Annotated in this window: 50 protein-coding genes and 1 tRNA gene (2 of these 51 only partly in view); 35 read left to right on the top strand and 16 right to left on the bottom strand. The window is 55.8% G+C overall.

Features of this window, described 5'->3' with window-relative positions:
• A protein-coding gene (locus tag PUV47_RS17870; RefSeq protein ID WP_274219958.1) for a DinB family protein crosses the window boundary here: on the top strand, positions 1 to 236 show its final stretch. It extends 298 nt beyond the left edge of the window; only the last 236 of its 534 coding nucleotides appear in the window; its start codon lies off the left edge, out of view; it ends in the stop codon at positions 234 to 236.
• 9 nt (positions 237 to 245) lie between these two features.
• Here PUV47_RS17870 and PUV47_RS17865 read toward each other — a convergent pair whose 3' ends face one another.
• The 3 genes from PUV47_RS17865 to PUV47_RS17855 form a co-directional block, all read right to left on the bottom strand.
• Complete coding sequence (locus PUV47_RS17865; RefSeq protein ID WP_274219957.1) at positions 246 to 1,286, bottom strand: ABC transporter ATP-binding protein; 1,041 nt, start codon at positions 1,284 to 1,286, stop codon at positions 246 to 248.
• Between the two features lie 71 nt (positions 1,287 to 1,357).
• Entirely contained in the window at positions 1,358 to 1,885 is a 528-nt protein-coding gene (locus PUV47_RS17860; RefSeq protein ID WP_274220117.1) for a MarR family winged helix-turn-helix transcriptional regulator, read from the bottom strand.
• 139 nt (positions 1,886 to 2,024) lie between these two features.
• Positions 2,025 to 2,825 (bottom strand): ABC transporter ATP-binding protein, encoded by an 801-nt coding sequence (locus PUV47_RS17855; protein ID WP_274219956.1) that lies wholly within the window; start codon positions 2,823 to 2,825, stop codon positions 2,025 to 2,027.
• Positions 2,826 to 2,934: 109 nt separating this feature from the next.
• Here PUV47_RS17855 and PUV47_RS17850 point away from each other — a divergent pair, with 109 nt between their 5' ends.
• Positions 2,935 to 3,729 (top strand): creatininase family protein, encoded by a 795-nt coding sequence (locus PUV47_RS17850; protein ID WP_274220116.1) that lies wholly within the window; start codon positions 2,935 to 2,937, stop codon positions 3,727 to 3,729.
• Here the strand turns inward: PUV47_RS17850 and PUV47_RS17845 are convergent, their stop codons facing one another.
• Positions 3,730 to 4,089, bottom strand: a complete 360-nt coding sequence (locus PUV47_RS17845; RefSeq protein WP_274219955.1) for an ArsC family reductase — start codon at positions 4,087 to 4,089, stop codon at positions 3,730 to 3,732.
• Positions 4,090 to 4,281: 192 nt separating this feature from the next.
• On the opposite strand from PUV47_RS17845, the gene PUV47_RS17840 reads away from it, so the two are divergent.
• The 5 genes from PUV47_RS17840 to PUV47_RS17820 all read left to right on the top strand — a co-directional run bounded on the left by PUV47_RS17840 (position 4,282) and on the right by PUV47_RS17820 (position 11,596).
• Entirely contained in the window at positions 4,282 to 6,003 is a 1,722-nt protein-coding gene (locus tag PUV47_RS17840) for an adenylate/guanylate cyclase domain-containing protein (protein WP_274219954.1), read from the top strand.
• Positions 6,004 to 6,251: 248 nt separating this feature from the next.
• On the top strand, positions 6,252 to 7,832 hold the full coding sequence (locus PUV47_RS17835; protein WP_274219953.1) for an ABC transporter substrate-binding protein: 1,581 nt from the start codon (positions 6,252 to 6,254) through the stop codon (positions 7,830 to 7,832).
• An 81-nt stretch (positions 7,833 to 7,913) separates the two neighbouring features.
• Entirely contained in the window at positions 7,914 to 8,894 is a 981-nt protein-coding gene (locus tag PUV47_RS17830; protein ID WP_274219952.1) for an ABC transporter permease, read from the top strand.
• Between the two features lie 11 nt (positions 8,895 to 8,905).
• Positions 8,906 to 9,856 (top strand): ABC transporter permease, encoded by a 951-nt coding sequence (locus tag PUV47_RS17825; RefSeq protein WP_274219951.1) that lies wholly within the window; start codon positions 8,906 to 8,908, stop codon positions 9,854 to 9,856.
• A gap of 12 nt (positions 9,857 to 9,868) precedes the next feature.
• Positions 9,869 to 11,596: a dipeptide ABC transporter ATP-binding protein gene (locus PUV47_RS17820; protein ID WP_274219950.1), complete on the top strand. Its 1,728-nt coding sequence runs from the start codon at positions 9,869 to 9,871 to the stop codon at positions 11,594 to 11,596.
• Between the two features lie 63 nt (positions 11,597 to 11,659).
• On the opposite strand, the gene PUV47_RS17815 is transcribed toward PUV47_RS17820, so the two are convergent.
• Complete coding sequence (locus PUV47_RS17815; RefSeq protein WP_274219949.1) at positions 11,660 to 12,283, bottom strand: class I SAM-dependent methyltransferase; 624 nt, start codon at positions 12,281 to 12,283, stop codon at positions 11,660 to 11,662.
• Positions 12,284 to 12,366: 83 nt separating this feature from the next.
• On the opposite strand from PUV47_RS17815, the gene PUV47_RS17810 reads away from it, so the two are divergent.
• The 4 genes from PUV47_RS17810 (at position 12,367) to PUV47_RS17795 (ending at position 18,680) form a co-directional block, all read left to right on the top strand.
• Entirely contained in the window at positions 12,367 to 13,302 is a 936-nt protein-coding gene (locus PUV47_RS17810; RefSeq protein WP_274219948.1) for a LysR family transcriptional regulator, read from the top strand.
• A 117-nt stretch (positions 13,303 to 13,419) separates the two neighbouring features.
• A complete protein-coding gene (locus PUV47_RS17805) occupies positions 13,420 to 15,648 on the top strand; it encodes a heavy metal translocating P-type ATPase (protein ID WP_274219947.1) in 2,229 nt (742 codons plus the stop codon).
• 286 nt (positions 15,649 to 15,934) lie between these two features.
• Positions 15,935 to 16,687, top strand: a complete 753-nt coding sequence (locus PUV47_RS17800; RefSeq protein WP_274219946.1) for an FCD domain-containing protein — start codon at positions 15,935 to 15,937, stop codon at positions 16,685 to 16,687.
• A 418-nt stretch (positions 16,688 to 17,105) separates the two neighbouring features.
• The gene (locus PUV47_RS17795; RefSeq protein ID WP_274219945.1) at positions 17,106 to 18,680 is read left to right on the top strand and encodes a CYTH and CHAD domain-containing protein; all 1,575 of its coding nucleotides are present in this window, start codon (positions 17,106 to 17,108) and stop codon (positions 18,678 to 18,680) included.
• Positions 18,681 to 18,696: 16 nt separating this feature from the next.
• Here the strand turns inward: PUV47_RS17795 and phnF are convergent, their stop codons facing one another.
• Entirely contained in the window at positions 18,697 to 19,458 is a 762-nt protein-coding gene (phnF, locus tag PUV47_RS17790) for a phosphonate metabolism transcriptional regulator PhnF (protein ID WP_274219944.1), read from the bottom strand.
• 125 nt (positions 19,459 to 19,583) lie between these two features.
• On the opposite strand from phnF, the gene phnG reads away from it, so the two are divergent.
• Genes phnG through phnN form a run of 11 tightly spaced genes read left to right on the top strand, consistent with a single transcriptional unit; the run spans position 19,584 to position 27,833 of the window.
• Positions 19,584 to 20,054 (top strand): phosphonate C-P lyase system protein PhnG, encoded by a 471-nt coding sequence (gene phnG / locus PUV47_RS17785; protein ID WP_274219943.1) that lies wholly within the window; start codon positions 19,584 to 19,586, stop codon positions 20,052 to 20,054.
• A 2-nt stretch (positions 20,055 to 20,056) separates the two neighbouring features.
• On the top strand, positions 20,057 to 20,686 hold the full coding sequence (phnH, locus tag PUV47_RS17780; RefSeq protein ID WP_274219942.1) for a phosphonate C-P lyase system protein PhnH: 630 nt from the start codon (positions 20,057 to 20,059) through the stop codon (positions 20,684 to 20,686).
• Complete coding sequence (locus PUV47_RS17775) at positions 20,687 to 21,811, top strand: carbon-phosphorus lyase complex subunit PhnI (protein WP_274219941.1); 1,125 nt, start codon at positions 20,687 to 20,689, stop codon at positions 21,809 to 21,811.
• Positions 21,808 to 22,725, top strand: coding sequence for an alpha-D-ribose 1-methylphosphonate 5-phosphate C-P-lyase PhnJ (locus PUV47_RS17770; protein WP_274219940.1), 918 nt, complete (start codon positions 21,808 to 21,810; stop codon positions 22,723 to 22,725). Before PUV47_RS17775 ends, PUV47_RS17770 begins: the two co-directional genes overlap by 4 nt.
• Entirely contained in the window at positions 22,722 to 23,126 is a 405-nt protein-coding gene (fosX, locus tag PUV47_RS17765) for a FosX/FosE/FosI family fosfomycin resistance hydrolase (RefSeq protein WP_274219939.1), read from the top strand. The genes PUV47_RS17770 and fosX overlap by 4 nt, the downstream gene beginning before the upstream one ends.
• Position 23,127: 1 nt before the next feature.
• Positions 23,128 to 23,928, top strand: coding sequence for a phosphonate C-P lyase system protein PhnK (gene phnK / locus PUV47_RS17760; protein WP_274219938.1), 801 nt, complete (start codon positions 23,128 to 23,130; stop codon positions 23,926 to 23,928).
• An 8-nt stretch (positions 23,929 to 23,936) separates the two neighbouring features.
• Positions 23,937 to 24,635, top strand: coding sequence for a phosphonate C-P lyase system protein PhnL (gene phnL / locus PUV47_RS17755; RefSeq protein ID WP_274219937.1), 699 nt, complete (start codon positions 23,937 to 23,939; stop codon positions 24,633 to 24,635).
• Between the two features lie 2 nt (positions 24,636 to 24,637).
• Complete coding sequence (locus tag PUV47_RS17750; RefSeq protein WP_274219936.1) at positions 24,638 to 25,294, top strand: DapH/DapD/GlmU-related protein; 657 nt, start codon at positions 24,638 to 24,640, stop codon at positions 25,292 to 25,294.
• A 25-nt stretch (positions 25,295 to 25,319) separates the two neighbouring features.
• Positions 25,320 to 26,018 carry a DUF1045 domain-containing protein gene (locus PUV47_RS17745; RefSeq protein WP_274219935.1) on the top strand — a complete coding sequence of 233 codons (699 nt, stop codon included), beginning with the start codon at positions 25,320 to 25,322 and terminating at the stop codon, positions 26,016 to 26,018.
• Positions 26,015 to 27,208, top strand: a complete 1,194-nt coding sequence (locus PUV47_RS17740; protein ID WP_274219934.1) for an alpha-D-ribose 1-methylphosphonate 5-triphosphate diphosphatase — start codon at positions 26,015 to 26,017, stop codon at positions 27,206 to 27,208. The genes PUV47_RS17745 and PUV47_RS17740 overlap by 4 nt, the downstream gene beginning before the upstream one ends.
• Complete coding sequence (gene phnN, locus PUV47_RS17735; protein WP_274219933.1) at positions 27,198 to 27,833, top strand: phosphonate metabolism protein/1,5-bisphosphokinase (PRPP-forming) PhnN; 636 nt, start codon at positions 27,198 to 27,200, stop codon at positions 27,831 to 27,833. The genes PUV47_RS17740 and phnN overlap by 11 nt, the downstream gene beginning before the upstream one ends.
• Here phnN and PUV47_RS17730 read toward each other — a convergent pair.
• Entirely contained in the window at positions 27,815 to 28,483 is a 669-nt protein-coding gene (locus PUV47_RS17730; RefSeq protein ID WP_274219932.1) for a TetR family transcriptional regulator, read from the bottom strand. The two genes, phnN and PUV47_RS17730, sit on opposite strands and share 19 nt — an antisense overlap.
• 122 nt (positions 28,484 to 28,605) lie before the next feature.
• Here PUV47_RS17730 and PUV47_RS17725 point away from each other — a divergent pair, with 122 nt between their 5' ends.
• Both PUV47_RS17725 and PUV47_RS17720 read left to right on the top strand, forming a co-directional pair.
• Positions 28,606 to 29,058 carry a (2Fe-2S)-binding protein gene (locus PUV47_RS17725; protein WP_274219931.1) on the top strand — a complete coding sequence of 151 codons (453 nt, stop codon included), beginning with the start codon at positions 28,606 to 28,608 and terminating at the stop codon, positions 29,056 to 29,058.
• 13 nt (positions 29,059 to 29,071) lie between these two features.
• Positions 29,072 to 31,354 (top strand): xanthine dehydrogenase family protein molybdopterin-binding subunit, encoded by a 2,283-nt coding sequence (locus tag PUV47_RS17720; RefSeq protein ID WP_274219930.1) that lies wholly within the window; start codon positions 29,072 to 29,074, stop codon positions 31,352 to 31,354.
• A gap of 60 nt (positions 31,355 to 31,414) precedes the next feature.
• Here PUV47_RS17720 and PUV47_RS17715 read toward each other — a convergent pair whose 3' ends face one another.
• A complete protein-coding gene (locus PUV47_RS17715) occupies positions 31,415 to 34,285 on the bottom strand; it encodes an AsmA family protein (protein ID WP_274219929.1) in 2,871 nt (956 codons plus the stop codon).
• 372 nt (positions 34,286 to 34,657) lie between these two features.
• Between PUV47_RS17715 and PUV47_RS17710 the strand changes: the two genes are divergently transcribed.
• Positions 34,658 to 35,119 carry a TerB family tellurite resistance protein gene (locus tag PUV47_RS17710; protein WP_274219928.1) on the top strand — a complete coding sequence of 154 codons (462 nt, stop codon included), beginning with the start codon at positions 34,658 to 34,660 and terminating at the stop codon, positions 35,117 to 35,119.
• A 26-nt stretch (positions 35,120 to 35,145) separates the two neighbouring features.
• Entirely contained in the window at positions 35,146 to 35,889 is a 744-nt protein-coding gene (locus PUV47_RS17705) for a glutamine amidotransferase (RefSeq protein WP_274219927.1), read from the top strand.
• A gap of 95 nt (positions 35,890 to 35,984) precedes the next feature.
• On the opposite strand, the gene PUV47_RS17700 is transcribed toward PUV47_RS17705, so the two are convergent.
• The 3 genes from PUV47_RS17700 to PUV47_RS17690 all read right to left on the bottom strand — a co-directional run bounded on the left by PUV47_RS17700 (position 35,985) and on the right by PUV47_RS17690 (position 41,287).
• A complete protein-coding gene (locus PUV47_RS17700) occupies positions 35,985 to 36,590 on the bottom strand; it encodes an acetate uptake transporter (RefSeq protein WP_274219926.1) in 606 nt (201 codons plus the stop codon).
• 228 nt (positions 36,591 to 36,818) lie between these two features.
• Entirely contained in the window at positions 36,819 to 40,280 is a 3,462-nt protein-coding gene (pyc, locus tag PUV47_RS17695) for a pyruvate carboxylase (RefSeq protein WP_274219925.1), read from the bottom strand.
• A gap of 287 nt (positions 40,281 to 40,567) precedes the next feature.
• Positions 40,568 to 41,287, bottom strand: coding sequence for a LuxR family transcriptional regulator (locus tag PUV47_RS17690; RefSeq protein WP_274219924.1), 720 nt, complete (start codon positions 41,285 to 41,287; stop codon positions 40,568 to 40,570).
• Positions 41,288 to 42,196: 909 nt separating this feature from the next.
• On the opposite strand from PUV47_RS17690, the gene PUV47_RS17685 reads away from it, so the two are divergent.
• The 5 genes from PUV47_RS17685 to PUV47_RS17665 all read left to right on the top strand — a co-directional run bounded on the left by PUV47_RS17685 (position 42,197) and on the right by PUV47_RS17665 (position 48,128).
• On the top strand, positions 42,197 to 45,211 hold the full coding sequence (locus PUV47_RS17685) for a helicase-related protein (RefSeq protein ID WP_274219923.1): 3,015 nt from the start codon (positions 42,197 to 42,199) through the stop codon (positions 45,209 to 45,211).
• 7 nt (positions 45,212 to 45,218) lie between these two features.
• Positions 45,219 to 45,605 (top strand): RNA-binding S4 domain-containing protein, encoded by a 387-nt coding sequence (locus PUV47_RS17680; RefSeq protein WP_274219922.1) that lies wholly within the window; start codon positions 45,219 to 45,221, stop codon positions 45,603 to 45,605.
• 169 nt (positions 45,606 to 45,774) lie between these two features.
• Positions 45,775 to 46,113 (top strand): ferredoxin FdxA, encoded by a 339-nt coding sequence (gene fdxA / locus PUV47_RS17675; protein WP_274219921.1) that lies wholly within the window; start codon positions 45,775 to 45,777, stop codon positions 46,111 to 46,113.
• Between the two features lie 394 nt (positions 46,114 to 46,507).
• Positions 46,508 to 47,083, top strand: a complete 576-nt coding sequence (locus PUV47_RS17670; RefSeq protein WP_274219920.1) for a CarD family transcriptional regulator — start codon at positions 46,508 to 46,510, stop codon at positions 47,081 to 47,083.
• 172 nt (positions 47,084 to 47,255) lie between these two features.
• Positions 47,256 to 48,128 carry an RNA polymerase factor sigma-32 gene (locus tag PUV47_RS17665; protein ID WP_274219919.1) on the top strand — a complete coding sequence of 291 codons (873 nt, stop codon included), beginning with the start codon at positions 47,256 to 47,258 and terminating at the stop codon, positions 48,126 to 48,128.
• A gap of 48 nt (positions 48,129 to 48,176) precedes the next feature.
• On the opposite strand, the gene PUV47_RS17660 is transcribed toward PUV47_RS17665, so the two are convergent.
• Positions 48,177 to 49,631: a M48 family metalloprotease gene (locus tag PUV47_RS17660; RefSeq protein ID WP_274219918.1), complete on the bottom strand. Its 1,455-nt coding sequence runs from the start codon at positions 49,629 to 49,631 to the stop codon at positions 48,177 to 48,179.
• Positions 49,632 to 49,639: 8 nt separating this feature from the next.
• Positions 49,640 to 50,425, bottom strand: a complete 786-nt coding sequence (locus PUV47_RS17655) for a thermonuclease family protein (RefSeq protein WP_274219917.1) — start codon at positions 50,423 to 50,425, stop codon at positions 49,640 to 49,642.
• A gap of 249 nt (positions 50,426 to 50,674) precedes the next feature.
• On the opposite strand from PUV47_RS17655, the gene PUV47_RS17650 reads away from it, so the two are divergent.
• The 3 genes from PUV47_RS17650 to PUV47_RS17640 all read left to right on the top strand — a co-directional run bounded on the left by PUV47_RS17650 (position 50,675) and on the right by PUV47_RS17640 (position 53,743).
• Positions 50,675 to 50,751: transfer RNA gene (locus PUV47_RS17650), tRNA-Arg, on the top strand.
• Positions 50,752 to 50,986: 235 nt separating this feature from the next.
• On the top strand, positions 50,987 to 52,156 hold the full coding sequence (locus PUV47_RS17645) for an alpha-hydroxy acid oxidase (protein ID WP_274219916.1): 1,170 nt from the start codon (positions 50,987 to 50,989) through the stop codon (positions 52,154 to 52,156).
• Positions 52,157 to 52,243: 87 nt separating this feature from the next.
• Entirely contained in the window at positions 52,244 to 53,743 is a 1,500-nt protein-coding gene (locus PUV47_RS17640; RefSeq protein ID WP_274219915.1) for a nicotinate phosphoribosyltransferase, read from the top strand.
• Between the two features lie 10 nt (positions 53,744 to 53,753).
• Here the strand turns inward: PUV47_RS17640 and PUV47_RS17635 are convergent, their stop codons facing one another.
• Both PUV47_RS17635 and PUV47_RS17630 read right to left on the bottom strand, forming a co-directional pair.
• Positions 53,754 to 54,776 carry a Gfo/Idh/MocA family protein gene (locus PUV47_RS17635; RefSeq protein WP_274219914.1) on the bottom strand — a complete coding sequence of 341 codons (1,023 nt, stop codon included), beginning with the start codon at positions 54,774 to 54,776 and terminating at the stop codon, positions 53,754 to 53,756.
• A gap of 42 nt (positions 54,777 to 54,818) precedes the next feature.
• The gene (locus PUV47_RS17630) at positions 54,819 to 55,991 is read right to left on the bottom strand and encodes an AGE family epimerase/isomerase (RefSeq protein ID WP_274219913.1); all 1,173 of its coding nucleotides are present in this window, start codon (positions 55,989 to 55,991) and stop codon (positions 54,819 to 54,821) included.
• A gap of 261 nt (positions 55,992 to 56,252) precedes the next feature.
• On the opposite strand from PUV47_RS17630, the gene PUV47_RS17625 reads away from it, so the two are divergent.
• Complete coding sequence (locus PUV47_RS17625) at positions 56,253 to 56,600, top strand: hypothetical protein (RefSeq protein WP_274219912.1); 348 nt, start codon at positions 56,253 to 56,255, stop codon at positions 56,598 to 56,600.
• A gap of 68 nt (positions 56,601 to 56,668) precedes the next feature.
• Here PUV47_RS17625 and nagE read toward each other — a convergent pair whose 3' ends face one another.
• Positions 56,669 to 57,671, bottom strand: the 3' portion of a protein-coding gene (nagE, locus tag PUV47_RS17620; protein WP_274219911.1) for an N-acetylglucosamine-specific PTS transporter subunit IIBC. Its footprint extends 440 nt past the window's final position; the window shows 1,003 of its 1,443 coding nt (coding positions 441-1,443); the start codon falls outside the window, past its right edge — the gene reads right to left on this strand; the stop codon is at positions 56,669 to 56,671.

The following is a 57,671-nucleotide window of genomic DNA, read 5'->3' as shown; positions in this document are numbered from 1 at the left end:
CGCAGATGGATAGCACGATCACGAAGTTCACCTCGGAGATCACTCAGTTTGATCTCAACCAAACGCTTACCTACAAGAACATGGCCGGGATCCCGATGACAAAACCGTTTTCGGATCTACTGCAGCATTTCTTCAATCATCAGACCCATCACCGAGGCCAAGTGAGCACGCTGCTTTTGCAGGCCGGTAAAGACATCGGCGTCACCGACCTGCTGGCTTTGATTGACAACGTCTGAGCGGTGCCCCTAACCCTTCATGGCCCAGACTTGCGCCACGTCGAAGGCAATATGTTCGCCCTCGGCCAAGCGGCTGGAACTGTAAGCCGTCAGCTCGACCTGCTCATCCTGATGGATGCAGAGCAAACGCACCCGGAAACGGCCGCCAAGGTAGGTCACATCATCCACCTTGCCCTTGAAGCGCCCGGACCCGAGGTGAAGGTCTTCGGGACGAATGACAATGGTCACCGCCTCAGCTGAAACCAATGGGGTTTCGGAGTTGGCTACAACGGTTTCGCCGTCGAATGAGACAGTCTGTTCGCCATTGGCAACGGCGGAAAGCACCGAGCCTGCGCCAATAAACCGAGCCACCGCTGCGTTCTTGGGACAGTTGTAAAGCTCCTCCGGTCGCGAAAGCTGTTGCAACTTGCCATCCAGCAATACCGCGATCCGGTCCGCAATGGACATGGCTTCGGCCTGATCATGGGTAATGTACATGATCGTGGAGCCGGTCGTTTTGTGAAACTGCGAGAACTCCTGCAACATGTCTTCGCGCAGGTGCATGTCCAGGTTGGCCAACGGCTCATCCATGAGCACGATTTTTGGAGCCTGCGTCAGGCATCGGGCAAGCGCGACACGCTGCTGCTGGCCGCCTGACAACTCGCTGGGGCGCCGATCTGCAAACGGCGTCAGACGCACCGCGTCCATGGCCCCGTTCACAATGCTCACCCTCTCTTCAGCTGACTTGTTCGCCACCTTAAGAGGAAATTCGGCGTTTTCTTTTGCCGTCATGTGTGGCCACAACGCATAGGACTGGAAGACCATCCCCACGTTGCGCTCTTCAGGCGTTCTATGCGTGTGAGCGGACGAAACCAACTCATCATCGAAACGGATTTCACCGTCATCGATGCGCTCAAGACCAGCAATGATACGCAACAGGGTCGTCTTACCACAACCAGATGGGCCGAGCACGCAAAGGAACTCGCCCTCCTGGATATCCAGATCCAGTTCGCTAAGAGCTTTATGGGAACCGAAGCTCTTGGAAATATTATTTATTTTGACAGATGACATTACGAACCTCCGTGGAGGTTCGGTACGCGGTCTTCTTTAAAGGCGCATGACAGCTTGGGTAGAAACGCAGGTTAAACCTGTGTTTCCACCGGAAGCGCGTCTACAACCTTGCCAGATGCAACCTTGGCGTCATCGGCGTCATCATCTTCATCGTCATCATCATCCAACTGCTTGTTGGAGAGGTTCTTCTCGACGACGCGCAGCAGCTTGCGCAACTTCTTGCGATCCTTGTCGTCGAGGCCGGCCAGAGCTTCACGTTCCAGACGCTTCCAGGCCCGATCAACTTGCTGAATGCGGTCCTGACCTTCTTGAGTCAGGTAAACGCGTGCAAGGCGACCATCCGTATCAGAAAGCTGGCGCTCAACCAGACCTTGCGCTGTAAGGCGTGTAACCATTTTGGTTACTGTAGGCGGCTGAACACCAAGCGCGAGAGCAAGCTGGCTCATGGTGCGGCCATCAGCCTCGCTGAGGACCTTCAGAACCGCTTCCTGACCCGGGTGAAGGCCGATGCGGGAAAGGTGCGCACCGGAACGAGCTCGTTGAGCCTTGGCGGCCTGAGCAAGTCGAAAAGTGGTGCTCTTCTTGAAATTGAAACCCATGGCGATGCAGTTCTCGCTGTTTAAGGAATCGATAGTAAGCACGCACGTCGTGCTCACGGCATTTTCTTAGCCTGCGTTTTTATATGTCCAATGACGGTCTGTGGATTTTGTTAGAAACCTAACAATTAAACCAGCTAACTTATACGCTGGCTTGCTCCAAAGCATCAACCGCTTGCCTGCACAATTCTGCATAGGGTGTCGACAACCGGAACTCCCTGCCCCGCGGATAGGGAGCCTCAACTTCAAAGTCACGGACTACCCGGCCCTGCTGCCTGCTCATTACCACCAGCCGTGAGGACAGGTAGACGCTCTCATAGACGGAGTGTGTAACAAAAACGATGGTCCAGTCAAACCGTTCCCACAACTCCAGCAGATCATCGTTGAGCTTGTTTCGCGTAATCTCATCCAGAGCCGCAAACGGTTCATCCATAAGCAGGATTTTTGGTTTCGTGATCAAGGCTCTTGCAATGGAGACACGCATTTTCATGCCGCCAGAAAGCTCCGATGGCCACTTGTCTGCGCTGTCGGCCAGCCCCACCAACGCCAAGGCTTCCATCACTTGTTCCGCCGCCTTCTTGGCAGAAATACCCTTGATCTTCAAAGGCCAGTGAACGTTGCCAAAAACGGTCGTCCAAGGGAGCAATGTGGGCTCCTGAAACACAAAGCCAAGTTCATCCGTTGCAGCGGGACCATGGTCCACCTCAATGCGTCCGGATGTAGGCTCTTCCAGTCCGGAGATCAGCCGCAACAGTGTGGATTTCCCGCAGCCAGATGGCCCAAGAATGCTCAGGAATTCGCCTTTTGTGACAGTAAGAGAAAAGTCGCTCAGAACAGGACCGCCAGAATCGAAGCTCTTTGTCACCCCATTCAGCGCCAAAATCGCATTGGACGATTCGAGCGGCAGATGAACGGCGTGCTGATGTTCTGTGCGAAACTGCATTCTCTTCCCTTTCACCGGATTTGCTATCTATCTATTTAAGGTGTTACGAGATCACAAGGCTTCATCACTCAGGATGAAGCAAGCCCCAACCAGTTCGGGAATGAAAAAGATGCAGGGTCTGCCGCGTCGCCATTGGCAAGAGATGACAACCACCGATTTCTCTGAGGCGTCAAAAGACTGGATTGCCGTCTTACCAATAGCGGCAATCGAACAGCACGGCCCGCATTTACCGTTGAGCACAGACTCAACCATTGCCGAAGGACAGGTGGCACGCACCATTGAGCTTCTGCCGGACGACCTGCCCGTGACCTTCTTGCCCGTTCAGGCCATCGGCAAGTCAGACGAGCACATCTCTTTTCCCGGAACACTGACGATCAGCTGGGAAACCGCCATCAAGAGCTGGATTGAAATTGGCAAAAGCGTGAACCGGGCCGGTCTGCGCAAACTGGTGATCGTAAATTCCCACGGCGGCAATGCACCCCTGATGGACGTTGTGACACGCACTTTGCGCGTGGAAAACAAGATGCTCGCAGTGGAAACCAGCTGGCTGCGCTATGGACAGCCAGAGGGCCTGTTTACGCAAGAAGAATTCACCTATGGCATCCACGGGGGTGATATTGAAACCTCCCTGATGCTGGCGCTGCGGCCTGATCTGGTTCGCATGGAGAAAGCTGCAGATTTCCCTTCTGCCCAGCAGGACTACCTCAAAAACTTTGAGCATTTGCGAGGTCATGGCCGCCACCAGTATGGCTGGAAAACGGAAGACCTGAACCCGCAAGGTGTCATGGGAAACGCAGCTGCCGCAACAGCGGAAAAAGGGCGTGCGTCACTGGATCATGGCGCACGCGGTCTTGTCCAGCTGTTGGAAGATGTGCATCAGTTCGACATCGCAGACTTCGACTGATCAGGCCAGAGTGCCTTCAGCAAGCGCAACTTCCCATGCCGTCTGATCAAACCCGATAAAACGCTTTTCCTTGGCCTGAACCAGCGGGCGTTTGATTGCGCTCGGCTCGCCCATCATGAACTCAATTGCGCTCTCTTGGGAATTGACCGCCTCTTTGACCTCATCGGGCTGGCGACGCCACGTGGTGCCGCGTTTGTTCAGCACCGCTTCCCAACCAAACTCTATGACAAACGCCTTCAAAACGTCTGCGTCTACGCCCTCTTTCTTGTAGTCATGAAAGTCATAGGCCACCTCGGCGGAATCAAGAAACTTCCGCGCTTTTTTGACGGTGTCGCAATTTCGAATACCATAAAGCTTCATAGGGCCCTCCAGATCAGCAGCACGCAGGCCCATCAAATCAAGTGACAGACCCGCCACAAACGACAGATATCCGGGCTTGGATAAAAGCCTGAAGGCTCCCCGTCCATGCCTTAAACAGTCTGTAAACAAAATTGGTGTTTGACGGTCATGGCATAGACGCACATCTTCGTGCACCAGCCACCGGAGATGCCGATGAATGATGTTGTCGACAAACAGTCTGTCCAAGGGTCTTTGAATCAGCGCTTGCGCCTCGTCTCCGGGCTGGTGCTGTTTGTCTTTGCGCTGACGCACTTCATCAACCATGCTCTGGGCAACATCTCTTTGGCGGCAATGATGCAGTTTCAGGACTGGCGCTATGCCGTCTGGCACTCATGGCCCGGAACGATCCTGCTTTATGGCGCTCTGATCGTTCATGTTGCGATGGCCCTTTGGAAGACGGTGCGCCGGAGAACGCTTAAGATGCCAAGTTGGGAAGCCTTGCAGCTGGCCCTTGGCATGGGCATTCCGTTTTTTCTGGTTCTGCATCTCAACAGAACCCGCATCAGCGAGAACCTGTTCAACACCTCTGTTGACTACAACTCGGTGCTTTCTCTCATGTGGCCGGGCGGTTTCCTCAACCAGACACTGCTTTTGCTTTTCGTCTGGATACACAGCTGCATTGGTCTGCATTTCTGGCTACGGTTGAAGCCCTGGTACCGACGCGTCCAACTGGGTCTGTTGACGCTCGCCATCATAATTCCGGTTACGGCTACAACCGGGTGGACCCATGCTGGCAGGATGATCTACCTGAAGGGAGAACAAGCTGCTGCCCTGCCCCCAGAGGTATTGGCCCAGCTCATGGAATACGACACAATCGGAAGGGCCATCTTCGCGGTTGTGGCCGTATCGATTGTTATTCTGTTTGCAATGCGCACCTTCACTGCCCAGTTCCGCAAAAAGATTTCCATCAACTATCCCAATAGTGTGCGGGTACGCACTGCCCCCGGGCCCACGCTGCTTGAAATAAGCCGCGCCCACAGGGTGCCAGTTCAAGCCGTTTGCGGCGGGAGAGCCCGATGCTCCACGTGCAGAACATTGGTTATGGAAGGGCTGGACGAGCTGGACCCGCCAAATGCGGCGGAAGCCAAGGTATTGGAACGCATTGGGGCAGGTAAAGGCGTGCGGCTGGCCTGCCAGATCCGCCCCAAGGCCAACATGCGCGTCTACCCATTGCTCACGACCGAGCTCCAACAGCCCGAGCCCGGCACCATGGACCGATACCGCTGGGGCGTTGAGCAACCCATTGCAGTCATGTTCATAGACCTGCGAGGCTTCACCCGTATGGCCGAGGACCGTCTGCCTTATGACGTGGTGTTCATTCTCAACCGTTATGTCAAAGGCGTGACCAAGGCGGTGAACCAGAACGGCGGGCTCATAGACAAGGTCATGGGAGACGGGGTGATGGCCTTGTTCGGCATCGATATGGACCGCACTCAAGCGCTGCGCGCGGCATTGCAAACCATCATCGACATCGAACGCGAAATGCAGGTCATGAACGACGAACTCAAGAGCCAGCTGGCTGTCCCCCTGCGCATCGGCATCGGCCTGCATGCCGGACCAGCCATCATCGGCCGGGTAGGACTTGATGGCGGAAATGTTCTGGAGTCCGGCCTGACAGCCTTGGGCGACACGGTGAATGTTGCCAGCCGATTGGAAACGGAAACAAAGTCCCACGGGGCGACTGCTGTGGTTTCGACATCCGTCATACGCAGTGCTGGCCTGAATGAAAGCCTTATCGGCAAACAGGAAGACATCACTGTGCGTGGCAGAGAACGCCCGCTCAGCGTAACGATTCTCGAAAATGGCTCGAAACTTGAGAATGTCCTAACGGCATCCAGCACGACAACCATGAAAGAGCAACAACGCGCTGTTTAGCTTTTCTCATCTTCTGCATGAGCTATAAGAAAATAAATGCCAAAAATCAGGCAGAAACACATATTTTCATCAATAATGTGCTGATTTAGATCACGAAAGTTTCACCCTCCCTCTAGACGCGTGCAATTACGTAGGTACACTCCCTTCATCGACGTTGGATCGTGGGAACTGGGATCGGGTCAACGTCGTCTACATCGTACCGATATCATTGAGAACCGCGCGTTCAACAGCGTGGAGATGAGGGGAACATGCGTTATCGCGTAGCTGCAGCAGCCGCAGTCATTGCGGCACTGGCCGGAACCAGTGCGTCCGCCGAGACCTTAAAGTTCGCATTTCAGGGCACCTTAAACCAGCTCGATCCATACAGCTTGAATGAATCTTTCACGCTTGGCATGCACGGAAATGTGTATGAAGGACTGGTGCGACTGACACCAGACCTCCAGATCGAGCCATCACTTGCTGAGCGCTGGGAAATCATTGAGCCAACACGTTGGCGCTTCTATTTGCGCGAGGGCGTGAAGTTCCACAACGGCAATGACTTCACTGCCGAAGATGTGGCGTTTTCCGCCGAGCGTGTCCGGTCAGAAGGCTCTGACGTGACCACACGCCTTGCGCCAGATGTTAAAGTCGAAATTGTCGACGACTACACCGTTGACTTCGTTCTGTCGGCGCCAAACCCAATCCTCCACTCGGAATGGGGCACTTGGCTGATCATGGACAAGGAGTGGACCGAGGCAAATGATGCCGTCAAGGTCACCTCTGCATCTGACACCAGCCCGAACTATGCTTCGCTCAATGCGAACGGCACAGGCCCGTTCAAGATCACCAGTCACGAACCAGGTGTACGAACAGTTTACGAAAAGAACGAGAACTGGTGGGATGAGGTCAAGCACAACCTGACCAGAGTTGAGTTCACGCCGATCAGCTCAGACGCCACCCGCGTTGCAGCATTGCTGTCCGGTGAGATGGACATGGTGTACCCAATTCCAGTTCAGGACATCAACCGCGTTAACAGCAATGATGGCACCTCGGCCCTGACAGGCCCGGAACTGCGGACCATTTTCCTTGGCATGGACCAGAAGCGCGATGAACTTCTTTACTCCGATGTGAAGGGCAAGAACCCGTTCAAGGACGTTCGGGTGCGAAAGGCTGTCTATCAGGCCATTGATATTGAAGCGATCAAGACCAAGATCATGCGCGACCTGGCAACGCCGTCCGCTCTCATGATCTCGCCGTTCCTGTTCGAGCACTCTGACGAGTTCCAGCGGTTCCCATACGACCCGGAAGCATCAAAGGCACTTCTGGCAGAAGCGGGATATCCAGACGGTTTTTCCGTTGGCATGGACTGTCCAAACGATCGGTACGTGAACGATGAAGCAATCTGTCAGGCTGTTGCGTCGTTCCTTGCGCGTGTTGGCATCAAGGTAGATTTGAACGCCCAACCAAAGGCACAGTATTTTGCAAAAATTCTGGCTTCTGGTGGCTACGACACCTCCTTCTACCTGCTCGGTTGGACCCCAGGTTCCTTTGACAGCTACAACGTGCTCCTGAACCTGCACAACTGCCGGGATGACGCTGGCAATGGCGGCCCATTTAACCTCGGCGGCTACTGCAACCCGCGGGTAGATGAGCTGAGCAAGTTGATCCTCTCTGAGAACGATCAGGAAAAGCGCAACGCTTACATTACTGAAGCCTACCGGCTGACCACTGAAGAAGTCTCTCACATTCCTCTCCACCAGCAAGGTTTGGCTTGGGGTGTTGCGGACAACGTCTCCGTTGCACAGCGCGCAGACAACTACTTCAAATTCCGCCATGTAGTCAAAAACTAGTCAGGTTTCCGACACGAAATAGTGGCCCGACGCAACACGTGCGTCGGGTCTTCTCAATCACAAGAACCTCATTGGAATACCATGTTTGGCTTCATTTCTCGTCGCCTCGTCATGGCGGTTGTCGTCATGTTTGTCGTGGCCCTTATCTCCTTCATGCTGTTCCGGTTTGTTGGAGATCCCATCAACCAGATGGTGGGCATTGAGACCACACCTGAACAACGCGAGGCCCTGAGAGAACGCTTGGGGCTGAACGACCCCATCATCATTCAGTTTGCGCGCTTCATCATGGGCGCACTTCAGTTCGATTTCGGCAACTCCTATCAGTTCAAGCAGCCGGTCGCAGAGCTCATAGCCAAGCGCCTCCCGGCTACACTGGAGCTATCCTTCGTCTCCGCCCTGTTCGCCCTTGTCGTTGGCGTGCCAATGGGCGTTTATACCGGTCTGAACCGCCATTCCCCACTGTCCAAACTGTTCCTGACAGTCTCGCTGATTGGCGTCTCTCTGCCGACCTTCTTTATCGGGATCTTGCTGATCTTCCTGTTCTCTGTTCACCTGCAATGGCTGCCAAGCTTCGGCCGGGGTGACGTGGTGGCAATCGGCGACTGGTGGACCACCGGTTTCTTGACATTAAGCGGGCTCAAGGCGCTCATCCTTCCATCCATCACGCTGGGCTTGTTCCAGATGACGCTGATTATGCGCCTCATCCGCGCCGAGATGCTGGAAGTCATCCGGACGGACTATATCAAGTTCGCCCGCGCTCGCGGCTTGCCCGATCGCTCAATTCACTTCGTTCACGCTCTGAAAAACACCATGGTGCCTGTTATCACCATTACCGGCTTGCAGCTTGGATCGATCATCGCCTTTGCCATCATCACGGAAACGGTATTCCAGTGGCCGGGCATGGGCCTTCTGTTTCTTCAGGCCGTGCAGAATGTAGATATCCCGATCATGGCAGCATACCTCATGCTTACCGCATTCATCTTCGTGGTGATCAATCTGGCCGTAGACATTCTCTACGTTGTGATTGACCCACGTCTGCGCACCGAACGCTCCGGACTCTGAGGGCTAAAGCAATGACAGAACAAACAACAATGCCTGAACAGGACGTTGCCAAGGGACGTATTGCGCGGATTTTGGACAGCGACATCTTTCACAGTTTCATCCGCTCCAAAGTCACCGTCATCGCGGCGATCGTGACGGCAGTCCTGATGATTTCCGCCTTCTTGGCTCCATGGATTGCGCCCCATGATCCATTTGATCTGGCGCAGATCAGCATTCTGGATGCCCGCGTCCCTCCGGTGGGCATGGCATACCATGACCCTCGGTTCCTTTTGGGCACGGATGATCAGGGCCGCGATATGCTCTCTGGCATTCTCTATGGCATGCGGATTTCTCTTGCCGTCGGCTTCCTTTCCGTGGCCTTTGCAGCCGTGCTCGGCATCTTCCTCGGGCTCCTTTCCGGCTACGTGGGCGGACGGACCGATGCAATCATCATGCGTATCGCCGAGATACAGCTGACCTTCCCGGCGATCTTGATTGCGCTGCTGATTGACGGCGTTGCCAACGGCATCTTCGGCAATCTGGACCGGGAACGCTGGGCCGTGTGGATCCTGACCTTCTCTATCGGCCTGTCCTTCTGGGTGCAGTATGCACGTACGGTGCGTGGCTCCACCATGGTCGAGAAGAACAAGGAATACGTTCAGGCCGCCCGCGTGATCGGCATCCCTTCTTTCATCATCATGTTCCGCCATGTGCTTCCGAACGTGATGGGGCCGGTTCTGGTTATTGCAACCATCAATCTGGCATTGGCCATCATCACTGAGGCAACCTTGTCGTTCCTCGGCGTGGGTGTGCCAGCAACCCAGCCTTCACTGGGTACCTTGATCCGCATCGGCAACGACTTCCTGTTTTCCGGCGAATGGTGGATCGCCATCTTCCCGGGTCTCACCCTCGCGATTCTTGTGCTGGCAGTGAACCTGCTCGGCGACTGGATGCGCGATGCGCTCAACCCGAAACTGCGATAAGGGAGGCTTCAGATGAGCATTCTTGAAATCCGTGGCCTTACCGTTGAGTTTCCGGGCCGAAAGAACACCTTCGTTGCGGCACGAGATGTCACCCTCTCTATCGATCCCGGAAAGATTTTGGGCGTGGTGGGCGAGTCCGGTGCTGGTAAATCCACCGTGGGTAACGCTGTGATCGGCCTTCTGGAAAATCCGGGCCGCATTGGTGCCGGCGAGATCTACGTTCACGGCGAACGCATAGACAACCTGCCCCAGAAGAAGATGCGTGAGCTTCGCGGCAAGCGCATCGGCATGATCTTCCAAGATCCCCTCACCTCTCTGGATCCCCTGCAGACAGTTGAGTTCCAGCTGGTGGAGACCATGCTGCAACATTTGCCGCTGTCCAAGTCGGAGGCGCAACAGCGTGCCATTGAGCTGCTGGACCAGGTGGGCATCCCAAACCCAGCGGAACGCGTGAAGCAGTATCCGCACCAGTTCTCAGGCGGCATGCGCCAGCGAGTGGTGATCGCTCTGGCACTGTGTGCAGAACCGGAAGTCGTGATCGCAGACGAGCCAACCACAGCACTCGACGTTTCCATTCAGGCGCAAATTCTCGAGCTGATGAAAAAGCTCTGCACCGAAAAGAACGTGGCAATGTTGGTAATCACGCACGACATGGGAGTTATCGCTGAAATAACCGACCACGTGGCGGTCATGTACCGGGGTAATCTGGTGGAGTATGGCGAGTCTCACCAGATACTCGGCGCGCCAACTCACGAATACACCAAAAGCCTGATTGCTGCTGTCCCGCGCCCAGATGTGAAGGTTCACCGCTTCCCGCAGGTGGATTACATTGAGGGTTCAGCGAAACCGTTCAAGCAAATCGACATTTCAACCCATTGGCTTGGTCAGTCCCGTGACTACAAGCCGGTTGATGGCGCTCTTCTCTCCGTCAAGAACATCGACATGAAGTTCCTGACAAAGAACGCCTGGATTCCGAAGAACCGGCAGTACTTCTCCGCTCTGAAGCAAGTCAGTTTTGACATCCAGCCCGGAGAAACCTTTGGTTTGGTGGGTGAATCCGGCTCGGGCAAGTCTACTGTGGCCCGCGTGATCACCGGCCTTTATCACCCCAGCGGCGGCACGGTGCATTTTGCCGGGCAAGAACTCACAAGCTTGAGCGATCGCAAGCAAGTGCTGGCCATGCGCCGCCAGATGCAGATGATCTTTCAGGACCCGTATTCCTCGCTCAACTCGCGCATGCGAGTGCGGGACATTGTGGCCGAGCCGATAAAGTTCCACAAACTGGCCTCCACGAATACAGAATGCTTCCGCATCGTGGACGACCTGCTGGACCACGTTGGCCTTGGGTCGGCGGCAGGCAAAAAGTACCCCCACGAGTTCTCTGGCGGTCAGCGTCAGCGCATCTCCATTGCACGCGCACTGGCGACACGGCCGCGCTTTTTGCTGTGCGATGAACCGACCTCTGCTCTGGACGTATCCATTCAGGCGCAAATCCTCAACCTTTTGAAGGACTTGCAGGACGAACTGGGCCTGACAATGCTGTTCATCTCCCACGATCTGGCGGTCATTCGCCAGATGTGTAACCGCACCGGCGTGATGCGCTTTGGAGAGCTCTTGGAGGTTCAGGAGACAGAAGCGCTCTTCGAGACACCACAGCACGCGTACACAAAGGAACTGCTCAGCCTTATGCCAAGCATGGATATCCTCTCCCGCGACAACCTTGAAGAGGAAGTCGCCTGAGGCGAACACCACGATCAGATATCAAAGGGGCCGCAACGGCCCCTTTGTCATGATTGAGGGCTCCTAGAGCTTTTGCGCCACAATCAAGCGGCTTGGCGGCTTCACGGGATAGTTACCCGTCTCTAAAATCTTGAAGCCCGCATTCTTCACCAGACCTTCTAGTTCAAACACACCAAGAAATCTGACATAGGGTGCCTTTCCAATCAGGCGCATCGCAGGAACAAGCACGCGAAAAAGCGGATTTGCCTCTGACAAACAAGGCGTCTTGGAGATGAAGAGGCCGCCGGGCTTGAGCAGTTTATGGCTGGCAGCAAGGCAGTGCTCCAGATTGGGCAACAGATGGAACAGGTTGAACGCCATCACAACATCAAATCGACCTTCGCCGATCCCCTCACCCAACGCAGAACACTGACGGAACTCAACATTTTCAACGCCCTGCTTCGCGGCCTTCTGCCTTGCGATGGAAATCATTCCTTCTGCCAAGTCGGTCGCCGTGATGCGCTGTACATTTTCACTCAACGTCAGAGCTGTTGATCCGGTGCCGCAGCCCAACTCAAGAACCTCATGCTGTGGCTCCAGATAGGTGCGGACACGGTCAAGCGTTTGCTCATAAGCCAACGGCTGGCGAACCGGGGCTTTGGCGTACTTTTCCGAGATATTGTCCCAGAATTTGGCTGAGGTGGTCATGGCTTTCTCCTTTGCCTCAACCGTAGCCAGCACCAACCTCAAATTGAATTGCCGAAATCCGTTGATCTGGTATACGAAACTGCATGAACTGGCAGTCGGTCGCTTTTGATTGGAACCAAGCCCGGGCTTTTCTTGTCACCGCCAAGGAAGGATCGCTGTCGGCCGCCGCCCGCGCTCTGGGCCTGACGCAGCCAACACTGGGACGACAGGTCGCCGCGCTTGAAGAAGATCTGGGCGTCGCGCTGTTTGAGCGCACAGGGCAAAAGCTAGCGCTGACCCCGACTGGCCGCGAACTTCTGGAACACGTTGAAGCCATGGCCGAGGCGGCAACGCAAATCTCCTTAAAGGCGTCAGGGCAGTCGCAGGACGTGGCTGGAAAGGTATGCCTCGCCACCACGGACCTGTTTGCCGTTTATCTGCTTCCGCCTATCCTCAAAGAGCTGCGAAACCAAGCGCCGAGTGTTGAGGTGGAAATTCAGGCCTCCAACGCCTTGGCTGACCTGCGCACCCGCGAGGCCGACATTGGCATTCGCCACGTTCGCCCCGATCATGCAACGCTGGTTGCCAAACTCCTGCGCGAAACCACAGCGCATTTCTATGCCAGTCCGGAGTATCTGGAGGCCCGAGGCACGCCTCAAAGTCCCGCCGATCTGTCCGGGCACGATTTCGTCGGCTTCAGCAAGCCAGACAGGTTTCTCGGTTGGTTGAAGGACTTGGAGCTGCCAATCACGGCAGACAATGTGCGCCTGTTCTCTGAAGATGGAACCGTCGCGTGGGAAATGGTTAAACGCGGCCTCGGTATCGGCATCATGCTGAAAGATGTTGCGGAGCGCACCCCGGAGGTGGTCCAGATTTTGCCAGAGTTTCCGGCAATCCCCGTTCCAATCTGGCTGACCACGCACAGGGAACTGCATACAAGCAGGCGCATCCGTTTGGTGTTCGACCTGCTCTCCAAGATGCTCGGGCAAGTTCCAACGGCGCAAAGCCCCAAGCAGTGCGAACCGGACACCGGCAGTTGATTGCAGGAATGCACCAGTGCAAAAGCGAAGAACGCGGCATTGGCAACAAGTCTTGACCCGCCATGAACAATGGTCATAACTGCGAAAATCTTACCTAAAGCATTTAAGACTGCTCTGATGACCGATAGCACTGCTTCCAATCTGCAAAGCATCACCCTTGATATTTCCGGCATGAATTGCGCGGGCTGCGCCTCGAAAGTAGAGCGCGCCCTGAACCAGGCCGAAGGTGTGAACCACGCAACTGTGAATCTGGCCCTTGAAACGGCTGAGATTCATCTTGATCAGCCAATGCCGCCCCAGGCCCTGGTGAATGTAGTTGAGAAAGCGGGCTTTGGTGCCAAGAGGCGCGAAGAAGACATACGGAAAGCGCGCTTGGAGCGTGAGCGCCTTGAGGCAGAAGACCAAAAGAAAGAGCGGCGCACGTTCGTCCTGCTCGTTTTCTCAGCCCTGCTCAGCTTGCCTCTTGTCGCTCCAATGGCAGGCATGCCTTTTGGTCAGGATTGGCATCTGCCGGGCATGATCCAGCTGCTTTTGGCAACGCCAGTGCAGATCTTTGTAGGTGCCCGTTTCTATAGCGGTGCGTTCAAGTCTCTGCGCCACGGCTCTGCCAACATGGATGTGCTGGTCGCCCTCGGCACCAGCGCCGCCTTCGGCTACAGCCTCTACAAGATTTTCATGCCGGAGTTCTCCGGCAACTCCCACCTGTATTTTGAAGCTTCTGCCGTCATTCTGACGCTGGTTCTGTTTGGTAAGTATCTGGAACACCGGGCAAAACGCTCCACCACGGCGGCAGTGCGCGCGCTTGCTGCAATGCGTCCAGATACGGCGCACCGCGTGGATGGCGAAACAATCACCGACGTGAACATTGCCGACTTGCGCCTTGGCGACGTCATTCTGGTGAAACCGGGGGAACGCATTGCCACCGATGGCGAAGTGCTGGAGGGCGCAAGCGCGGTCGATGAGTCCATGCTCACCGGCGAAAGCCTGCCGGTTGAAAAGAGCGCTGGCGAAATGGTAACCGGCGGCACAATCAACGGCTCTGGCGCCCTTTACGTGCGCGCTACCGCCTTGGGCGAAGAAACACGACTTGCGCAAATCATTCGCCTTGTAGAGGGTGCGCAAGCCTCCAAGGCTCCCATCCAACGGCTTGTAGACCGGGTGGCCGCAATCTTCGTTCCCACCATTCTGGTCATTGCTGCAATTACTCTAGGCGCTTGGCTTTACCTGACCGGAGACACCAACGCTGCCATAGGTGCCGCGGTTGCTGTTCTGGTTATCGCCTGCCCGTGCGCGCTTGGCCTGGCAACTCCTACGGCCCTCGTTGCGGGCACCGGGGCAGCGGCGCGCGCCGGTATTCTCATCCGCGATATTGAAGCTTTGGAGCGGGCGCACAAGATTGATACCGTCGTGCTGGACAAGACAGGCACGCTGACGGTTGGCCGCCCAACATTGACAAGCATTCAGGCGTTTGATCGCAACAACGAACGTCTGCTGTTCATCGCTGCGACGCTGCAGCAGGGCAGCGAGCACCCACTGGCAGGCGCGCTCATCCGCGCTGCAGAAGAAAACAAGATCAAGCTCGGCAAACCCCACGCAGTGAAAGCCGTGCCGGGGCAAGGCCTTGTGGCTGAGCTGGCTGGCCAGCAGGTCGCCATCGGCAACAAAGCGCTGATGGATGGCCTTGGTATCTCCAGTTTGATGGCCGATGGCCTGATCAAAACCTACGAAAGCGCGGGTCAAACCGCCGTCACCGTTTCCGTTGGTGACAAGGTGGTGGGCGTTCTGGGCCTTTCCGATGCACATCGTGAAACCGCAGCTGAAGCTGTCGCGCAGCTTAAAGCGCGCGGCATTGCAACTGTCATGCTCACTGGCGACGCTGAGCTGGCCGCCAAAGCTGTTGCGGAGCAGGTGGGCGTTGAGGATGTCCGCGCCCGCATCCAGCCAGAAGGCAAGAACGCTGTTGTCAATGAGCTGAAGGCCTCCGGAAAGTCGGTTGCCATGGTAGGTGACGGCATCAACGACGCCCCGGCCTTGGCTGCGGCGGATCTAGGCATTGCCATGGGCTCCGGCACAGATGTTGCCATGGAAGCGGCAAGCATCACGCTCATGCGCTCAGATCCCAAAATGATTGCTTCCGCCCTTGATGTTTCAAAAGCAACGCTCGCCAAAATCCGGCAGAATCTGTTTTGGGCGTTCATCTACAATGTAATCGGCATCCCACTTGCCGCCTTCGGTATGCTCTCTCCAATTATCGCCGGAGCTGCCATGGCAATGAGTTCAGTCTCGGTGGTGACGAATGCCGCTTTACTTCGTCGATGGAAGCCACAAGACGGAAATGATGCATAAACTCAGCGTTCACTGCTCATAAGGGCGCTTTTCTTCAAAGAAGAATTGACATTTTCGAAGCAAAGGCACATCTAAGCTTTCCGATATCACTCATCTCGGAAAGAACTGTTTTTGTGTGCGAATGAATGCAGGTCGCACCGACGGCAACACTTGGTCAAAACTACACATGGCGCCGAAACAGCATAGTGATATCATGACGATGATGGCGTAAGCTGCACAAGCCTCCATCAGGTTCGTTTCCATGATTTGGGCCGGAAGCGACGACAGGAGCTCAAGGAGAATACAAGTGCCAGGCGGAGAACAAAAAAGACGCTACCAGGATGTCGCGCAGGCGATCCGTGAGGATCTGTCAAAAGGGCGATATGCTGTGGGCGATCGATTGCACCCCGAACGGCAAATCTCCGAGGAGTTGGGCGTTTCCCGCTCACTCGTCCGCGAAGCTATGATCATGCTGGAAATTGAAGGCCTTGTGGATGTGCGCAAGGGCTCCGGCACTTATGTGCTGCGCCTGCCAAGTGACGCGCCGACCACTACGCCAGCTTCAGAAGACATTGGCCCCTTTGAGCTTTTGCAGGCACGCCAGCTGATGGAAAGTAACATCGCTGCATTCGCTGCAACCATGGTGACCAAGAACGACATCATGAAAATGCGCAATGCGCTGGAACAGGAGCGCCGCGAGCTGGCAGATGGATCGGGTGGTGAAGAGGCAGATGAACTATTTCACATGCTCATTGCTGAGGCCACTCAGAACTCCGCTCTCGTTGAAATGATGCGAAACCTTTGGCAGCAGCGCAAGCGGTCGCGCATGTGGGCCACCTTGCATGAGCGCATTTTCGATCATGAATATCGCAAGGAATGGCTTGAAGATCACCGGGCCATTCTAACAGCGCTGCAGATCAAGGATCCACAAGAAGCCCGCAAAGCCATGTGGCAACATCTGGAGAACGTGCGAGCGCGCCTTCTGGCCCTGTCTGATGTCGATGACCCGAGCTTTGATGCGTACTTGTTCGACCAGAATCCGCTTGCAATCAAGCCTTGAGCCGACTCACGAATTCGCTCGCTGCATGCATTCATCATGCGAACCGCGCTCCCCTGCGGCTTGCCGGAGACCTCGCGCGCGTAACCAACGAGTTTTAAACAGTGAATTGCCCAAGGCTAACTTCGCCAGCTAACAGGTTACAGATCATCAAGCCAGCGCCGGATCTTCGTATCACGGCAACCTAAACCCTTGGTTTCGCTAGGTGTCACCTCTCACGGCGTTTTCCGTTGCTTACCTCTATTCCTCGACTTGCCTTAGGGTATATCCTTATCTTAGTTTAGGTCTGCTGGTGTTTTCTTTTGCCGCGCAAGAAACGTTGAAACATAACCCGAATGCAGGACTTTACAGCCGCTGAGATACCTGTGACTCTTGCCACAACTTCTCGTGAGAACCTGCAATTAGAGGTAGTTCAATCCCTATGAATGAAGTTGAACTCAAACTCTCTGTGTCTAGCGAAAATCTGGCCAAGGCTCTGGCCAGAGCTGATTGCGCAGATTTCTCTGTCGAAGATGAAAAGACCAAGAAACTTGTTTCAATTTATTTCGACACACCTGACAAGCGGCTGAAAAAAGCTTCTACAACGCTTCGCATTCGCAACACCGGCAGCGGTCTTGTGCAGACGTTGAAAGTTGGCACCGGCCTGACGCGCGGACTGTCCAACACGCGCGAGTTTGAAGTCCCGACCGAAAACACCGAACCCGATCTTGCCCTGATTGAAGATGAAAGCGTCCGCGCCTCAGTGGCAGAGCTTCTGAATGGCTCGGAAATCGTTGCGCGGTTTGAAACGCGGATAGACCGCGTCGCCCGGGATTTTGTGCGGGGTCCAGCGACCGAAATCGAGGTGGCCTTTGACAATGGCAAGGCCGTGGCCAAGAGCATTGAACAAGAGATCTGCGAAATTGAGCTTGAGCTGAAGTCAGGCCCAGTTGAAGAACTCTACATTCTGGCCGGCCAGATTCTGGGCGACATTCCTTTCAACTTCTCCAAGCAGAGCAAGGCCGAGATCGGCCACGCTCTGGCCGATTGCCTTGAAGCGGATGAGGAGTTGAGCTGGTCCATCGAGGCAACGACAGCCGGGAAGATCGCCCTCGGTCAATCTGAGACCGCGGAAGACGCGCTGGTCTCGATCCTTTCCTCTTGCCTGACGCAAATCGCCGGCAACCGTGCCAGCCTCATTCAGCATGCCAATAATGACCGCATTGAGTTCACCCATCAGATGCGCGTCGGCCTGCGTCGTTTTAGGAGCGCGCTAAAAGTCTACGAATCCCTGATCGGAAGCACGGCGCTCTCTGAGATGGGAAGGGAAGCCCAACGCCTTGCCACCTACCTTGGCAATCTGCGTGATCTGGACGTGATGGCAACAGACATTATCGGGCCTTTGGACGACTTGCGCCCCGAGGGTATCGAGTTCACAGACTTGTTGAAGGCGCTGGATTCCGCGCGGGATGCCGTGCGAGAAGACGTGATCAAGCAGCTGGAGACGGAACGTGCAAACCACTTGATCCTTCAGCTTGCACGCTTCATACAAACACGCGAATGGCGTCAATCGCTGAACACGGAAATCCTTGAGGCTCTGGACATGCCAGCGAGAGAGTTTGCCAACTACGCCATTCAAAAGCGCTGGAAAGCCTGCGCCAAGCGCGCCAAGCATCTCGAAAAACTAACCATCGAAGAGCGTCACGACCTGCGTAAGGCGCTGAAGAAATTCCGCTATTGCATTGAGTTCTTCAAGAGCCTCTACGACAAGGAACAGACCGCCGTCTTCATCAAATCGCTTAAGCAACTGCAAGATGTGTTTGGCTATCTGAATGACGTTGCAATGACCGACCGTCTTGTAGCCATGGACCTGCCAGCCGCAGAAACCAAGCACCCGCTCCTACCCGCCATAGGGTTTGTCGCAGGCTGGCACAAAGCGCGGGCTGACCATGCTTGGGAAGACGCACAGGATCGCTGGAAGGAACTGAAAGAAACGCCCCGGTTCTGGCGTGACTGAAACGCTCACAAGGCCCCTAGACAGTGAGCTGAATACGTTCTGATGCCATGTAGCTTCGGCCCACCTGAATGGGAGTTCCGTCTTCCAAAACATCCACACTGTATGTAGCAATCATTGGGGATCCCGCCTCGATTTCCAAAATCGCAGCGTGTTCCTTCGAGCAATGCACCGCCGTGATTCGGGTTTCGCCTCGCCGATAATTGCCGTAGCCCATCTTCTGCATCACTTTTGTGATCGAGCGGGTCTCCAGATAATCCGCTTCGAGGGTCGGGAATTTCGATTTCTCAAAATAGCCTGTACCAGTAATCAGAGGCACGCCGTCAGCAAGGCTCAAGGTCTGCATTTCAAATAGTACAGTTCCGATTGCGACCTGTAGTTCGGCGGCTAACAGATCATCTGCCTCCACCTCCCGAATGCCAAGAAGACGACCTGAAATGGTCTCGGCCTGGTCTCTCAGATTCTCTGTAAACCTAGTTCTGGGGCCAATTTTGTAGGCTATTGGACTCTTAGCCACAAAAGTACCTCGCCCCTGATCGGAGCGCAGCAACCCCTCTTCGATCAGGACAGAAATAGCTCTGCGAACCGTGTGTCGGTTGACGGAGAACTTCTCTGCCAAAACTTGCTCAGTGGGGATGCGTGCGCCTTCACCAAGGCCGGCGCGCGTCAGCTCAATACGCAAGGTCTCGGCGATTTGCTTCCACACCGCGATGCCTGCCCGTCGCTTGACCGGGCGCCCTTCGAAATCCAACTGATCCGTCATTCGCTTGTCATGAAACATCTGTAGCTCGGATGCGAGTAAAAAATTTGTCTATACAATTAGACATATTTAAGCCGTACTGCAAACAGACACTAACCCGAAGCATAGGCCAAATCGCCCTTATCCAACGCCTCTGAGGATTTAAAATGTCGATTGACGCGCAACCGGCCCTAGCCCCGGAAATTAAGGCCCGGCAGGCAGCAATGGCTCTTCTGGCAGAAGCGCCAGAAGCCACCTTGCAGGCCACATGGGAAGCACTTGAACCCCGCCCCACCTACACCGTGCTGCGCCAGCCAGAAACTGGCTTGGTCATGGTGCGCGGTCGTGCTGGCGGCACGGGAGCTCCATTCAATCTTTGCGAAGCAACTGTCACCCGTTGCGTCGTTGCGCTGGAAAGCCGTGAGACAGGTTTCGGCCAATGTCTTGGGCGCAGCAAACAAAAGGCGCTCTACGCTGCGGTGTTCGACGCCCTGCTCCAAACCGAAAAATGGAATGCAGAGATCGAAGCTAAGCTTCTTCAGCAACTGCGCACAGCTCAACAAGAACAGGATCACCAGACCCGTAGGGAAGTCGCCGCCACCAAGGTGGACTTCTTCACCATGGTACGAGGAGATTGAGTATGACGACCCCTTCCCTCGGCCTGCAAAAAGCACCGGCACCCGGCCTGAAAAACCCGGTTCATGATGCGCAGAAAATCTTCAAAGTGGCCATGAATGCCTTGGCACGCCCCGGTTCCCTGCAAGAAATGCCGGAGCTTGGTCTGGAAGTGCCAGCACCCCTGACACAGACGGTTGCAGCACTCGCTCTCACGCTTCTGGACTACGACACACCGGTCTACCTGGACCCGGCACTGGCTCAAGAAGTAGACGTGGTCGACTATCTTCGCTTCCATACGGGTGCTCCCATTGTCGCGCTGGCCTCTGACGCGGCCTTTGCCCTTATCAGCGATCCGGCAAAAATGTCCGCTATCTCGGGCTTTGCCGTGGGCACGGACGAATACCCCGACCGTTCCACCACCCTTCTCATCGCAGTAGATGACATGACCAACACGAGCGGCGCGACGCTCTCAGGCCCCGGCATTAAGACAGAAACCGAGTTTGATGCCGCCCCGTTGTCGCCAGCGTTCTGGCCGCAGATGATCGCCAATCAGACGCTCTATCCTCTGGGCGTGGATGTTCTTTTCGCCAGCCCGACCCACGTGGCCGGCCTGCCCCGCAGTAGCAAGATTTCCATGAAGGAGGCCCGATAGATGTATGTTGCCGTAAAAGGTGGCGAAAAGGCCATCCGCAATGCACACAAGCTCATGGAACGGGACCGCCGCGGCGATCGTTCGGTTCCCGCTCTGGAACTCAAGCAAATCGCCGAGCAGCTCTACTTGTCTGTATCTCGTGTCATGTCCGAAGGCTCCCTTTACGACGTGGAGCTGGCGGCGCTCGCCATCAAGCAGTCCCGAGGCGACTTGATCGAGGCTATCTTCCTGCTGCGCGCTTACAGAACCACATTGCCACGCTTCGGGTATTCCGAGCCGATAGACACAGCTGCCATGCTGGTGCGCCGCCGCATCTCGGCAACCTACAAGGACTTGCCGGGCGGCCAGCTTTTGGGCCCAACCTACGACTACACCCACCGACTTCTGAACTTCAAACTGGCAGCTGATGGCGAACTGCCCGAGTCAGTGCAGGCTGAGTACGACGCCGCCGAAGAGATCCCACGCGTGACGGACCTTCTGAATGCGGAAGGCATGATGGAGCCGGACCCGCAGGTGCCGTCAGATGCCGTGGTGGGCGATCTGACCCGTGAGCCCATGGAGTTTCCAGCGGACCGGGACATTCGCCTGCAGAACCTTGCACGCGGTGATGAAGGCTTCTTGCTGGCACTTGGCTACTCCACCCAGCGCGGCTTTGGTGGCTCGCACCCGTTTGCCGGTGAGATACGCTTCGGTGAGGTGGACGTGGACTTCTTTGTCGAGGAGCTTGGCTTTTCCGTTCCTCTTGGTCGCATGTCCGTGACTGAATGTCAGATGATCAATCAGTTTCAGGGCAGCACCGTCGCACCGCCGCAGTTCACCCGTGGCTACGGCCTCGCACCGGGTCAGGCAGAGCGCAAGGTCATGTCCATGGCACTCGTAGACCGCGCCTTGCGCTGCCGCGAACTGGGCGAAGAAGCGGTTGCCCCGGCGCAGGATGAAGAGTTCGTGCTCTCCCACTCTGACAACGTTCAGGCCACTGGCTTCGTCGAGCACCTGAAGCTGCCACACTATGTGGACTTCCAGGCAGAGCTGGAGCTGGTACGGCGCATGCGTAAGGACTGGCAAGCAAGACAAGAAGTTGAAGCCGCACAGGCAAATGGCCCCGTCGAAGAGGCAGCACAATGACCGAGCAGACCTACGACAACTTCGCAGATCACTACAATTTTGCTTATCTGGATGAACAGACAAAGCGCATGATCCGCCGCGCAATTCTGAAAGCCATCGCCGTGCCGGGCTATCAGGTGCCGTTCGCTTCCCGCGAAATGCCGATGCCATATGGCTGGGGCACCGGCGGCGTACAGGTTACTGCGGCTATCATTGGTGCCAATGACGTTCTGAAAATGATCGACCAAGGCTCTGACGACACCACCAACGCAGTAGCGCTGCGCGGTTTCTTCGTCAAGACAACCGGCGTTGAAGCAACCACAAAGACCAGTGAGGCAACAATAATCCAGACCCGTCACCGCATCCCGGAAGAGCCGCTCAAGGCCAACCAGACACTGGTTTATCAGGTACCGATCCCCGAACCGCTGCGCAAGCTGGAACCTCGTGAGACCGAAACCCGCAAGATGCATGCTCTGGAAGAGTATGGCCTCATGCACGTGAAGCTTTATGAAGACATCGCCAAATACGGCGAGATCGCCACAACCTACGCTTATCCGGTGCTGGTGAACGATCGGTACGTGATGGATCCATCACCAATCCCGAAGTTCGACAACCCCAAAATGCACGAAATGGAAGCCCTTCAGCTTTTTGGCGCGGGCCGTGAAAAGCGCATCTACGCGGTGCCACCCCACACAAAGGTCGAGAGCCTGGACTTCGAAGACTACCCGTTCGAAATCCAGAAGTTTGAGGAGCCCTGCGCATTGTGCGGTGCTGAGAATGTCTACCTCGATGAAGTCATTCTGGATGACAAGGGAGCCCGCATGTTCGTGTGTTCCGACAGCGACTTCTGTGAGGACCGCCGGGAGAACGGGCACGTTGGCCACATGGCGGCAAACCCAATCACCGAGAGCGAAAACCGGGGTGCGGACGCATGATCAAAGGCCTTAGCCATATGACCTTCATCGTGTCGGATCTGGATCGGATGAGCACCCTACTTATTGAAGGCCTTGGGGCGACGGAGATTTATTCCAGTTGCGACAAGACCTTTTCTCACTCACGTGAGAAGTTTTTTGATCTGGGCGGGCTTTGGGTTGCAGCAATGGAAGGCGAGGCTCTGCCAAGCAGGACCTACAATCACATCGCCTTTGAGGTGAACGAAGAAGCCATCGACAGCACAAGAGCCCGGCTGGAGAAAATCGGTGTCGAAGTTCTTCCCGACCGCCCACGCATCGAAGGCGAAGGCCGCTCGCTCTACTTCTACGACTTCGACAACCACCTTTTTGAGCTGCACACAGGCACGCTAGAACAAAGGCTAAACTCCTATGCAAACCAGTGAAATGACGCAGACCACTGCAGATGCGAGTGAAGATCTGCCGCTTCTACGTGTCTCCAGTGCCACCAAGTACTATGGCGACCGTATTGGCTGTAAGGACGTAAACTTCGAGCTTTACCCCGGAGAAGTGCTTGCCATTGTTGGCGAAAGTGGCTCAGGCAAGACAACCCTTCTGAACTGCCTGTCCACCCGGCTGGCTCCGACTTCGGGCGTGATCGAGTACCGCAACCGCCAAGGCGCCATGCGAAACCTCTACCAAATGAGTGAAGCGGAACGCCGCATGCTCATGCGGACGGACTGGGGCTTTGTGCACCAGCATGCCTCAGATGGGTTGCGGATGTCTGTCTCCGCCGGTGCAAACGTTGGTGAGCGGCTGATGGCCGTTGGTGCGCGCCATTACGGCGACATTCGTTCCACCGCAATTGACTGGCTGGACCGCGTGGAAATTGCGGAAGATCGCATTGACGATGATCCGCGTGCATTCTCGGGCGGCATGCGTCAGCGGCTTCAGATTGCTCGCAATCTGGTCACCAATCCGCGCCTGGTTTTCATGGATGAACCCACTGGCGGCCTCGACGTTTCTGTTCAGGCCCGGCTGCTGGACCTTATCCGCGGTCTGGTATCAGACCTTGGCCTTTCCGTTATCATCGTCACGCATGATCTGGCTGTGGCCCGCTTGCTGTCAGATCGCACGCTGGTCATGCGCCGCGGCCATGTGATTGAAACCGGCCTGACAGATCAGGTTCTCGATGATCCGCAGGAAGCCTACACCCAGCTTCTTGTCTCCTCCATTTTGCAGCCTTGAGGTCCGCCATGAAGACGAAAATCTGCCTCTCCAACGTTGGCAAAACCTTCCGCATGCATCTGCGCGAGGGCATTGAACTGCCGGTGGTCGACAACGTCTCTTTCGCCGTAGCAGAAGGAGAATGCGTCATTCTGGGCGGCCCGTCCGGCTCCGGAAAGAGCTCCGTGCTCAAAATGATCTACGGCAATTACCGCTGCCCAAAGGGCCAAATCCTGATCACCGACGGCGAAGAAATCATCAACGTGGCACAAGCTGCCCCTCGGCGCATCATACGCCTGCGTGACAATACAATCGGCTACGTCAGCCAGTTCCTCCGGGCCATTCCACGGGTCCCGGCGTTAAGGCTGGTTGCTGATCCGCTCATCGCTCAGGGTGTGTCCGAGGAAGAAGCACTGGCACAAGCACGTGTTCTGCTCACCCGTCTGAATGTGCCAGAGCGGCTGTGGCAGCTGCCGCCCGCCACGTTCTCAGGCGGTGAACAGCAGCGTGTGAACATTGCCCGCGGCTTTATCGCCCATTACCCGATCCTGCTGTTGGATGAGCCTACTGCGTCTCTGGATGCCAAGAACCGTGCCGTTGTCGTGGAACTGGTTGAAGAGAAGAAGAAGAAGGGCGTTGCAATGCTCGGCATTCTGCACGATCACGAAGCCCGTGATCAGATTGCCGACCGCATCATCGACGTCACTCAGTTCAAGGCAGCGGCCTGACCATGAGCATTCAGCCGAAGATAGCCGAAACGGTCATCGACCCTTCTGTCCAACTGAGAGAAACGACCATTGGCCGGCGCTGCGAAATCTTGCAGCGCTCAGCCCTCGAATACACCGAGCTGGGCGATTATTCCTACGTCGGCTCGGACTGTATGATAGCGGACACAACCATCGGCAAATTCACGGCAATCGCCGCCCATGTTCGTTTGGGGCCGCCAAATCACCCGATGCATCGCCCCAGTCAGCATCGCTTCACCTATACGCCGGAGTATTACGAGGCCGACGCAGAACGCGACCACGCATTCTTCAAGGAACGCCGTCAAGCGCGTGTCACGATTGGGAACGATGTGTGGATTGGCCATGGCGTTACCGTGCTTGCCGGTGTGACGGTCGGCGATGGGGCCATCCTTGCAGCAGGCGCCGTGGTCGCAAAAGATGTCGAGCCCTATACGATCGTGGGCGGCGTCCCGGCCAAGAAGATCAAGGACCGTTTCCCACAACAGCTTTCAAAGCGTTTACGCGCTTTGAGGTGGTGGGATCTGCCAGAGGCTGTACTCTTCCACAACCTTGCCTTGTTCCAGTCCGAAGATATCGAGAAATTTGTAGAGATTTTTGGACAAATTTCAGACCGTCATTCATCAGACACAGGCGCTCAATAAAGCAGTGGGCAAACAGGGAATTGCCATGCGTTACGCAGTTTATTACTCCGCCGCCCGAACCGAACCTCTAGCCGAGCTGGGTAACACCTGGCTGGGCCGGGATCCGTTCACCAACACCCCTCTCACACAGCCGAAGATCGATGGCATCAGCGCCGCCGAACTCTGGCAGTACACGGAAACGCCTCGCCGCTACGGCTTTCACGGCACGTTCAAGCCACCCTTCGAGCTCGCCGAAGGCGTTACAGAGGACATGGTTTGCGAGCAGGTCCGCAGCTTTGCCGCACGAACCCGCCCCTTCCAGCTGGATGGCATTGCCCCAAACCGGCTCGGTGCCTTTCTTGCCCTCACCCCAACAGCCCCAAGTGAAGGGCTCAACGATCTCGCCAGCCGGGCCATTCGAGAACTCGATACACTTCGCGCGCCACTTTCCGACGCCGACATTGCCCGCAGGCGTCAGTCCGGTTTGACCCCAGAGCAAGATGCCTACATGTTGCAATGGGGCTATCCATACATCTTTGAATTCTTCCGCTTCCATCTCACCCTGACAGGCAAGATCAACGACAAGACAGTCATGCCTGCGCTTCAGGCGGCAGCGGAACATCACTTCGCACCGGTACTGAACAAGCCTGTCACCATCAATCAGATCGCGCTCTATGTCGAAGAAGAGCGTGGCGGCCCATTCCGGGTTGCAGAAACATTTCGGTTTGAAGGAGCTTCCCAATGAGCGACGCGCTCACATCCCAAAGCAGCAAGAGTACTGAAGAAGCCGAATACAACGCCAACGCTCTGACATTCACGAATGCCAAGGTCGTTCTGCCTGACGAAGTAATCGACGGCTCCATTGATACCGCAAACGGCTTGATCCGAAGCATCGACAGCGGAAACGCCGCTCAAGGCCATGACTGCGAAGGCGACTACCTGATCCCGGGTCTGGTTGAGCTGCATACCGACCACTTGGAAAACCACTACAAGCCGCGCCCGGGAGTCCTGTGGAATCCGATTTCAGCCGTTCAAGCTCATGACGCGCAAATTGCCTGCGCGGGCATCACAACCGTTCTCGACGCGCTGCGTGTGGGTATGGACGATGGCGCTGATTTCACCGCCCAAGACATGCGCGCCATGGCAGACGCCATTGAAACCGCACAGGCCGCCGGTCGGCTGCGAGCTGACCACTTCCTGCACCTGCGCTGCGAAGTTTCAGCAGACAACTGTGTGGAAGGCTTTAGCCTGTTTGAAGGCGACGACCGCGTTCGCCTGACTTCGTTGATGGACCACACGCCGGGCCAACGTCAGTTCACCTCCCTTGATTACTACATAAAGTACTACAAGGAGGCCAAAGGCTTCTCTGATGAACAGCTGGAAGTGTTCATTGAGCACATGACAGCGCGCGGGGCGCGCAACTCGGACAAAAACCGCCGCGAGATTGCAGCCCGCGCCACGGCAAGCGGCATTCAACTGGCCAGCCATGATGATGCCACGGTAGCTCACGTCGAAGAAGGCGTCGGGTTCGGCATCAAGGTCGCTGAATTTCCAACCACAATGGAAGCGGCCAAGGCCTCCACGGAAGCGGGAATGGCCGTTCTCATGGGCGCACCAAACGTGGTGCGCGGCAAGTCCCACTCAGGCAACATCTCTGCCAAGGAGCTGGCATCCGCTGGCTACCTGAACATCCTGTCATCCGACTATGTGCCGGTGTCCTTGCTGCACGGCGCTTTTGTTCTGGCAAAGGACATTGAGGGCATAACCCTGCCGGATGCGATCCAGAAGGTCACAAAAATTCCAGCCGAGTCCGTGAGTTTGATGGATCGAGGTGCCATCATTGAGGGTCGCCGCGCTGACCTTGTTCAGGTTCGCATGGTCGACGACATTCCAATCGTACGCGGTGTATGGCGTGAGGGTCGTCGTGTTGCCTGATCAGCGCAGATCAACACCAAGTGAAAGCAGGGCCGAGGAAAAGCTCGGCCCCGGTGGCCTGGTCATTGTTGTGGGCCCAAGCGGAGCTGGCAAGGATTCCCTGATTGACGGTTTCAAGGCGGACGCCGCAGGCCACAACGAGCTGATGTTCGTAAAGCGACTGATTACGCGGCCGGCAGAAGCTGGCAGCGAAGACCACGAAGAAGTCGGCTATACTGAACTGGAAGCGATGATCAAGAAGGACGAAGTGGCTCTCTCATGGGCCGCACACAACCTTCTATATGCGCTGCCCAAATCGGTTGATGCCCACATTGCAGCTGGCGGTGTCGCAATCGCCAACGGCTCTCGAAGGATCATTCCATATGCTCTGCTCAAGTATGAGCATGTACTGGTGGTGCATATAACGGCTCCAGTGGAAGTGCTTGCAGAACGGTTGGCCCAGCGCGGCCGCGAAACCGCAGAGGACATCGCCAACCGTTTGAAGCGTGCCGAAATGACTTTTGGCTCGGCTCCTAATGTGGCCCGGATCGAGAACGTGGGCTCCATCGAAGAAGGTGTCCGCAAGCTTTCAGAGGCGATCAGCACCTTCTACGCGCCGTTCAAGGGTCAGTTTCTAGAGGCCTGATCCTTGAAAGCCTCTGCGCCAAGCAGCAACGCGTGAATGTTGGCAATCAAGGCTTGTTCAAAATCAACTTTGAGGCGGGAAAATTCCGCCTCAGCCATCACCTTTTCAAGCTCGGCGCAGGGGTGGGTCACGGGCCACAGACCGGCGACGACCGCATTGACGCTGAAGATCAGGCTCTCACACTGCGCCCGCTCAAGGTGGGGCTGCGCTTTGTGGAGCGCGCTGGAAGCACGAGTAATAACCTCGAGCAACACCCGCTTGAAGGCCCTGAGCCCTTCCTGACTGACGTTGTGCTCCAAGGTGGGAGCCAGTTCGGTCAGCAACAGGCACGTTCTCGAACTGCCGCAATAGCCGCGAGCAAGCAACACTGCTGTCTCCTCGGCAGACATCGGACCCGTGACTGCCTGTTCCAGCGCAACCAACATGGCATTGAGATCAGCAAGCAGCAGCTGAAGCATGATGTCTTCACGGCTTTCGAAGTAGCGATAGACATTGGATTTTACGACGCCCGCCTTCTCCGCAATGCGTTTCAGCGTTACAGCTTGCACTCCCTCTTCCTTCAGCAACTCCCCCGCTGCTGCAAGAAGGTCTTTTGTGCGCTGAGCTTTCGCCGCCGCTGTCCGAGCTCGCTTGAATTCAACCTCTGCCATGAAGCTGGAATACGCTCGCTTGCCGCCGCTGTCAATAAGTGACCCCTGTTCACCTATTGACTCCTTCGCAAGATCACGTAGCTTTAGTGAACAAGAGTCACTTATAGCCGGAGATGGAAGCCATGAAGTTGACCGTGAATGGAACCGACTATGAGGTCGATGCAGATCCAGAGATGCCCTTGCTATGGGTGCTACGCGATATCCTGAATATCAAAGGCCCCAAGTTTGGGTGCGGTGTGGCCGCCTGCGGTTCCTGCACAGTCTTGATTGATGGCTTCCCCGTCCGGTCCTGTTCGCAAGCCGTGGCAGATACCGAAGGCGCGATAACCACCATCGAAGGGCTGGAGCACAACGGCAATTTGCACCCGGTACAGGAAGCTTGGATGCGCCATGCCGTACCGCAATGCGGCTACTGCCAATCTGGTCAGATCCTGGCAGCGGTTGCCTTGCTTGATGAGACTCCCGACCCCACGGATGAGGACATCGACAACGCCATGACCAACCTGTGTCGTTGTGGCACCTACCCCATGATCAAGGCGGCGATCAAAGACGCTGCCAAAGCCCAAGGCGCGTAAGGAGGGTTGATCAATGAGCAAACTTGGAAAGATCACCCGTCGCTCCTTCCTCGGTTTTGCGGCCCTTGCTGCTGGGGGCGTCGCAATCGGTTATTACTTCTACCAAAAGCCGCATGCTAATCCGCTGGATGCCCGCAAAGCTGAGGGAGATGCTGTCTTCAACCCTTATGTCACCATCAGCAAAGAGGGCGAGATTACCATCATCACCCCACGGGCAGAGATGGGACAGGGCACACAAACCACACTCGCCGCACTTGTGGCTGAAGAGCTTGAGGTCTCGCTGGATCAGATCAAGGTGGAACATGGCCCGGCAAGCGCCGCCTACTACAACTCTGCCATGTTCATGGAAGGAGGCCCCTTCGCAGCCTTCGACACCAGCTTGCTTGCAGAAAGTGCGCGCGAAACCATGGGAGTAGCCGCGAAGTTCCTGGGCGTTCAAGTTACAGGTGGTTCCTCCGCCATGATTGATGCCTTTCAGAAGATGAGAGAGGCAGGAGCTGCAGCGCGCACAATCTTGGTGCAGGCAGCAGCGGCCCAGTGGGATGTGGCACCGGAGGGCTTGAAGGCCGAGAACGGCGTGATAACCAATCCTCAGTCTGGGGAAAGTGTAAGCTATGCGGAAGTCGCAGCAACGGCCGCAGAGCTGACCCCGCCATCAGACATCAAGCTGAAATCTCCTCGGGACTGGAAGCTGCTGGGCAAGTCGCAACCGCGTGTAGAGCTGCGCGAGAAGGTAACCGGCGCTCCGATTTACGGCATCGACGTGGAGTTGCCGGAGATGCTTTATGCAACAGTTCGCATGTCTCCTCGGTTCGGCGCAAACGTAAAGACCCATGACCCGGCACCTGCGCTGCAAATACGGGGAGTGGAGAAAGTGATACCGCTGAGCTCCCGCTATGGGCATGGCCTTGCGGTCATCGCTACCAACACTTGGGCAGCATTCAAAGGTGCAGACGCCATCAAAGTCGTATGGGAAGAGGCTGAGTATCCGGCGGATACCGAGGGCATGCGACGACGTTTCATGGCTGCACTTAATCAAGACGCTTCGTTTTCCCTTGGCGGCTCCGGAGATCCAAAAGGTGTACTCTCGCAAACACCTGAAGATCGGCATCTGGAAGTCACCTACGAAGTCCCTTTCTTGGCCCATGCGACTATGGAGCCCATGAACGCCACGGCCCAATGGCGCGGTGAGACGCTCGAAATCTGGTGCCCTAACCAGACCCCAACAATGGTCAGGCATGTATGCGCCAGCCATTTTGGCATTGGAGGCGAGAACATCATCGTCAACACCACGCACCTTGGCGGGGGCTTTGGTCGCCGCCTTGAAGTGGATTATGCCCTTTATGCGGCAATCGTTGCGAAAGAAACCGATGGGCGTCCGGTCAAGGTAACGTGGACCCGTGAAGAAGACACCCGCCACGATGCTTACCGGCCAATGGCAGTCGCCAGGTATCGCGGTGCTTTGACGGAACAGGGCAATTTAAGTGCCGTTGACGTGGACGTTGCGGTGCCGCCGCTATTCAAGAAAGTGGTGGGGCGCTTGTTCCCGGACGTGCCGCTGGCAGGGCCCGACAAACTGCTTTTAGAGGGTGCCTACGACCAACCCACCACGATTGAAAACAGGCGCTATGCGGCCCACGAGGTGGACCTGCCCATTCCGATTGGCTTTTGGCGTTCGGTTGGCAACTCCTACAACGGCTTTTTTCACGAGAGCTTTATCGATGAAGCGGCACACAAAGCTGGCAAGGACCCCTTGGCGTTCCGGCTGACCATGATGAACGACGAAGAACATGCCCCGGCCAAAGGCGTTCTTCGAAAGGTTGCCGAGATTTCCGAGTGGGGCTCACCTCTTTCCGAGGGGAAAGGACGCGGCATCGCCCATACGATTTCATTTGGCACATGGGTAGCTCAGGTGGTGCAGGTGGATGTATCGGATGGATACCTCACCATCGAGAAAGTTTGGTGCGTTGCAGACCCGGGCATCGTGCTTGATCCTGCAAACTTCAAGGCGCAGCTCATCTCAGGGGCCATCTTCGGCCTGAGTCAGGCGCTTGGTCAGGAAATTACCTTTAGCAACGGAGAGGTGGAGCAGTCCAACTTCTACGACTTTGATGCAATGCGCATGCATCAAACGCCGGCGTTTCATATTGAGCTGCTGGAGAATTCCCCGCACATGGGCGGTGCAGGCGAACCCGGCACCCCGCCCGCACCAGCTGCGCTGGCGAACGCCATCTTCGCAGCAACCGGCAAGCGCATCCGCACCATGCCACTTAGCAAAGAAATCGACTTTACGTAACAAAAAGGCCAGCGGGAAGTCCATTCCGCTGGCCTTTTCATTGAAACCTTGGTCTCGCCATTACTGTCCGGTCAAGAACCCTGCTGGCAAACCAAAACCTTCTTCCAAAGTGCTAAGTGCGTCCTCTGCATCCGCCTCGCCTGAAGCAATGCCTTCAACACTGATCGTCTCTGGTGCTGAGCCGGGCTCCCGAGGGGCGGCGTTCAGCTCGTCTGAGGCGGTGGCTGCATTCGGAGCCGCAGTGTCCGCAGAGGTTTCCGGCTGCAAAGCACCAACATCAGTCTGCGGCTTTTGTAAAGGCACAACCGGACCATCCCGCGTGATGACCGCGCCATCGATGCCATTGGGTACAGAAGCAGTCGCGACAGGTTCGGCAGGCTCGGCCACAGGGGCCAGCTGTTTTGCCTTTTCCTGCAAAGCCAAGCGCGCACGCAGTTTAGCCGCAACGGTGTTCTTCACCCTTTCATTGACGGGGGCAAGATTGGCAGCAGCAGCGGCCTCTCCCGGCGTACCAATGGCAAAACTCGGACGCATCAGCGTCCCTGCAACGGCCACATGCGGGTGATCATCCTCAGATGAAGAAGCCTGTTCCGCGCCTTCCAGCAGGCTCGGCTGCAAGTCCCAATCGACACGACCATCGCTCAGGTTCACCTCCCCGCTGCCCTCAATAAGGGCCGCATCGCTCATGAAGGTGAGCCCCTGAAATTGCGCCCGGCCCTGACCGAACATTACATCAGCGCCCCAAGTGCGGAAACTCGTCTGGCTGCCTTCTGTCAAAGGCCAGCCGCGCACAGGCTCGGCGCTCAACGAGGCAATCATGGAATTCAAATCAAGATCATACAGCACGCCGCTGCCCAGTTGGAAGCTAACGGCGCCATCCATGTTCTTCCAGAGCTTCTCGAGTGCCTCCCCTTCAGAAGCAATGCTCATGACCGCATTGAGCGCACCATCAACCCGGGGCAGATCAGAAACCGCAGCAAAGAAGGGCGCAGCATTCACATTGCTAACGGTCAGGTCGGCGGTAAACTGCGGCTCAACTGTCGCACCATTGAGCAAGAGCATGCCGGTCACATCTCCGCCATAGAGCTGCAACTTGTTCAGCTCCACATCAACGCGGCCCGCCTCAGAAGTGGCGCGCAAGACACCCTGTTGTCCGCGCAAATCCCCGGCTGAGAACCGATCAAACGCCAGCGACAAGTCCACGTCCACGTTGCGCAGCACGGAAAAATCATAGGGGCGTTCTGCCCCACCAACGGCAAGACTTCCATCGCGGGTCAGCAGGTGGTCGAGTTGCAGCTCTGAAAGCGCATATCGACCTGTTAGCTTGGGCCGCTCCCCCTGCTCGATGCGACCACCACCCTCCACACGCAAGTCATCCAGGAACAGCTCAACATCTCGGTAATTCAGGGAATCGCCTTCACTGGCGAAATGCCCGGAAACACGCAGTCGATCTCCGCGAAGATAATCTGGCAAACGCTTGCCATACCACCGGGTGAACTCAGGCAGATCTTCTGTTGCGAAGGAAATACGGCCCTCCGCTCGGCGAATGTCTTCAAGGCTTCCAGAAAGGCCGCCGGTAAATCGCTCGGCGGCAAACTTGAGGTCCGCAAAGCCACCGTTCCCTACCTCACCTTCAATAGCGAGCGGCTCCCCGCGCCAACGCGCGCTTCCCGTTATCAAGGTCGGCGCATTGAGACCGGAAAACTGAATATCCAGATCAATGTCATCAAGCGCTTCGTGTTGCCCATCAACGCTGAGCATAGAAGGAAGGGCAATTTCAGAGATACGCCCATTGCGCACCTGCGCTGTTCCCAGGAGCTCCATCCTGTCTTGAAGCTGCGCAATGTCATGACCTACAGCAAGGTAAGACAAATCAACTTCAGCGACGCCGGACCCGGGCTGCTCAATACCTGCCAATCTGAGAATTGTTTCAAACGGTACGGCATCCCCATTCAGAGACCCCTTCAGTTCGATACCGTCTTCCAAATAAGTCGCCTGCGCTTCCCCGGTCAGATCCAATCCATTGACAGCACCTTTGAGGCCGCGCGTTCGAACACCGGTCGAGGAGAACTGAACCTGCGTATCAATGGAGTAGCTTTCCAGCCCTTCGGCAACGTCAAAGCCCAACAGCCCAGCAGCTTGGGAAAGCGAGTTACCAGCTCCCGTAACCTTCAGCGAGCCAACAGGTGCATCCTTGTAAGCGAGTTGCCCTGCCGCGTTTACTGACAAGGCCTCCCCGCTTTTGAGTTCAGCGCTCACTGAAGTCGCAGTGCCGCTCAAAAAGCCGGGCAGCGAACCAAGATGCGCTGAAAGGCTGTAGGGCGTATTGTCATGATTGGCAGAGCCCTTGATCTCCAATGCAGCAGACCCACCACTCACACCGCCTGAGAACTGTAGGTTCGTCAACTCAAAGCGCAGGTCCCGCCCCTGATCGCGGTAATCCAAGCGCCCGCCATTGACAACAAACTGCGATATGCCGGCCTGCTGAAGTCTTGAAATGGCAGAGGCCCAGGCGCTTGCCTCAGGTGTGCTCTTCAAAAGCGCTGCGTGCGGTTGCCAGCTGCGGGTACCACCACGCGAAACTTCAAGGAACAAGTCCGCGTCATTAAGTTCAATGGAGTTGATGGAGGGGCTTCCCGTGAACAGCCCCAGCCAGCCTATGCCGAAATCAACACGGCCTACCTGCGCAAACTCAACACCGTCCGCGGCGGCCACCCCCGCAATGCCCACGTTTTCGACTTGAAGAACCGGGGCGGGAAATACACCAACCGTTGTGCGCCCATCCAAACGGACCTGCCAGCCTGTCGCTTTGGCGAGTTGCTCCTTGACCAGCGTCTTGATCGCATCTTGAGGAACGAATTGCGGAGCAACAACCACACCGCCACCAAGCAGGACAGCCGCAATGCCTAACACTGGAACGATAGGTTTCATAAGCAGATACAAACTCGTTTAACAGAATTAACCTGAGCCACCTTTTAGCGCCACCAGATGACTTTTACAGCCCTCACAGGCCCTGAGAAAACGTGTAAAATAAGACTAAGCGAACCTACCTAACATATTGAGCAGGTTTCCCAATGCCCCACTTCGCAGAGCCCGCAGAATAACAGGCCCTAACCAATAGAGCATTTACAACCCCCAGCGCCAGCCCCATTTAATTCTACAGATACCTAGATGATTCATCTGGTATTTGTCCAAAACGGCACAAAGAAAAACAAATATATGCCACTGGGCAATTTTAAATTTGGCAGGTTGGGAGCTCCGCGCTAGGTTGGCACTCTCAAGTGACTACTTTAGGCGACTTATATGCTGAACTCTCTGAAAAGCTTTTTAAAGGAAATCACGCTCGGCAAGCAGGAAAAGCTGCCCTATCAAGATGATGACCACCGTCTCGCTGCAGCGGCTTTGATGTTCCACATCATTGCTGTGGATGGCGAAGTGGAAACTGAAGAGCTTTCGGCCCTCAACAAGACATTGAAAAATGCCTACAGCTTGTCTGAGGAAGAAACTGACAATCTCATCAAGCTCGCTAAAGAACGCGATGACGAGGCAGTGGACCTTTATGGTTTCACCTCTGTCCTGAAGCGCCAATTGAGCGAAGAGGAACGCGTCAAGGTCATCGAGATGATGTGGGAAATGGTTTTTGCCGACGGCTCAGTTCATGAGTTCGAGGACAACACCATTTGGCGGGTCGCAGAACTCCTGGGCGTTTCATCTCGCCAGCGCATGGAGCTGAAGAAACAAGTCAGCGAGCGTCACCAACAGTAGATAGCTTTAGGAAACATATTTTACCCATGATCCAAGCAAAAAAGCCAAAGATCCTGATTGTCCTCCACCAGGAGACATCCACGCCCGGTCGGGTTGGTCAGGAGCTGGTCAAACGCGGCTTTCAACTGGACATCCGCAAGCCCCGCTTTGGAGACAGCCTGCCAAGCACGATGGACGGGCATGTTGGCGCGGTCGTATTCGGCGGGCCCATGAGCGCCAATGACCCAGACGCCTTTATCTCCAAAGAAATCGACTGGATCGGCGTACCGCTGAAGGAAGAAAAACCGTTTCTTGGCATCTGTCTTGGAGCTCAAATGCTAAGCCGCCATCTCGGTGGCACAGTTACCTCTCACAAAGACGGCTTGGTGGAAATCGGTTACTACCCCATTGAAGCCACTGTTGAGGGCAAAACGCTCATGAAATGGCCGAACCGGGTCTACCAGTGGCACCGGGAGGGGTTCTCCCTGCCCACCGGAGCAACTCTGCTTGCAAAGGGGGCGACCTATCAAAATCAGGCCATGCGCGTGGGACCGAATGCATACGGCATACAATTTCATCCCGAGCTGACCTACCTGATGATGAACCGTTGGACCACACTTGCATCAGACCGCATGTCTCTGCCGGGGGCACAAGGGCGAAGGGATCACTTTAAAGGCCGCTTTGTCTTCGATCCGCCGCTTTTTCAGTGGCTGCAGGATTTCCTGGACATGTGGATCGGCACCGCCGATGCTCCAAAAAACCAGGCATGCCGCGATCTGATTGCTAGCTAGATTATGGGCCTCCGCCAGAGGTGAACATTTATGTAGATGCAAAAAAGGCCCACTTTAAAGCGGGCCTTTTTCATATCATACCACCGGAAACGAGCTTACTCGGCAGGCTGAAGCACTGGAGAAAGGCTTGCTTTCTCACCGAGCACTGGCGTGCCAACCGGCAGCACATCGCGGCCACATACATCCTTGTAAATGTAGTGAGCCATCACGTACCAAGCTGCACATGAACATGCGATTAGCACGTAGCCAGCGATGACGTTGAATACGGGCGGGCCAAAGTGACCAATCACCAGAAACAGGAAACCAAAGAACAGAGTGCCAAAAATGGTTGCTTCGGCTTTATGGATATAAAGCGCACCATAAAGCATGATGCCTGTGTAGATGGTGAAAGGGATCAGGAAGAAGCCGATTTCCTCATGGGAAGAGGTGTAAAAACCGAACTCGTTGCTGATCAGGATGCCAGCGAATGCCAGCCAAAACGCACCGTAGATGGTGAAGGCGCTGTAACCGAAGTTGTTTCCGGTTGCCTTGACCTGAAAGCCAGCGACCAACTGAGCCAGACCGCCAACGAAAACGCCCAACCACAACACAGGGCCCATGCTCTCTAAAAGGCCAATGTTGTGCATCTGCAGGACAAAAGTGGTGATACCAAATCCAGCCAAGCCTACAACGGCTGGATTTCCAGACTTAACAGAAGACATAGTCACTCCGGCATATTAAGGGTTGCGCAATGCAGCCAGTTTATCTCGCCTTTATTGTATAGATTGGCGAATTACTTTCGGCGCGGAGTTAGACACATGCCCCGACGAAATCAACCGTACAAACGCTTAGGCTAAATGCCTTAGCGTACAAATAGTTTTTGTAATATACATGAGGGAATAGTTGAAGGAAGGTATGCGCCCAAGTATTCAGCTCGGGCGCATAGATCTTTATTCGACTGGCTTGAACTTGACCAGCAAATCCTTGGCGTCAACCTGATCACCGGGTGCGACCATTACAGCATCGATAATCCCATCACGATCCGCGTGGATTGCCGTTTCCATCTTCATGGCCTCGATGGTCAGAATCACATCGCCCGCCTTTATCTCCGCATCCTGACGAACACAGACGGTGGAAACGACACCCGGCATTGGTGCGCTAACATGATTTGGGTTCCCAGTCTCGGCTTTGTGGCGAATGGCATTGCCAGTGGCCCCGTGTGCCCGATCCATGAGGCGGATGTTGCGTGGCTGTCCGTTCAACTCGTAGAAGACACGCTTCTCGCCTTGGTCATCGGTCTCACCGAGGGCAAGACAAGCAAGCACCATGACCTTGCCCGGCTCCAACTCCACCATGATTTCTTCACCCGGCTGCAAACCGTAGAAGTAAGTGTTGGTCGGCAGAACGCTGGTAGGACCGAACTGGGTCTGAATGCGTGCGAACTCCATGAACACCTTTGGATACATCAGGTAGGAGCACAGCTCCTCATCAGAAACCTGACTGACATCCTTGTTCAACAGACCGGAAAGCTCGGACCGCTTCTCGTCCAGATCCTCCTCGTCCAGCAGCGAACCAGGGCGCACCGTGATTGGCTTTTGGCCTTTCAGGATCTTGTTTTGCAACGCTTCTGGCCAGCCACCCGGGCTTTGACCCAGGTCACCGCGCATCATTTGCACGACGGAGTCCGGGAAGGCCACTTCAACCCGCGGATCCACCACCTCTTCCGGCGTGATGCCCTGACTGACCATCATCACGGCCATGTCACCAACCACCTTGGAACTTGGCGTCACCTTCACGATGTCACCGAACATCATGTTCACATCGGCATAGGCTTTGGCCACCTCGTGCCAACGCGCTTCCAGCCCAAGAGAGCGTGCCTGCTCCTTGAGGTTGGTAAACTGACCACCCGGCATTTCGTGGAGATACACCTCGGATGCACCGAAGCGCAGATCGCTCTCAAACGCGCGGTACTGATACCGCACCGCTTCCCAATAGAAGGAAATCTCGCGGATCACTTCCGTGTCCAGCTGAGGATCGCGCGAAGATCCTCGCAGCGCTTCCACCACCGAGCCCATGCAAGGCTGGGAAGTCAGCCCTGACAAGCTGTCCACGGCAACATCAATCGCGTCCACACCGGATTCGACGGCCGCCAGAATACTGGAGGCAGCAATGCCGGAAGTATCATGCGTGTGGAAGTGGATCGGCAGATCAACTTCTTCCTTCAACGCCTTGATCAAGACCTTGGCAGCTTGCGGTTTCAGCAGCCCTGCCATGTCCTTGATGCCCAGAATATGGGCGCCGGCAGCCTCCAGTTCCTTTGCCAGATTGACGTAGTACTTGAGGTCATACTTCGGACGGGCGCTGTTCAGAATGTCGCCGGTGTAACAAAGAGTTGCTTCACACAGCTTGCCACTTTCCTGCACCGCATCCAAAGACACGCGCATGTTCTCAACCCAGTTCAGGCAATCAAACACACGGAACAGGTCAACGCCGTTCTCTGCAGCCGTCTTGACGAAGAACTTGACTACATTGTCCGGATAGTTGGCATAGCCAACGCCGTTGGAACCGCGCAGCAGCATTTGCAGCAGAATGTTGGGCGCCTTTTGACGCACCATACGCAGGCGCTCCCACGGGTCTTCACTCAGGAAGCGCATGGCCACGTCAAACGTTGCACCGCCCCAGCACTCCAACGAAAGCAACTGCGGCAGCCCTTTCGCATAGGTGTCTGTGATCTGCGCAATGTCATAGGTCCGCATACGGGTCGCCAGCAGAGACTGGTGCGCATCACGCATCGTGGTATCGGTCACGAGCACACGCTCCTGATCCTTCATCCACTTGGCGAACCCCTCGGCCCCCAGCTTGTCAAAGACCTGCTTGGTGCCCTCTGGCACTGGGCGATCCAGATACGGAATTACAATCTCAGGAGAATCTTCCGGTGGCTTCGGCCGGTCACGTACATCTGGATGGCCGTTAACGGTCACATCAGAGATGTAGTTGAGCAGCTTCGTCGCGCGGTCAGATGTGCGGATGTTGTAGAACAGCTCCGGCGTCTCATCGATAAACCGCGTCGTGTACTTGTTCGCCCGGAAATCTGGGTGCGCAATCACACGCTCAAGGAAGATCAGGTTGGTGGCAACGCCGCGAATACGGAACTCGCGAAGCGCGCGGTCCATACGGCTGCACACTTCATCTGCCGTTGGTGCCCAAGCGGTCACCTTTTCAAGCAGCGGATCGTAGTAGCGCGTGATCACCGCACCGGCGTAAGCCGTGCCGCCATCAAGACGGATACCGAAGCCGGTCGCGCCGCGATAAGCCGTGATGCGTCCATAGTCCGGAATAAAGTTTTGCTCCGGATCTTCAGTGGTCACGCGGCACTGCAACGCATGGCCGCTAAGCTGGATCTTGTCCTGCTCAGGAACACCGGTTACCGATTCATCACCGATCTTGCCGCCTTCAGCGATTGCGATCTGGGCCTTGACAATATCAATGCCGGTGACTTCTTCCGTTACCGTGTGTTCCACCTGAATGCGTGGATTCACTTCAATGAAGTAAATCTCACCAGTGTCCGCATCCATCAGGAACTCGACCGTGCCTGCGCCATAGTAGCCGACTTCGCGGCCAATCTTCAGCCCATATTCGCAGAGCTCCGCACGTTTCTTGTCGCTCAGGTAAGGAGCCGGTGCACGCTCGACCACTTTCTGGTGTCGGCGCTGAATGGAACAGTCACGCTCAAAAAGGTGAACCAGATTACCGTGCTTGTCGCCAAGGATCTGAACTTCCACGTGGCGCGCACGCTCAACAAGCTTTTCGAGATAAACTTCGTCTTTGCCGAAAGCTGCTTTCGCTTCACGCTTTGCCGCCATCACCTCTCGAACGAGGGCAGACTCGTCGCGAATGACCCGCATTCCGCGTCCGCCGCCGCCCCAAGAAGCTTTCAGCATCACAGGATAGCCGATCTCAAGCGCGAGGCGCTTTACCTCTTCCATGTCATCTGGAAGCGGATCGGTGGCCGGCATCACAGGCACGCCTGCACGAATGGCAAGCTCGCGGGCGGCCACCTTGTTGCCAAGCTGACGCATCGTGTCCGGAGACGGACCAATGAAGGCTATGCCGTTGGCGGCACAAGCCTCTGCAAACTCGGGGCTTTCGGAAAGAAAACCATAGCCGGGGTGGATCGCATCCACCTTCTGTTCTTTTGCGACACGCATTACCTCTTCAATTGAAAGGTATGCTTCAATCGGACCAAGACCCTTCCCAACCTGATAGGCCTCATCTGCCTTGAACCGATGCAGCGCAAGTTTGTCCTGTTCGGCGAAGATTGCGACCGTCTGCAAACCTAGCTCGTTTGCAGCGCGAAAAACGCGAATTGCGATTTCGGACCGGTTCGCCACCAACAAACGTCGAATAGCCAAGTGCGCCCCCTCTATTTTCATGGTTATCGCAACTTGTTTACATTTATGATTTGCTAAAGGGAAGAAATTTTTGTGCGCTGTTAGCGCTGCCAAACCCAGCACTTTTCATATTATTCAGTATTCGTGGCCAATCTTTCTACTGGCCTCAGAACTGTGGGGAGCGCACTAATATATTATTGCGAGATTTTCCACCCCAGTACTTCTCTAAATACATGGAGTATCGAAACAACTGCTCATAGAAAAGGGCCCGGCTGACCTTGCGTAGTCTTGCCGGGCACCAGTCAAAATCAGCGGATCAAACCAAGGCGGAAGCCTTCAGCCACTGCGTGCGTCCGGTTGGCTGCATGCAGCTTGCGCGCCGCAGAAGCGAGGTACCAATCCGCCGTATGTTGAGAAATATTCAAGATCTGACTGATCTCCCAGCTTGTCTTTCCAGCTGCTGACCACTTGAGGCACTCCAGCTCTCGAGGCGTAAGGCGATGGCGAGGGCGATTGGTGTTCGCGCCACTCAACTCACGCATCTTATTGCTGGCATAGATCCCCACCAGGTGCAGCACACTGATCTCCCGCTCAGTGAGATGCACTTCAGGACCTGCGAAAATCAGCATGCCCTGATACCCCTGCTGACCGTGGATCGGCACACATACCCCATCCATGATGCCGTAGTCCCGTGCGTCAGCAAGAATCTGCTGCCCAATGGTCGAGAGAGACCGATCTCGCGCAATACTCGACCACAGGAACGGACGAGAAGCAGACCGAGCCTTCGCGACAATTGGATCATGCTGGACATAATCGCGATCCAGATATCGCTGTTGCCATTCTGGATTGCCACCACTCAGCATGATTGACCCGTCCAGAGATGCTCCCTGCTCTGGAATGGCCGCCAAGACAAAACTAGTAAAACCAAAGGTAGTTCCAAGATCAGCGATGCGGCGGGCTACCCCATCGGCTGTTTCCTCGTTGTTAATTGAATCAACGAACTCAAGTGCAGCAGTTAATGGATTCATTTTATTCACCCCTACAAAACGCTCTCCGATGCCTAATTACCTTACGCAACGACCTACCCATTTAGAAGGTGTATCAACAAACCATTTGCTATTAAGGGCTCTGTTTTCGCGTATTCAGAAAAAGAACTATTCAATAATTCTTCCTGACTGTTTGCTGTTACATCCCGCATATTGACAATGCGGCTTTTGAGAGATCTTCCTCTGCGTCACTCAATTGAAACTTGAGTTTTGGAGGTAGCAAATCAGGGAACTCAGTAAAACCCCTAGGCCTCAGAACGCCTTAAGCTTCCGTTAAGGGTGCCTGTAAAGTTTCGCGAGGTTTATAATGAAAATGAGATGAAAGCTGCACCATGCACCTGGACGCGAAGACGCAAATGATTCTCATCAAGCGCAAGACACGCATAGATGCAAAAATCTAAGCGATGTAACCTAGGGGAAATCGTGGATAACTCTGATTTGGACCTAAATGTCAACCATCACCTGAAAATTTACACTGAAAATTTATTGGCTAGTTCAGACAGTAGGCCTCGACTCGTCTGCTGAAATACTGCTGCAGAGCCAGCAAATAAGCCCCGCCGGAAGATGGCTGCAACTGATACCAATGTCGGACCAATAGATACCAACCTGATTAACTCTTAAAAGCCCTATCAGCTGAGGAATCCGAACCAGCTGACACACCCTCGCCCAAGGTGTGACGTATATATCCGGCAAAACGCAGGTTTGAGGCTTTACAGAGCCCGCCAGCAGTTTGTATAGACCCCTCATATTTTAACGGCATCCGAAGGGCTGCGAACGAACTATCAACCACAACGCCATTCACACCTCGAGACCAAAATTGAGGCCTTCTACCCAAAGCCGGTCTTCGCGCCACATGGCTTAAAGTGATAATTCAAACATCTTGATGCCGTAATGCAAACACTCCCATTGCCCCGCGCACAGCGCTCCAGAACAGTAACTGCCATTCTTGGGCCGACAAACACCGGCAAGACGCACCTTGCCATTGAGCGCATGTGCGCTTACTCGTCCGGCCTTATTGGTCTTCCTTTGCGCCTGCTCGCCCGTGAAGTCTACGGCAAGATCGTGGAACGCAAGGGAGAAGACCTTGTTGCGCTGATCACCGGTGAAGAAAAGATCATCCCGAAGAACCCTCGGTTCTGGGTCTCCACCGTGGAAGCCATGCCGAAAGATCTGAAGGTCGACTTCGTCGCCATTGACGAAGTGCAGCTGGCCGGAGACCTTGAGCGCGGCCATGTGTTCACGGACCGACTGTTAAACCTGCGCGGACGGGAGGAGACACTCCTGCTTGGCGCAGCGACCATCCGTCCATTGCTGGAAAAGCTCTTGCCGGGCCTGAACATCATCACCCGCCCGCGCATGTCCATTCTCACCTATGCGGGCTCGAAGAAAATCACACGCCTGCCGCGCCGCTCTGCAATCGTCGCCTTCTCGTCCGATGAGGTTTATGCCATTGCAGAACTCGTCCGCCGTCAGCGCGGCGGCGCCGCCGTTGTTCTTGGCTCCCTGTCTCCGCGCACACGCAACGCGCAGGTCGAGCTCTTTCAGAACGGCGACGTGGACTGGCTGATTGCGACCGACGCGGTTGGCATGGGCCTGAACCTTGATGTGGACCACGTGGCGTTCGCGGGACACCGCAAATTTGATGGCTATCAATACCGCCAGCTCACGCCTGCAGAAACAGGCCAGATCGCCGGGCGCGCCGGGCGCCATCTCCGAGATGGCACTTTCGGGGTCACTGGCAGAGTGAACACCTTTGACGACGATTTGGTGCATTCGGTCGAATCTCACGAGTTTGACGCGCTGAAAGTGCTTCAGTGGCGGAACCCAAAGCTGGATTTTTCCTCTTTATCCGCACTTTTGCGCTCTTTAGACCAATCTCCCGGTGAAGAGGGCTTGACCAAAGCACCTCCCGCAGAGGATATCGGAGTGCTTGAACTCTCCAATCGCGACGAGGCCATTCGCCGCATCGCGACAACGAGAGAAAGAGTAGAGCTGCTTTGGGATGTGTGTCAGGTTCCGGACTATCGAAAAATTGCGCCGGCCAACCATGCGGACCTTGTAGTTAACATCTATACCCATTTGGTTCATTCGGGCGCGATCCCGGATGACTGGTTCCAAAAGCAAATAGCGCTTGCAGACCGGACAGACGGGGATATTGATACATTGGCCAACCGGATTGCACATATCCGAACCTGGACCTTTGTAGCGAACCGTGCCGACTGGCTGACAGATCCTGCTCACTGGCAGGGCGTCACTCGCGGCATAGAAGACAGATTATCTGATGCCCTTCACGAACGGCTTACACAGCGGTTTGTGGATCGGCGAACCAGCGTATTGATGCGACGTCTGAGAGAGAACAAGATGCTCGAAGCGGAGATCACCGCCAGCGGTGACGTACTCGTCGAAGGTGAACACATTGGCCAGCTTCAGGGCTTCCGGTTTGCGCCGGATGCCTCGGCTGAAGGGCAAGAAGAAAAAGCGGTTCGCGCCGCTGCCCAAAAGGCCCTGGCAAGTGAAATCGAGAGCCGAGCTGACCGCTTGTCGCGCTCCCCTAATGAGGACTTCATCCTCTCTTCAGAAGGCACTCTGAGATGGCAGGGCGAGATCGTCGCACGCCTTTCAGCTTCTGATCATACGCTGCGCCCGGGCATTTTGCTCTTGGCTGACGAGCAGCTCACGGGTCCAGCCCGCGACAAGGTAGAGGAACGCGTGGCTCTATGGGTCAAGACCCATATCGAGACCCTGCTGAAGCCTCTGTTTGACCTTGAAGCAGCTGAAGGCGTTGAAGGCATCGCCCGCGGCGTTGCATTCCGGATCTCAGAAAGCCTTGGCATCATCGATCGCCACGACATTTCCGAGGACATTCGCCAGCTCGACCAGACCATGCGCGGCACGCTGCGCAAGCTGGGTGTCCGTTTCGGCGCTTACCACATCTTCGTCCCTGCGCTGCTCAAGCCGGCACCAAGCCAGCTGCTCGCACAGCTTTGGGCACTGAAAGAAGGCAAGGAAGACGCCAAGGGCCTCGTGGAGTTGCCACAGCTCTCCGCTTCAGGCCGCACCTCCGTTCCGGTTGATACAGAGATTGAACCTTCTCTTTACAAGGTCGTCGGCTTCCGTGTTTGCGGCCCCCGTGCTGTACGCGTCGACATTCTGGAGCGTCTGGCGGACATCATCCGTCCATTGATCGCCTGGAAACCACTTGAAGAAGGTATCGAGCCACCGGAAGGTGCGCTGGCGCAAGGCGGAGCATTCACCGTCACCGTCTCCATGACGTCCCTTCTCGGCTGCGCTGGCGAGGATTTCTCCAGCATTCTTAAATCTCTGGGCTACCGCCTTGAGACCAAGGAAGTGAAGCAACCCGTCGTTAAAAAGGCGGAAGAAGCACCAGCAGAAGCTACTGGTGAAGTCGAAGCCTCCGCAGAAACTACAGCCGACGTTCCCGCAGAGTCAGCCGACGCGCCGAGCGCGGAAGCTGAGCCAGCTGCTGAAGCAACACCTGCAGAAGCCACAAACGACACGCCGATTGAAGCTGCCCCGAGTGAAGAGGCCGCTGAGACCGATGGTGAGCCAGAAATGGAAACCGTCACCATCGAGATCTGGCGTCCCGGCCGGGCAGATCGCCGCCGCCAGGGTGGAGATCGCAATCGCCCGCGTCGTCAGCATGGCGACAACCAGAACCGCCAGTCTGAGGGCGAACGCAAGGGCGGCCCGCGCAATAACAACAAGCGTCACAATGCAAAGGGCAAGGGACGTGATGGCGGCGGTCCCAAAGGCGGCGGCAAGCCGAACCGCACCGGCAATGCAGGCAGGCCACAGCCACAGCGCGACAAGCCTCTGGATCCAAACTCACCATTTGCAGCGCTCCTTTCTCTGAAGGAGAACATGCAGAAGGGCGACGACAAGTAACCAGTCCATGCAGCAGGCATCGCAGCGCATAGATAAATGGCTATGGTATGCCCGCGTTACCAAATCCCGGACACTGGCACAGAAACTGGCAGTGTCCGGACACGTCAGACTTAATAAAGAGAAGGTCACGACTGCAAAGCAGGGCATCAAGCTCGGCGACGTCCTGACCATCGCGCTCCCCAGACGCCTTATGGTTTACAAGGTCCTCGATCTGGGCAGTCGCCGCGGGCCGGCCAGTGAAGCTCAACTGCTTTACGAAGACCTTTCCCCTCCCCCAACACCGACAGAAGACGGACAACCGGAGCAACGAGATCGTGGCACTGGAAGACCCACCAAAAGAGACCGACGCCAGCTGATCCGCATGAAAAAGGACAGCATGGACGATGGTTTCTAAACACCGGCTTTGCCGCGCAAAATGTTTTTCCCGTTTTGCTGTGCGCCCAGTCGCCACGTGCTTGCGAAGGCCACGGAAAAGCGCTAGGCAATGAGCCAAGATTTAACCATCCGCCGCTGTTTTCGAAGCGGCACAGCCGGCGGGTGAGCTGCAACCTAAGAGGATTGCGATGACATACGTCGTCACTGACAACTGCATTAAATGTAAGTACACGGACTGCGTTGAAGTGTGCCCGGTAGACTGTTTCTACGAGGGCGAAAACATGCTCGTCATTCATCCGGATGAGTGTATTGACTGCGGTGTGTGTGAGCCAGAGTGCCCAGCGGATGCGATCCGTCCAGACACGGAGCCCGGGCTTGAAAGCTGGATTGAACTGAACGCGGAATACGCCGCGAAATGGCCAAACATCACGGCGCGCAAGGACCCGCTGCCGGAAGCGCCGGAGTTCGATGGCGTGAAAGACAAGATGGAAAAGTATTTCTCTGATAAACCGGGCGAAGGGGATTGATATCCCCTTTCTCCCCCTTTATTGATCTAAACATAATTAACTGATCGTGTTACCGATCGGAAATTCTAACCTTTGCTGAAGCAGAGGTTGGAAAACCGTGGATAATGTGCTATACACTAAGTTCAGTCGCTTGGTGGCACGGTCATGCCTCCGTTTCGGAGGTTTTTTTATGGGCAAATTCTAGCCGACAATGTGCGGTTACGGACTCCCCATTCTCATCACCTTAACCGCCGCTGAATGCTGACTGATCACAGTTGAGCGCAAATCCCTGTGCGCGCATCTCGCGCGCCACGGTGGGCTTTTCGCATTTTTTGACACTAAACAGGCGTCGCACCCCAGCGGCGCTTTTGCTCGCCCGGAGGGGCGCGCATTCTTCGCAGGAGAAAGACAGCGTATGGCCACACCCGCTAAGAAGACCGCTCAGCGTCATGGATTCAAGACAGGTGAACACATCATCTACCCGTCCCACGGCGTCGGTCTGATCACTGCCATCGAAGAGCAGAACGTCGCAGGCTTCTCCCTCGAGCTTCTGGTAGTCGAGTTTGATCAGGAGAAGATGACACTTCGCGTACCAGTGGCAAAAATTCCTAGTGTTGGTATGCGCAAGCTATCCGATGCAGCGACCGTGAAGAAGGCTTTTGAGACCGTTAAGGGCAAGCCGCGGGTAAAGCGCACAATGTGGAGCCGCCGCGCTCAGGAATATGAAGCAAAGATCAACTCTGGTGACTTGCTTGCGATTGCTGAGGTGGTGCGCGACCTTTTCCGTGCCGATACCCAACCGGAGCAGTCTTACTCTGAGCGTCAGCTTTACGAAGCAGCACTGGACCGTATGGCACGTGAAATTGCCGCAGTTCAGAAGTTGTCCGACTCTGAAGCCGTTCGTCAGATCGAGCAGGAACTTGCCAAGTCTCCCGGCCGTGCGGCCAAGGCAGCTCCGGCTGATGACGACAGTCAGGAAGAAGCAGCTTAAACCAAGCTCGCAACCTGATGAGAAAAAGAACCCGGCCGTGCGCCGGGTTTTTTTATGAGACGCGACATTGCGCCACACTTAAGCGTTACTGCTGACGCATCAGTGAACCAACCCCAAACACCCGGCGTAACAACCCGTGCAAACAACAAAACCCGAAAGGGCGGAGGCGAGCATGGGAACGGTAGATTACCAAGGCTATTCCAACCAGATCCTCGAAGTGGCACGCCGGGCACCTTACCTGTCCCGCGAAGAAGAATTTGAGTTGGCCACCAAGTGGCACGACAACAAAGATGCCAAAGCGCTTGAGCGTCTTACGCTCGCACACCTCCGTCTGGTGCTCGCACAAGCGATGAAGTTCCGCTCTTTCGGTCTGCCGCTCGCAGATATGGCCCAAGAGGGTCAAATTGGCCTGATGGAAGCAGCCGCCCGGTTCGATCCGTCTCGCGAGGTGAGGTTCTCCACCTATGCAACATGGTGGATCAAAGCATCGATCCAAGATTACATCCTTCGCAACTGGTCGATTGTCAGAGGAGGAACGTCCTCAGTCCAAAAGCGGCTGTTCTTCAGCGTCAGAAGACTGCATTTGGAGATCGCGCGCCAGCACCCGGAGATGAACGACACCGAAATCAAGTCCGAAATCGCGACCAAGCTGAACGTAAAGAAGAGTGACGTGGAACGCATGTCTTCTCACCTTTCTGCCCCAGACGCTTCACTCAACGCACCAATCAGCGAGAGCGATGGGACGTCAGCGGAAAAAATCGATCTCTTGGAAGATACTGGGCCTCTGCCAGATGACATCGCTTCGGATGCAATCGACATGGATCGTAAGCGCAACTGGTTAGCTGACGCGATGAAGTCGCTGAACCAGAGAGAGCTTATGATCTTGAAAAAGCGTCGCCTTGCAGATGAAGCCATGACACTCGAGGCACTTGGGGAAGTCATGGGCATATCAAAAGAGCGCGTGCGACAGATCGAGAGCGCCGCATTGAAGAAGCTGCGGTCCTCGCTTGAAGAGAAAGGCCCTGGCCTCATCCCTGTGCAATAGGCTTAGTCCGTTCCAATAAAAAAGCCGCGTCCCTCGCGGCTTTTTTTGTCAGTCCGAAATCACCTTGACCAAGTCACCAGCTTTGAAACGGTGACCATTGTCCACCTGATTGAGGATCGTAAAGAGCTGCAATCGGCGTGAAGGCTCTATGCCGCTCATTTGCACGGCAAGCTTGCGGGCCGTGTCGCCAGATTTGGCTTGTAACACCTTTAACCGCAACGGCTGCAGCCGCGCTTGATCGGCAGGTGTCAGTTGCTCAAAGCTGTTCAACGTTTGCTCAAAGGCCTTGTTGAAGCTGGCGTTTGGCGACCGGCTTGCAAATATGAAACGGTAGCCCGTCAACCCGATGCGCACCACGCCAATTCGGAACGACCACCCATCGGTGACTGCTGATCCCACCACGGCAGGCAGGCCGTTGATGGTGGTTGGACGGACACTGTTGTCGATCAGACCGTTGACCCAACCACTGCGCATGTACTCATCAAGGCTGCTGAACTCTGTCAGATCAGCCCCATCAAACCGCATGGCTGTGCCCTTGCCATCACTGGCAAGCACAGCCTCTGGGCTGTTTTCCAGCGCGAAATTTGAAGGAACACTGAAGGAGATACCCAAAGCCTTGTGAAGGAAGCTTCGACCGCGGATGTACCCTTCGAGAGGATCGTCGCCAAACAACATCCCATCAATGTTGGTCAGATAGTCGGCGCGATCCCTGCGCCCAATGCCCGGCGCACCAATCTGGCGAGCACTGTTGATGGCGCGCAGCACGCGTTCCGGCGTGTTCGGGTGGGAGGACAAGAAATCCGGCGCATTGCTTGTATCGCCGCCAAGGCTTTGGAACTTGGCAAACTTGTCCATAGTCTTCAAGAAACGAGAGGCCGCATAGGGATCATACCCCGCCGCTGCCAGCGTGCGCACGCCAATGTCGTCCGCCTCCAGCTCCTGCTCTTGAGAAAAACGGGCAAAGGACATCTGCGAGGAGCGAACTGCATCTTCCAACTGGCTCTGATCTTCAACCACGGAGCTCATCACACGATTGGCCAGTTCGGCGGCTTCCGCACGGCGCTGACGCTGTATCGCGTGGTTTGCGGTCACGTGTGCCATTTCGTGAGAAAGCACCGCCGCGAGCTCGGATGTGTCATTTGCAAGGGCCAGCAGACCACGGGTTACATAAAGGTATCCTCCCGGCAGCGCGAACGCGTTTACGGCCGGAGAGTTCAAAATGGTAATTCGGTACTGAGCACGTGGATCATCCGAAGCTGCCACCAAGCCACCTACAATTTTCGCAATGGCTTTCTCTGCGCCGGGATCCTTGTAAATGCCGCCATACGTGGCCACGACGCGTGGATGCTCTCGTGCGCCAATATCTGCAGCCAATGTGGGGCGGAGCGTGCCGGGCTTGGCGTCAGTACCCGTGGACCCAACCAGCTGGCACGAAGCAACTGCACCCGCCAACACGAGTACAGCGAGGATGCGTAGCCCGCGTCCTACGGTGCCAAAGGTCATCCCAAATTTCATAGTGGCCCTGGTTGCTCCAACTTCAGTAGTCTTAGCGCAGCAGGTTCATGAAGCCGAATTTCCGGCCCACCACGCAACTGCACAATGCCGCGCATTTCAACAATTTGCCCTGTCAGCTTTTCCGGATCCAGCCCCGATCCTCGAAAAGCCTTCAACTTTTTTATCTCAATAATGCCAGTGAAATCGCGTGTCCAGCGCTCACCGAAATTCAGATAGAGGATTCTGCGGGTTTTCCCTACGGAAACCACCTTGCCGTTCACGATCTGGAAGCTCCCGCGCGCGCCATAAAGCCTCGAGTCTGTGGCAAGAAAAGGACCATGACTTCCCCACCAGCCATTCTTTTGTTGCCTGGCTTGGTTTTCAGCTGCCTCATAGACCGCGCGCAGCCCCTTTCGGCAGCGCAGAACCTCCTCCGGATCCCACAGGACAGCAAGCCCCTGCGAAATCAGAAAGCCTCCCAGGTCGGTGCCATCAGCGCCTCGCATAAAAGCCGCCTGCACACCCCATCGATCTTCCTTGCCAACCTGTGTAACACCCACGGCACCACTTTGACCTTCAAGCCATGCTGAAAGCGCTGCCGCCGCCCGATCATCAAGGATTTTCAACCCAGCCAACCCATAGAGGTTGCCGCTAGGCGCCCGTAGCAGATCGCCGGGCGCAACAGTAAGCGCCGACACCTCTGTTTCAGCAAGAACGGAGCAGTCTTCTTCTTTGGCATGAGAACCAGAGAGAAATAGGAGACCAGCAAGCAACCCGAGAAAGATGACCCGCAAACACGACATAAAACACCTGAACACGAAGACAATGCCGATCTAAACTAGAAGCTGCACATCCCTTCAACCCCGGGAATCTTCCGGTTACAGACACACGCCATGGGAAAGGCGGAACCGTATCTCCCGAATAGGGGATGTCATTCCGTTCGTGGCACAGCTGAAATCGCGCTCTGGAAACTGCGGAAAGCCCCCTCGCATCGCAAAAAAAATCATGCTATGCGCAGAGTTGCGCCGCCTTACTTGGCAACATCAGCGCCAGGCCCCGTAGCTCAGCTGGATAGAGCGGCCGCCTCCTAAGCGGCAGGTCACAGGTTCGAACCCTGTCGGGGTCACCATCTTGTATGGCCACTTATCAAAAGCCTCATAAAACAAATGGATCGAAGGAGCCAATGTCTACACGCACCGGCCTTACTTCCTAATACTAAGGTATAGATCAAGTACAAATTAGTAATATACCTTCATATAACCATAGGGCATCTGTATAAACCTTGATCTTTGTTTCTTGGCGTTATTGACAGAACTCGCAGACAGGCGTTCATTAATTCCCGGGAGAAATAAAAGGGAGCAGGTATGTCGCCCATTCTGGAGATTAATGACCTGAAAAACAAAGCACGCCGCCGCGTGCCCAAGATGTTTTTTGATTACGCTGATTCCGGTTCATGGACCGAAAGCACCTACCACGCCAACGAAAGCGACTTTGCCAAGATCAAACTGCGACAACGCATTGCCGTTGACATGACCAATCGCAGCCTGAAAACGCAGATGATCGGGCAGGATGTTGCCATGCCAGTGGCATTGGCCCCCACGGGCCTGACAGGCATGCAGCACGCAGATGGAGAGATTCTGGCGGCCCAAGCGGCGGAAGAGTTCGGCATTCCGTTCACTCTTTCGACCATGAGCATATGCTCCATTGAAGCGGTGGCAGAAAAAACAAAGAAACCTTTCTGGTTTCAGCTTTACGTGATGAAGGATAAGGACTTCATCGGCAACCTTATTGACCGCGCCAAGGCAGCGGGGTGCTCGGCGCTGGTGCTTACACTCGATTTGCAGATCCTCGGCCAGCGCCACAAGGACCTGCGCAATGGGCTGTCCGCGCCACCCAAGTTCACACCCAAGCACATTTATCAGATGGCAACGCGCCCGCTGTGGTGCCTTGGCATGCTGAAAACCAAGAACCACACATTCGGAAACATTGTTGGCCATGCCAAAGGTGTCTCTGACTTGTCCTCCTTGTCTTCATGGACTGCAGAGCAGTTTGACCCGCAGCTCAACTGGAAAGACGTAGAGTGGATCCGCGAGCGTTGGGGCGGCCCGATCATTCTCAAGGGCATCTTGGATGTAGAGGACGCACGCATGGCGGCACAAACGGGAGCTGATGCCATCATTGTCTCCAATCATGGCGGCCGTCAGCTTGATGGCGCGCCGTCCTCCATTGAAGTGCTACCTTCCATTGTCGATGCGGTGGGTGACCAGATTGAAGTTCATATGGATGGCGGCATCCGCTCCGGTCAGGATGTGCTGAAAGCCAAGTGCCTTGGCGCCAAGGGAACCTATATTGGCCGCCCTTTCCTCTACGGCCTTGGGGCAGACGGCAAAGCAGGTGTTGCAAAGGCCCTCGACATCATTCGCACTGAACTTGATGTCACCATGGCTCTTTGTGGCAAGAGAGACATAAACGACTTGGATCGCAGCATTATTTACCCACCGGAGGGTTTGCAAAACACGCGTTCTTGGGGGTAAAACACGCTAGCTCGTCAATCAGGTAGTGGTCGTTGAGATCACTGCCTTTTTGATCTCCGTTGCTTCGCGTGAGCTGAAAGGCCCCGAATGACCTACAGACCCGGCTTCTTCAATGATATTTCCTCGCGGGTTCGCGCCATGGACTTGGACAACCTGCTGCTGGACACCGACAGTTACAAACACTCCCACTATCGACAATACAAGCCCGGCACCCAGTATGTGTCATCCTATGTGGAGGCACGCAAAGCAAACGGCTCGATAGACTACACCGTTTTCTTCGGCCTTCAGATGGAGCTTGCCAAGCTTCAGGGCGTGGTAATTACCGAAGACATCATTGCCGAAGCCGAGCCTTTCATTCGCGCCCATGGCCTTGATCCCGCCATAGACAGTTGGCGACGTATTCAGGAAAGCCATGACGGACGCCTGCCAGTTCGCATTGATGCCCTGCCAGAGGGCTCTGTGGCTGGCCTGCGCACGGCAATGATGCGCATCACCAACACAGATCCCGAGTTTTACTGGCTGCCAACCTTTCTGGAAACGCGCTTGCTGCGGTCCATCTGGTACCCAAGCACGGTGGCCACCAACTCCTTGGCGACAACACGTGAAATTGCACGCCGCATGCAAATCACTGATGGCTCCTCTGAAGGGGTTGAGTTCAAGCTACACGACTTCGGCGCGCGGGGGACAACATCGTTTGAAGCGGCTGGCATCGGCGGCTGTGCCCACCTTGTGGCGTCTCAAGGAACAGACACCATCAGCGGCCTCGTCTATGCGCGCAATTTTTATGGCGCAGACATGGCGGGCTATTCCATTCCCGCTTCCGAGCACTCCACCATGACCAGTTGGGGTGGCGAAGCTGGTGAAATCGACGCGATGGAAAACATGCTGCGCCAGTTTCCTGATGGGCTCGTGGCATGTGTGTCAGACAGCTATGACCTGTTCCGCGCGCTCAACGAGTATTGGGGCGACAAGCTCAAGGATCAGGTTCTGTCTCGTGAGAACGGCTTTCTCGTGGTGCGCCCGGACAGCGGAAACCCCTGCGAGATCCTGCCGAGCACCATCGAAGCCCTTGGCGAAAAGTTTGGTTTCACCGAAACCGCAACTGGCTACCGCCTGCTCAACGACAAGGTTCGCGTCATTCAGGGCGATGGCGTCACACCGCAATCCATCATCGACATCATGCAGGCCCTCATGAACCACAAGCTGGCCATCGGCAACGTTGCATTCGGCATGGGTGCAGGGCTTCTGCAAAAGATCGACCGCGACACCTTTGGATTTGCCATGAAGGCCTCAGCCGTGTGCATTGAGGATGAGTGGCACGACGTGTTCAAGGCTCCGGCCACCTCTGTTGCCGGGCTGAAGGCCTCTCGCCCCGGCCGCCTTGCGGTGGTCAAGGAGCAGCCGGGTGTTTATGAGACCGTCCGCCAGGAGGAGCTGGCAGATCGTGACGATCAGCTGGAAACCGTTTTCCTTGATGGCGAAGTCACCAAAGTGCACCTGTTCGAAGACGTCCGTGCCAGAGCCGCTCAGGAATACGATGAGATGATGGCTGCGAAGGCTCAAGGCCGCTGGCCCGGCATTCGCTAGAAGCGCTAGACTAGTCGGAGACCGAGGTGTGCACGGTCTCCCACACCTCCGTCGCCTCACTGCGAAAGATCGCGTCAATGATGCGCATGTTCAAAATGGCATCGCCTGTCCCATAGGGCAGCTCTTCTTCACCGCGCACAACGCGAGAGAACAGCTCACCCTGAAGCTGATACTGATCGCAAGCTGGGATCACTTCCGTCTCGAGCGCGCCATCGCCCAGCACTTTGCCATCATCAAGCCGCAGCACTGTCTCCCCGCCCAGCGGAGCATTGAAGGGGATCAGCATTTCCAGCCGCTTGGAAGTGCCCAGAATGTTGATCCGCTGATACGGCACAGATTGCGTGGCAACAGTAAACTCCGCCCGTTGCCCTCCGCCAAAATCAAGCAGCGCAGACGTCAGCCGGTCTGTTCCAAAGGTCGGGTCCCGGTCCACGAGGCTGATCACGCGCACCGGGTCTTTCTCCAGAAAATACCGTGCAGCCACTATGGGATAGCAACCAATATCCATGAGGGCGCCACCGCCGGTCGCCAGTTGATTGCGAATGTTTTTCGGGTCCGAGTTGTTATAGGCGAAGGCAGACTGAACAAGCAAAATGTCCCCCAGCTCGCCGGAAAGCACAATCTCGCGTGCACGTTGCCATTGCGGATGGCAGCGAACCATGAACGCTTCCATGACATAAAGGTCGCTCGGCACGTCCAACAGAAGTGAGGCTTCATCGCCATCCAGCGCAATCGGCTTTTCGCAGAGCACGTGCTTGCCTGCTTCGGTGGCTTTCATGGTGTACGGCACATGCATGTTGTTTGGCAGCGGATTGTAGATCACCTCCACCTCCGGATCCGCCAACAGTTCGTCATAACTGCCATAAGCCTGCGGGATCCCGAGACGGCTGGCCGCTTCCTGCGCCCCTGCCAAATCTCTGGAGGCGATGGCAACCACCTCAACGCCATTGGCCTTCATCAGGCCCGGAATGACCTTCTCGATGCCGATACGAGCCGTAGAGAGAATACCCCACTTGGTGGTCTTGGTTGCCATGTTTCCTCCCATCGGCCCTTGCTCCAGGACCTGAAGTGCCGATCAGCGCCCCAGTTTGCGGTCTCCTTGTGTGGCCTCATGGACCATAAGCTCCGCAATGGCGCAGACAATGTGATAAAACGTGCTCGCAGGCGCTGCCTCTTCCACAAACGTCCCGTCTGGCAACAGCTTATCACGCCAAAGGCCGGGCTGTACGCCCTCAAAGAATTTTTGCAAAGCGGTCATGGCGCGCACCAACGAAGCCTCGTAGCGTTCACGCTCGGCGTCCTCGCAAATCTCCAGCATCACAATGGCACCTTTGATCCACTCAGTCTGCCCCCACATGCGCGCAACCGGATCCGTCACCGCGAAGCTGTCGTCCATTGCCATGAACACCACATCGCGCTCTTTGTCGATGCCGTACGTCTCTCCGATATCGAACAAGCGCTTGGCAAGGTCCAACGCGCGCTCGTTCTTGCGCGCTGCGCCCCAACGCACAAACAGCCATGCCCATTCGAACTGGTGCCCAGGTTCAATGCGTCGACCCTGATCGCCTTTCATGGGGGCCCAAGTCCGGTCAAAAAACTCCCGCACGGCTCCCGTTTTTGGGTCGACAAACCGGCCCATGGCAAGGCCCACGATCTCATCTGCCAGATCGCCCCACGGCCCATCCGGGTCAACCGCTTCCCAGGCAAGCGCAGCTTCCAGCATGTGCATGTGCGGATTGGAGGCCAAAGGCTCGCTAGGCGGGTTGGTCGCTTCAAATCCAGCTTCAGGATGGGCGTAGTTGGCCCGAATGAAGTCGAATATCTGCCCTGCGATCTGCCGCGCTTCGCCGTAGTGCACTTCATTGCTGGCTGCCATGGCAGCAAGGCCCAACAACGCGAAGGCTTGGTTGTAAAGATCAAACTTCCCGTCAACGATCCGGCCATCGTCATCCATCAGGCCAGCAACATACCCCTCATCGGTGCGAAAGGAGTCCAGCATGCTATCAAGCCCATGCTTGGCAGCGGCCTCCCAGTCGCCCGTCCAGCCAAGGCGTCCGCCCTGACAGAACGAATAGGTCATGCGCGGGTTTACGCGCCCCCGCCGCGGGCCAAGCGCCCCCATGCCATTCAAGCCAATGGCCTCAAAGTAGCCCCCTTGATGCCGATCCGCGCCCTGCCGCCACCAGATTGGCAATGCCTTGTCAAACAACCACTGTTTCAGCTCGGTGATTTGCGCGTGATGGGTCAAGAACTAGCCTTTCGTGATCGGATAAATTGCGAAGAACAGATCGCACGGTCGGAATAAGAATAGGGTATGCGCCGGCATTGCCAGCACCGCGCATCCTACCCACAACCAGCGGGTCAAACAATAAGTAGCTGACCCGAAGGCAAGATCTGTAATGCGTCACAAAAGCGCGAGCGCACACATCCGTGAGATCCAACAGGCGCAAGATGACGTAAGGTAATATCGAAGAAGCAGCGCACTCTGCGCACAAACAAGGAGCCGACCATGGCCAACTTCCCGGAGGATATGCTGGATACCATCCGCAGCGCCCAGGCCATTCGCCTGCAAACGGCCTGCGGCTACAAGCCGGTCAACGCAATTGTCCCCTGCATCGCCTACGATCGCGTTTTCCTCGTAAAGCCCCCTTCCAATGACAACAGCTGGTTCGAGCGCTTAACGGATACCAAACTGGCAATCCTATTCCTTGATGGGGTGCCCATGATCATCGCTGCTGAACCGCCAGCGGACCTTGAGTGTCTCACCCCCGCCCTCATTTGCGCAGAACAGCAACTCACTGTCGAGAATGAGCCATCTCCCGGCATTCATGTTTTGGAAGTTCGCCGCGCCCAGTAACAACAAAATAAAAAAGCCGACCCGGATGCCCTCCGGGTCGGCCTATTCGTTTTCAAGTTCTCAGAAGGTTAGGCAGTAACCATCTCACCCTTGATTTCGGAGGCCAGCTGGTCAGCAACCGGGCCGACGATGACCTGAACAGACCCTGCTGCCGGGCGAACCACACCGTGGGCACCGAGACGCTTCAGAGCAGCTTCATCAATCCGCGCATTGTCGATAACCTTGAGGCGCAGACGTGTTGCACAGGCATCAACGTTGGTCAGGTTGCTGGCGCCACCAAGGGCGTTCAGGTAAGCCCGAGCCTTCGCATCGCCTGCCGCAGCCATTGCTGTACCGGCAACTTCTGCAGTGGTTTCGGTTGCAGCTTCTTCTGCGCTCTCACGGCCCATGGTCTTCAGGTTGAAGAACTTGATGGCAGCCACGAAGAGGAAGTAGTAGATCGCGAAGAACGCAATACCCACTGGGATCAGCATGATCGGGTTGGTCGCAATACCGAAGTTGATCACGTAGTCAAACAGGCCAGCTGAGAAGCCGAAGCCGAGCTTCACGTTCAGCATGTCCATGACGACCAGAGACACACCGGTCAGAACCGCGTGGATCAGGTACAGGGCTGGAGCCAGGAACATGAACGCGAATTCGATTGGTTCGGTGATACCGGTCAGGAAGGAGGTCAGAGCCATAGAGGCAAGAACACCACCAACAGCAGAACGGTTCTCAGGCTTTGCGCAGGTGTACATTGCAAGACATGCAGCTGGCAGACCGAACATCATCACTGGGAAGAAACCAGCCATGTAGGCACCGGCAGTCGGGTCGCCTGCGAAGAAGCGGTTCAGGTCACCAGTTACCACTTCGCCAGCAGCATTGGTGAAGTCACCCATCAGGAACCAGATGATGTTGTTCAAGATGTGGTGCAGACCAGTTACGATCAGCAGACGGTTCAGGGCGCCGTAAAGGAACAGACCCAGCTCACCCATGTGTGTGATGCCGTTGGTCAGACCTGTCAGGGCGCTATCGAAGAAGGCCCAGCCATAACCGAAGGCAGCAGCAACAACCAGAGCGGCCAGACCGGTG

It is taken from the genome of Pseudovibrio exalbescens (assembly GCF_028737195.1).
GTDB classification, from domain to species: Bacteria; Pseudomonadota; Alphaproteobacteria; order Rhizobiales; family Stappiaceae; genus Pseudovibrio; species Pseudovibrio zosterae.
The sequence above is the reverse complement of the archived record's forward strand: the minus strand, read 5'-3'. Positions and strand labels throughout refer to the sequence as shown.

Bases quoted from the DNA above. Each gene is read 5' to 3' on its own strand.
- PUV47_RS17830 (WP_274219952.1), top strand. From the start codon at position 7,914: ATGTTTGGCTTCATTTCTCGTCGCCTCGTCATGGCGGTTGTCGTCATG.
- fosX (WP_274219939.1), top strand. From the start codon at position 22,722: ATGATCAAAGGCCTTAGCCATATGACCTTCATCGTGTCGGATCTGGAT.
- PUV47_RS17810 (WP_274219948.1), top strand. From the start codon at position 12,367: ATGAACTGGCAGTCGGTCGCTTTTGATTGGAACCAAGCCCGGGCTTTT.
- PUV47_RS17750 (WP_274219936.1), top strand. From the start codon at position 24,638: ATGAGCATTCAGCCGAAGATAGCCGAAACGGTCATCGACCCTTCTGTC.
- PUV47_RS17645 (WP_274219916.1), top strand. From the start codon at position 50,987: ATGTCGCCCATTCTGGAGATTAATGACCTGAAAAACAAAGCACGCCGC.
- PUV47_RS17815 (WP_274219949.1), bottom strand. From the start codon at position 12,283: ATGACCACCTCAGCCAAATTCTGGGACAATATCTCGGAAAAGTACGCC.
- PUV47_RS17850 (WP_274220116.1), top strand. From the start codon at position 2,935: ATGCAGGGTCTGCCGCGTCGCCATTGGCAAGAGATGACAACCACCGAT.
- phnF (WP_274219944.1), bottom strand. From the start codon at position 19,458: ATGTTTCATGACAAGCGAATGACGGATCAGTTGGATTTCGAAGGGCGC.
- PUV47_RS17775 (WP_274219941.1), top strand. From the start codon at position 20,687: ATGTATGTTGCCGTAAAAGGTGGCGAAAAGGCCATCCGCAATGCACAC.
- PUV47_RS17720 (WP_274219930.1), top strand. From the start codon at position 29,072: ATGAGCAAACTTGGAAAGATCACCCGTCGCTCCTTCCTCGGTTTTGCG.
- PUV47_RS17825 (WP_274219951.1), top strand. From the start codon at position 8,906: ATGACAGAACAAACAACAATGCCTGAACAGGACGTTGCCAAGGGACGT.
- PUV47_RS17685 (WP_274219923.1), top strand. From the start codon at position 42,197: ATGCAAACACTCCCATTGCCCCGCGCACAGCGCTCCAGAACAGTAACT.
- PUV47_RS17865 (WP_274219957.1), bottom strand. From the start codon at position 1,286: ATGTCATCTGTCAAAATAAATAATATTTCCAAGAGCTTCGGTTCCCAT.
- PUV47_RS17705 (WP_274219927.1), top strand. From the start codon at position 35,146: ATGATCCAAGCAAAAAAGCCAAAGATCCTGATTGTCCTCCACCAGGAG.
- PUV47_RS17820 (WP_274219950.1), top strand. From the start codon at position 9,869: ATGAGCATTCTTGAAATCCGTGGCCTTACCGTTGAGTTTCCGGGCCGA.
- PUV47_RS17730 (WP_274219932.1), bottom strand. From the start codon at position 28,483: ATGGCAGAGGTTGAATTCAAGCGAGCTCGGACAGCGGCGGCGAAAGCT.
- PUV47_RS17680 (WP_274219922.1), top strand. From the start codon at position 45,219: ATGCAGCAGGCATCGCAGCGCATAGATAAATGGCTATGGTATGCCCGC.
- PUV47_RS17805 (WP_274219947.1), top strand. From the start codon at position 13,420: ATGACCGATAGCACTGCTTCCAATCTGCAAAGCATCACCCTTGATATT.
- PUV47_RS17665 (WP_274219919.1), top strand. From the start codon at position 47,256: ATGGGAACGGTAGATTACCAAGGCTATTCCAACCAGATCCTCGAAGTG.
- PUV47_RS17740 (WP_274219934.1), top strand. From the start codon at position 26,015: ATGAGCGACGCGCTCACATCCCAAAGCAGCAAGAGTACTGAAGAAGCC.
- PUV47_RS17795 (WP_274219945.1), top strand. From the start codon at position 17,106: ATGAATGAAGTTGAACTCAAACTCTCTGTGTCTAGCGAAAATCTGGCC.
- PUV47_RS17690 (WP_274219924.1), bottom strand. From the start codon at position 41,287: ATGAATCCATTAACTGCTGCACTTGAGTTCGTTGATTCAATTAACAAC.
- PUV47_RS17710 (WP_274219928.1), top strand. From the start codon at position 34,658: ATGCTGAACTCTCTGAAAAGCTTTTTAAAGGAAATCACGCTCGGCAAG.
- phnL (WP_274219937.1), top strand. From the start codon at position 23,937: ATGAAGACGAAAATCTGCCTCTCCAACGTTGGCAAAACCTTCCGCATG.
- PUV47_RS17855 (WP_274219956.1), bottom strand. From the start codon at position 2,825: ATGCAGTTTCGCACAGAACATCAGCACGCCGTTCATCTGCCGCTCGAA.
- PUV47_RS17725 (WP_274219931.1), top strand. From the start codon at position 28,606: ATGAAGTTGACCGTGAATGGAACCGACTATGAGGTCGATGCAGATCCA.
- phnH (WP_274219942.1), top strand. From the start codon at position 20,057: ATGACGACCCCTTCCCTCGGCCTGCAAAAAGCACCGGCACCCGGCCTG.
- PUV47_RS17640 (WP_274219915.1), top strand. From the start codon at position 52,244: ATGACCTACAGACCCGGCTTCTTCAATGATATTTCCTCGCGGGTTCGC.
- phnK (WP_274219938.1), top strand. From the start codon at position 23,128: ATGACGCAGACCACTGCAGATGCGAGTGAAGATCTGCCGCTTCTACGT.
- PUV47_RS17660 (WP_274219918.1), bottom strand. From the start codon at position 49,631: ATGACCTTTGGCACCGTAGGACGCGGGCTACGCATCCTCGCTGTACTC.
- PUV47_RS17770 (WP_274219940.1), top strand. From the start codon at position 21,808: ATGACCGAGCAGACCTACGACAACTTCGCAGATCACTACAATTTTGCT.
- PUV47_RS17655 (WP_274219917.1), bottom strand. From the start codon at position 50,425: ATGTCGTGTTTGCGGGTCATCTTTCTCGGGTTGCTTGCTGGTCTCCTA.
- PUV47_RS17715 (WP_274219929.1), bottom strand. From the start codon at position 34,285: ATGAAACCTATCGTTCCAGTGTTAGGCATTGCGGCTGTCCTGCTTGGT.
- PUV47_RS17670 (WP_274219920.1), top strand. From the start codon at position 46,508: ATGGCCACACCCGCTAAGAAGACCGCTCAGCGTCATGGATTCAAGACA.
- PUV47_RS17840 (WP_274219954.1), top strand. From the start codon at position 4,282: ATGAATGATGTTGTCGACAAACAGTCTGTCCAAGGGTCTTTGAATCAG.
- phnG (WP_274219943.1), top strand. From the start codon at position 19,584: ATGTCGATTGACGCGCAACCGGCCCTAGCCCCGGAAATTAAGGCCCGG.
- PUV47_RS17860 (WP_274220117.1), bottom strand. From the start codon at position 1,885: ATGGGTTTCAATTTCAAGAAGAGCACCACTTTTCGACTTGCTCAGGCC.
- PUV47_RS17625 (WP_274219912.1), top strand. From the start codon at position 56,253: ATGGCCAACTTCCCGGAGGATATGCTGGATACCATCCGCAGCGCCCAG.
- fdxA (WP_274219921.1), top strand. From the start codon at position 45,775: ATGACATACGTCGTCACTGACAACTGCATTAAATGTAAGTACACGGAC.
- PUV47_RS17835 (WP_274219953.1), top strand. From the start codon at position 6,252: ATGCGTTATCGCGTAGCTGCAGCAGCCGCAGTCATTGCGGCACTGGCC.
- PUV47_RS17745 (WP_274219935.1), top strand. From the start codon at position 25,320: ATGCGTTACGCAGTTTATTACTCCGCCGCCCGAACCGAACCTCTAGCC.
- PUV47_RS17635 (WP_274219914.1), bottom strand. From the start codon at position 54,776: ATGGCAACCAAGACCACCAAGTGGGGTATTCTCTCTACGGCTCGTATC.
- PUV47_RS17700 (WP_274219926.1), bottom strand. From the start codon at position 36,590: ATGTCTTCTGTTAAGTCTGGAAATCCAGCCGTTGTAGGCTTGGCTGGA.
- PUV47_RS17845 (WP_274219955.1), bottom strand. From the start codon at position 4,089: ATGAAGCTTTATGGTATTCGAAATTGCGACACCGTCAAAAAAGCGCGG.